55 protein-coding genes (2 of these 55 running past the window's edge) are annotated in these 56,912 nt (G+C 59.8%); 17 read left to right on the plus strand and 38 right to left on the minus strand.

All coding sequences use genetic code 11. From position 1 onward, the window contains the following. Both ada and PY649_RS04815 read right to left on the minus strand, forming a co-directional pair. Positions 1–346 carry the 5' portion of a bifunctional DNA-binding transcriptional regulator/O6-methylguanine-DNA methyltransferase Ada gene (gene ada, locus PY649_RS04810; RefSeq protein WP_285867037.1) on the minus strand. 746 nt of this gene lie to the left of the window's left edge, so the window shows 346 of its 1,092 coding nt (coding positions 1–346); the start codon lies at positions 344–346; its stop codon lies beyond the left edge, outside the window. Between the two features lie 131 nt (positions 347–477). Beyond that, positions 478–927, minus strand: coding sequence for an ester cyclase (locus PY649_RS04815; protein ID WP_285867039.1), 450 nt, complete (start codon positions 925–927; stop codon positions 478–480). Between the two features lie 283 nt (positions 928–1,210). Between PY649_RS04815 and PY649_RS04820 the strand changes: the two genes are divergently transcribed. Next, positions 1,211–1,519, plus strand: coding sequence for a hypothetical protein (locus PY649_RS04820; RefSeq protein WP_285867040.1), 309 nt, complete (start codon positions 1,211–1,213; stop codon positions 1,517–1,519). 60 nt (positions 1,520–1,579) lie between these two features. Here PY649_RS04820 and PY649_RS04825 read toward each other — a convergent pair whose 3' ends face one another. Further along, a complete protein-coding gene (locus tag PY649_RS04825; protein ID WP_285867042.1) occupies positions 1,580–2,557 on the minus strand; it encodes a zinc-binding dehydrogenase in 978 nt (325 codons plus the stop codon). Positions 2,558–2,651: 94 nt separating this feature from the next. Between PY649_RS04825 and PY649_RS04830 the strand changes: the two genes are divergently transcribed. The 9 genes from PY649_RS04830 to PY649_RS04870 all read left to right on the plus strand — a co-directional run bounded on the left by PY649_RS04830 (position 2,652) and on the right by PY649_RS04870 (position 10,068). Further along, positions 2,652–3,551: a LysR family transcriptional regulator gene (locus PY649_RS04830; protein WP_285867043.1), complete on the plus strand. Its 900-nt coding sequence runs from the start codon at positions 2,652–2,654 to the stop codon at positions 3,549–3,551. 182 nt (positions 3,552–3,733) lie between these two features. Beyond that, positions 3,734–4,549, plus strand: a complete 816-nt coding sequence (locus PY649_RS04835) for a DUF2189 domain-containing protein (RefSeq protein ID WP_285867045.1) — start codon at positions 3,734–3,736, stop codon at positions 4,547–4,549. A 102-nt stretch (positions 4,550–4,651) separates the two neighbouring features. Beyond that, positions 4,652–5,044 carry a c-type cytochrome gene (locus tag PY649_RS04840; RefSeq protein ID WP_285867194.1) on the plus strand — a complete coding sequence of 131 codons (393 nt, stop codon included), beginning with the start codon at positions 4,652–4,654 and terminating at the stop codon, positions 5,042–5,044. 209 nt (positions 5,045–5,253) lie between these two features. Further along, the gene (locus PY649_RS04845) at positions 5,254–6,057 is read left to right on the plus strand and encodes a cytochrome c oxidase subunit II (protein ID WP_285867046.1); all 804 of its coding nucleotides are present in this window, start codon (positions 5,254–5,256) and stop codon (positions 6,055–6,057) included. 55 nt (positions 6,058–6,112) lie between these two features. Continuing rightward, a complete protein-coding gene (locus PY649_RS04850; RefSeq protein WP_285867048.1) occupies positions 6,113–7,891 on the plus strand; it encodes a cbb3-type cytochrome c oxidase subunit I in 1,779 nt (592 codons plus the stop codon). Continuing rightward, complete coding sequence (locus tag PY649_RS04855; protein WP_285867050.1) at positions 7,888–8,592, plus strand: cytochrome c oxidase subunit 3; 705 nt, start codon at positions 7,888–7,890, stop codon at positions 8,590–8,592. Before PY649_RS04850 ends, PY649_RS04855 begins: the two co-directional genes overlap by 4 nt. A gap of 12 nt (positions 8,593–8,604) precedes the next feature. After that, positions 8,605–9,327: a heme-copper oxidase subunit III family protein gene (locus PY649_RS04860; protein ID WP_285867051.1), complete on the plus strand. Its 723-nt coding sequence runs from the start codon at positions 8,605–8,607 to the stop codon at positions 9,325–9,327. 10 nt (positions 9,328–9,337) lie between these two features. Continuing rightward, entirely contained in the window at positions 9,338–9,670 is a 333-nt protein-coding gene (locus tag PY649_RS04865; RefSeq protein WP_285867053.1) for a cytochrome C oxidase subunit IV family protein, read from the plus strand. 224 nt (positions 9,671–9,894) lie between these two features. After that, on the plus strand, positions 9,895–10,068 hold the full coding sequence (locus tag PY649_RS04870) for a hypothetical protein (RefSeq protein WP_285867055.1): 174 nt from the start codon (positions 9,895–9,897) through the stop codon (positions 10,066–10,068). Between the two features lie 145 nt (positions 10,069–10,213). Here the strand turns inward: PY649_RS04870 and groL are convergent, their stop codons facing one another. From groL to PY649_RS04910, 8 genes are all read right to left on the minus strand, one after another. After that, positions 10,214–11,731 (minus strand): chaperonin GroEL, encoded by a 1,518-nt coding sequence (groL, locus tag PY649_RS04875; protein WP_285867057.1) that lies wholly within the window; start codon positions 11,729–11,731, stop codon positions 10,214–10,216. A gap of 53 nt (positions 11,732–11,784) precedes the next feature. Beyond that, entirely contained in the window at positions 11,785–12,099 is a 315-nt protein-coding gene (gene groES / locus PY649_RS04880) for a co-chaperone GroES (RefSeq protein WP_285867059.1), read from the minus strand. 240 nt (positions 12,100–12,339) lie between these two features. Further along, on the minus strand, positions 12,340–14,349 hold the full coding sequence (locus PY649_RS04885) for an aldo/keto reductase (protein WP_285867060.1): 2,010 nt from the start codon (positions 14,347–14,349) through the stop codon (positions 12,340–12,342). Positions 14,350–14,412: 63 nt separating this feature from the next. Then, on the minus strand, positions 14,413–16,578 hold the full coding sequence (locus PY649_RS04890; RefSeq protein ID WP_285867061.1) for a beta-galactosidase: 2,166 nt from the start codon (positions 16,576–16,578) through the stop codon (positions 14,413–14,415). Continuing rightward, positions 16,575–17,723 carry an ABC transporter ATP-binding protein gene (locus PY649_RS04895; RefSeq protein ID WP_285867062.1) on the minus strand — a complete coding sequence of 383 codons (1,149 nt, stop codon included), beginning with the start codon at positions 17,721–17,723 and terminating at the stop codon, positions 16,575–16,577. Before PY649_RS04895 ends, PY649_RS04890 begins: the two co-directional genes overlap by 4 nt. Positions 17,724–17,783: 60 nt before the next feature. Continuing rightward, a complete protein-coding gene (locus PY649_RS04900; RefSeq protein WP_285867063.1) occupies positions 17,784–18,635 on the minus strand; it encodes a carbohydrate ABC transporter permease in 852 nt (283 codons plus the stop codon). Continuing rightward, positions 18,635–19,519, minus strand: coding sequence for a carbohydrate ABC transporter permease (locus tag PY649_RS04905; RefSeq protein WP_285867064.1), 885 nt, complete (start codon positions 19,517–19,519; stop codon positions 18,635–18,637). The genes PY649_RS04900 and PY649_RS04905 overlap by 1 nt, the downstream gene beginning before the upstream one ends. Positions 19,520–19,585: 66 nt before the next feature. Continuing rightward, positions 19,586–20,857 (minus strand): ABC transporter substrate-binding protein, encoded by a 1,272-nt coding sequence (locus PY649_RS04910; RefSeq protein ID WP_285867065.1) that lies wholly within the window; start codon positions 20,855–20,857, stop codon positions 19,586–19,588. Positions 20,858–21,135: 278 nt separating this feature from the next. On the opposite strand from PY649_RS04910, the gene PY649_RS04915 reads away from it, so the two are divergent. From PY649_RS04915 to PY649_RS04925, 3 genes are all read left to right on the plus strand, one after another. Continuing rightward, entirely contained in the window at positions 21,136–22,341 is a 1,206-nt protein-coding gene (locus PY649_RS04915) for an ROK family transcriptional regulator (protein WP_285867066.1), read from the plus strand. A gap of 170 nt (positions 22,342–22,511) precedes the next feature. Next, a complete protein-coding gene (locus tag PY649_RS04920; RefSeq protein WP_285867067.1) occupies positions 22,512–23,471 on the plus strand; it encodes an acetylxylan esterase in 960 nt (319 codons plus the stop codon). Then, positions 23,468–24,196: an esterase family protein gene (locus tag PY649_RS04925; protein WP_285867068.1), complete on the plus strand. Its 729-nt coding sequence runs from the start codon at positions 23,468–23,470 to the stop codon at positions 24,194–24,196. Before PY649_RS04920 ends, PY649_RS04925 begins: the two co-directional genes overlap by 4 nt. 130 nt (positions 24,197–24,326) lie before the next feature. Here the strand turns inward: PY649_RS04925 and PY649_RS04930 are convergent, their stop codons facing one another. From PY649_RS04930 to PY649_RS04945, 4 genes are all read right to left on the minus strand, one after another. Continuing rightward, positions 24,327–24,518, minus strand: coding sequence for a hypothetical protein (locus tag PY649_RS04930; RefSeq protein ID WP_285867069.1), 192 nt, complete (start codon positions 24,516–24,518; stop codon positions 24,327–24,329). Between the two features lie 197 nt (positions 24,519–24,715). After that, positions 24,716–24,928 carry a hypothetical protein gene (locus PY649_RS04935; RefSeq protein ID WP_285867070.1) on the minus strand — a complete coding sequence of 71 codons (213 nt, stop codon included), beginning with the start codon at positions 24,926–24,928 and terminating at the stop codon, positions 24,716–24,718. A 49-nt stretch (positions 24,929–24,977) separates the two neighbouring features. Further along, positions 24,978–26,294, minus strand: a complete 1,317-nt coding sequence (locus PY649_RS04940; protein WP_285867195.1) for a DUF763 domain-containing protein — start codon at positions 26,292–26,294, stop codon at positions 24,978–24,980. A 94-nt stretch (positions 26,295–26,388) separates the two neighbouring features. Beyond that, positions 26,389–27,453, minus strand: a complete 1,065-nt coding sequence (locus PY649_RS04945; RefSeq protein WP_285867071.1) for a glycosyltransferase family 2 protein — start codon at positions 27,451–27,453, stop codon at positions 26,389–26,391. Positions 27,454–28,020: 567 nt separating this feature from the next. Here PY649_RS04945 and PY649_RS04950 point away from each other — a divergent pair. Then, the gene (locus tag PY649_RS04950; protein WP_285867072.1) at positions 28,021–30,633 is read left to right on the plus strand and encodes a glycosyltransferase family 39 protein; all 2,613 of its coding nucleotides are present in this window, start codon (positions 28,021–28,023) and stop codon (positions 30,631–30,633) included. A gap of 77 nt (positions 30,634–30,710) precedes the next feature. On the opposite strand, the gene PY649_RS04955 is transcribed toward PY649_RS04950, so the two are convergent. The 11 genes from PY649_RS04955 to PY649_RS05005 all read right to left on the minus strand — a co-directional run bounded on the left by PY649_RS04955 (position 30,711) and on the right by PY649_RS05005 (position 41,822). After that, the gene (locus tag PY649_RS04955) at positions 30,711–31,481 is read right to left on the minus strand and encodes an enoyl-CoA hydratase/isomerase family protein (RefSeq protein ID WP_285867074.1); all 771 of its coding nucleotides are present in this window, start codon (positions 31,479–31,481) and stop codon (positions 30,711–30,713) included. Between the two features lie 8 nt (positions 31,482–31,489). Next, positions 31,490–32,638, minus strand: coding sequence for an extracellular solute-binding protein (locus tag PY649_RS04960; protein ID WP_285867075.1), 1,149 nt, complete (start codon positions 32,636–32,638; stop codon positions 31,490–31,492). A 1-nt stretch (position 32,639) separates the two neighbouring features. Then, entirely contained in the window at positions 32,640–33,833 is a 1,194-nt protein-coding gene (locus PY649_RS04965) for a CaiB/BaiF CoA transferase family protein (protein ID WP_285867076.1), read from the minus strand. A gap of 123 nt (positions 33,834–33,956) precedes the next feature. Next, complete coding sequence (locus PY649_RS04970) at positions 33,957–35,003, minus strand: LacI family DNA-binding transcriptional regulator (protein ID WP_285867077.1); 1,047 nt, start codon at positions 35,001–35,003, stop codon at positions 33,957–33,959. A gap of 181 nt (positions 35,004–35,184) precedes the next feature. Beyond that, positions 35,185–36,171: an aldo/keto reductase gene (locus PY649_RS04975; protein ID WP_285867078.1), complete on the minus strand. Its 987-nt coding sequence runs from the start codon at positions 36,169–36,171 to the stop codon at positions 35,185–35,187. Positions 36,172–36,184: 13 nt separating this feature from the next. Further along, on the minus strand, positions 36,185–36,505 hold the full coding sequence (locus PY649_RS04980; RefSeq protein WP_285867079.1) for an L-rhamnose mutarotase: 321 nt from the start codon (positions 36,503–36,505) through the stop codon (positions 36,185–36,187). Positions 36,506–36,516: 11 nt separating this feature from the next. After that, positions 36,517–37,578, minus strand: a complete 1,062-nt coding sequence (locus PY649_RS04985) for an ABC transporter ATP-binding protein (protein WP_285867080.1) — start codon at positions 37,576–37,578, stop codon at positions 36,517–36,519. Positions 37,579–37,592: 14 nt separating this feature from the next. After that, a complete protein-coding gene (locus PY649_RS04990) occupies positions 37,593–38,426 on the minus strand; it encodes a carbohydrate ABC transporter permease (protein WP_285867081.1) in 834 nt (277 codons plus the stop codon). A 7-nt stretch (positions 38,427–38,433) separates the two neighbouring features. Continuing rightward, positions 38,434–39,300 carry a carbohydrate ABC transporter permease gene (locus PY649_RS04995; RefSeq protein ID WP_285867082.1) on the minus strand — a complete coding sequence of 289 codons (867 nt, stop codon included), beginning with the start codon at positions 39,298–39,300 and terminating at the stop codon, positions 38,434–38,436. A gap of 70 nt (positions 39,301–39,370) precedes the next feature. Beyond that, positions 39,371–40,633, minus strand: coding sequence for an ABC transporter substrate-binding protein (locus PY649_RS05000; protein ID WP_285867083.1), 1,263 nt, complete (start codon positions 40,631–40,633; stop codon positions 39,371–39,373). Positions 40,634–40,679: 46 nt separating this feature from the next. Next, positions 40,680–41,822 carry a mandelate racemase/muconate lactonizing enzyme family protein gene (locus tag PY649_RS05005; protein ID WP_285867084.1) on the minus strand — a complete coding sequence of 381 codons (1,143 nt, stop codon included), beginning with the start codon at positions 41,820–41,822 and terminating at the stop codon, positions 40,680–40,682. 59 nt (positions 41,823–41,881) lie between these two features. On the opposite strand from PY649_RS05005, the gene PY649_RS05010 reads away from it, so the two are divergent. Next, positions 41,882–42,598, plus strand: a complete 717-nt coding sequence (locus PY649_RS05010) for a GntR family transcriptional regulator (protein WP_432761327.1) — start codon at positions 41,882–41,884, stop codon at positions 42,596–42,598. A gap of 24 nt (positions 42,599–42,622) precedes the next feature. Here PY649_RS05010 and PY649_RS05015 read toward each other — a convergent pair whose 3' ends face one another. From PY649_RS05015 to PY649_RS05055, 9 genes are all read right to left on the minus strand, one after another. Beyond that, positions 42,623–43,378, minus strand: a complete 756-nt coding sequence (locus PY649_RS05015) for an SDR family NAD(P)-dependent oxidoreductase (protein WP_285867085.1) — start codon at positions 43,376–43,378, stop codon at positions 42,623–42,625. Positions 43,379–43,391: 13 nt separating this feature from the next. Next, complete coding sequence (locus PY649_RS05020) at positions 43,392–44,573, minus strand: aldose 1-epimerase family protein (protein ID WP_285867086.1); 1,182 nt, start codon at positions 44,571–44,573, stop codon at positions 43,392–43,394. Between the two features lie 64 nt (positions 44,574–44,637). Beyond that, a complete protein-coding gene (locus tag PY649_RS05025; protein ID WP_285867087.1) occupies positions 44,638–45,552 on the minus strand; it encodes a sugar phosphate isomerase/epimerase family protein in 915 nt (304 codons plus the stop codon). A 22-nt stretch (positions 45,553–45,574) separates the two neighbouring features. Continuing rightward, positions 45,575–46,669, minus strand: a complete 1,095-nt coding sequence (locus PY649_RS05030) for a Gfo/Idh/MocA family protein (RefSeq protein ID WP_285867088.1) — start codon at positions 46,667–46,669, stop codon at positions 45,575–45,577. 27 nt (positions 46,670–46,696) lie between these two features. Next, positions 46,697–47,755, minus strand: a complete 1,059-nt coding sequence (locus PY649_RS05035) for an ABC transporter ATP-binding protein (RefSeq protein ID WP_285867089.1) — start codon at positions 47,753–47,755, stop codon at positions 46,697–46,699. A gap of 3 nt (positions 47,756–47,758) precedes the next feature. Next, positions 47,759–48,853 (minus strand): ABC transporter ATP-binding protein, encoded by a 1,095-nt coding sequence (locus PY649_RS05040; protein ID WP_285867090.1) that lies wholly within the window; start codon positions 48,851–48,853, stop codon positions 47,759–47,761. Beyond that, positions 48,850–49,812: a carbohydrate ABC transporter permease gene (locus PY649_RS05045; RefSeq protein ID WP_285867091.1), complete on the minus strand. Its 963-nt coding sequence runs from the start codon at positions 49,810–49,812 to the stop codon at positions 48,850–48,852. Before PY649_RS05045 ends, PY649_RS05040 begins: the two co-directional genes overlap by 4 nt. Continuing rightward, positions 49,809–50,669, minus strand: coding sequence for a carbohydrate ABC transporter permease (locus tag PY649_RS05050; RefSeq protein WP_285867092.1), 861 nt, complete (start codon positions 50,667–50,669; stop codon positions 49,809–49,811). Before PY649_RS05050 ends, PY649_RS05045 begins: the two co-directional genes overlap by 4 nt. A 75-nt stretch (positions 50,670–50,744) precedes the next feature. Then, a complete protein-coding gene (locus PY649_RS05055; RefSeq protein WP_285867093.1) occupies positions 50,745–52,361 on the minus strand; it encodes an extracellular solute-binding protein in 1,617 nt (538 codons plus the stop codon). Between the two features lie 287 nt (positions 52,362–52,648). Between PY649_RS05055 and PY649_RS05060 the strand changes: the two genes are divergently transcribed. Both PY649_RS05060 and PY649_RS05065 read left to right on the plus strand, forming a co-directional pair. Continuing rightward, on the plus strand, positions 52,649–53,668 hold the full coding sequence (locus PY649_RS05060) for a LacI family DNA-binding transcriptional regulator (protein ID WP_285867094.1): 1,020 nt from the start codon (positions 52,649–52,651) through the stop codon (positions 53,666–53,668). A gap of 632 nt (positions 53,669–54,300) precedes the next feature. Then, entirely contained in the window at positions 54,301–54,930 is a 630-nt protein-coding gene (locus tag PY649_RS05065) for a GntR family transcriptional regulator (protein WP_285867095.1), read from the plus strand. 30 nt (positions 54,931–54,960) lie between these two features. On the opposite strand, the gene PY649_RS05070 is transcribed toward PY649_RS05065, so the two are convergent. The 3 genes in view from PY649_RS05070 to PY649_RS05080 are tightly spaced (at most 29 nt apart) and all read right to left on the minus strand, a layout consistent with a single transcriptional unit that may run on beyond the window. Beyond that, positions 54,961–55,776, minus strand: coding sequence for an FAD binding domain-containing protein (locus tag PY649_RS05070; RefSeq protein WP_285867197.1), 816 nt, complete (start codon positions 55,774–55,776; stop codon positions 54,961–54,963). A gap of 29 nt (positions 55,777–55,805) precedes the next feature. Next, positions 55,806–56,297 (minus strand): (2Fe-2S)-binding protein, encoded by a 492-nt coding sequence (locus PY649_RS05075; RefSeq protein WP_285867096.1) that lies wholly within the window; start codon positions 56,295–56,297, stop codon positions 55,806–55,808. Positions 56,298–56,314: 17 nt separating this feature from the next. Further along, positions 56,315–56,912 carry the 3' portion of an SRPBCC family protein gene (locus PY649_RS05080; RefSeq protein WP_285867097.1) on the minus strand. Its footprint extends 53 nt past the window's final position, so 598 of the gene's 651 nt are visible here — the last part of the coding sequence; its start codon lies beyond the right edge, outside the window; its stop codon occupies positions 56,315–56,317.

Below are 56,912 nucleotides of genomic sequence, written 5' to 3' on the forward strand. Positions count from 1 at the left end.
CAAGCTCGTTCAGGGACGGTTCTTCCTCGCTCTCTTCGATCAAGCGGCAAACGCGCGCGATGATCGCGGCGTTCTCGTCGTCAGCGGAAGGACCATCCGGATTACATCGCTTACAGGCGCGAAACCCGGTCGCTTTGGCAGCCTCCAGCGTGTCATGCAGTTGCACGTTCTTGGGGTTTGCGGTTCGCGACGGACATGACGGCCGGCAATAGACGCCAGTCGTTGCCACCGAGTACCAGAGATGGCCATCGGCAGTCCGGTCGCGATCGATGATCCGGGCCCAACGCGGATCATCGCCCACCGTCGTTGGTGTAAAAGCCGTCCGATTTCTGGGCATCACGGTCATGTAGTTCGTCCTGTGCGATCCAGAGTAAGAACGGCATTCTTGGCAGAGGAAGAGCCCTGCAGCCACCCGATTCCTGCGTGACCGGAGATCACATGAGGGTCGCCGCCCGAGTGATGGGCGGCGACCTTCCATCAGGCGGCCTTGATGAGGCCGAGCTGCGTGAGCGCCGTCACGCCGTCGTCGAGACCGATTTCCTCGGCGATCTTGCCATTCTCGATACGCAGGACCGTGGTGCCGGTGAAGCGCATCCTGCGCCCGGTCGCGGCCGGCAGCGAGCCGACCAGAAAGTCGGCAAACGCCGGCCCCATATGCGTGCCACCACCTTCCCACTGGCCGACGACATAATCGCCTTCGGCAATGAGGTCGGCAGTGCCCCAAAAATTGAGGTCCGGGAATGCCGTGCGGAAGCCGGTGATGAAGGCCTTGATGTCGTCATGGCCGCGACGCGGCTCATGCAGCGAGTACTTCAGCAACATATTCGGCGCGGCTATGTCGTCGACGACCGACAAGTTGCAGCTCTCGCCCCAGAATTCGGTGAACCAGCGCGCGACGACAGCCTTGTTGTCTTCTTCCTTACTCATGTGGATTTCCTTCTTGATGTATCCAGCAGGGATCATCGATCTCGGTCGATGACCTGAACAAAGGAATAGGCCGATCCGGCAGGGTCAAAACTCCGGTTCTTGCTCCGCAATCGAATCCGTCGCGTTACCAAACCACCGGAACGCGATCACCGCGGTCAGGAATTTCGCCTTCCATGGTGACAGATGCGGCAGAAAAGGAGATGGTTTGGTTTGAAAGCAAGGAACGGGGTGCCGGTCGATCGGATCGGTGGGAAAGTTCGCCTGTCACATTGGGAGAACACAGATGAAAGCTCAAATCACCGTGCTTGCCGCGCTCGCGGTCTTCGCAACCTCTCCGGCATCCGCAATTGAGCGGCTGCAAACCGCCTCGAGGTCGTGCGCCGATATCCAATCCTTCGTTCGGGCGAACCGCGCGGTTATCCTGCAATATCCGTCAGCCCGGGGTTCCGCTCCTCTGCTCTATGAGCGCGCCGTCGCCGACTCCAATGTTTGCCTGGGCAATGGCTTCCCTGAACAGAGCTATGTGCCCTCGAGGGACAAACGCAATTGCCCCATCTGGGTCTGCCGCTCCACCACCGATCTGCGCCCGTGATCCAGCCAGTCGTGGATTGGAAGAAAGGATTGCTGCGCCGAAGTGCGACGGGTTAGACAATCAGACAACGACGACAAGCTTTCCCATCGCACCGTCACTCTCCATGAGACGATGCGCTTCGCGAATGTCATGAAAGCCAAAAGTCCGAGCCGGCTTTGCGTTGTAGATGCCGGCCTCCACCCGTTCGACGATGGCTTGCAAGGGAACATCATCAAGTTCGAAGCCTGGCGTGCCGAACATGAAGCTGGCAAAGAAACTGAGCTGAACGCCGCTCGGCATATGCGACAGCGGGTCGAACACAGCGATGCCGCTGCCGCCGCCAAGAAAGCCTGCCATACAGAGATGACCGCCTCGTCGCGCCATCTTCAGCGAATCCAGCAGGGTTGACGTACCGACGATATCGAGAACAGCGTCGAGGCCTGAAGAATAACGCCCGCGTATGGTCTCGCTGAGCGACGGCTCGTCCAAGACGGCTTCGTGTGCGCCAAGATCGCGAAGACGCGAAAGTCGTTCCGGCCGACGCGTCGTTGCAATAACGATCGCGCCCGCGGCGACGGCAATGTTGATCGCGGCCTGGCCGAGTGCAGAGGTTGCACCTCTGATCAGAAGTGTTTGTCCCTCGGCGATCCCGAGATTGCGATGCAGGCATGTCCATGCTGTCGCATAGGATTCGGGAATAGCGGCGAGGTCTGCCCACGACAGTCTCGAACTGATAGGCACGACATTTGCCATGGGAACGCGTGTCTGCTCGGCATAGCTGCCATTGATGCTGCGTCCCATACCGCCCATTAGTGCAGTAACTTTGGTCCCGATTTCATATCGACCGCTCGGATCGTTCAGGATCTCTCCAACGCATTCGATGCCAGTGATTTTTGCGACCTCACCCCACCTGCCGCTACGCATATAGGTTTCGGCCCGATTGAGACCAAATGCACGCACGGCGATGACGATGGTTCCCTCCGCTGGCTCCGGATCCGGTTGATGGACGATATCGAGGACATCCGGGCCCCCATAGCCCTTGAATCTAATGGTTTTCATGGCTTTCTCCTTGGTTTGGACAAAGCCTTTCTACCGCGGAGTTTCGTAGATATATTGTTCAAAATTCGAGTGATCCCATTAGAGAAAATCTACAATGAATGGCATTACGCTGCAGCAGTTGAAGTGTTTCGATGCGGTTGCGACAGAGGGCAGTTTTCAGGCAGCCGCCGATCGGCTGCTGCGCACCCATCCAACCGTGGTCGCCGCCGTCAGAAATCTGGAGGTGCAACTCGGCTTTCCGCTTCTCGACCGCAGCGGCTATCGTGTCGTCCTGACTGAAAGAGGTCGTGCTTTTCACGCCAGGGCGCAAAATCTATTGCGGCAGGCCGATGGACTCGGCACTTTCGGAAAGCAGCTTGCGATGGGTGAGGAAACGGCACTACGGGTGGTTATCGGCGATCTCTGCCCACTTGAGCCGACGCTGCAATGCCTACGAAATTTTTCTACAGACAATCCCGCCACCCGTCTCGATCTCTATTTCGAAGCGATCTCAGGACCTTGGGAACGGCTCGCGGACGACGAGGCCGATTTGATCTTTCATCACATAGACAAGAGCGACCCCCTGTTCGACTACATCGACCTCTCCTCCGTCGACCTTGTTCCCGTTATCGCAGCGGTAGTATTCCCGGCGCTTTTGCCCGAACAGATCACGCCGACTCATCTTCAGGATCTCGTGCAATGCATCATCCGCGATACGGCCCGCCATTCGCCGCCCAAAGACTATTACGTCCTTAGGGGTGCAAGATATCTGACCGTGAGCGATCAGCTCATGAAGAAACAGGTGATCCTGAATGCGATGGGCTGGGGACACATGCCGCGTTTCCTGGTCGAGGAGGAAATACGCCAAGGTCTCCTCATCGACTTTACCAACGTTGACTTCAAGGGTGGCCGCGTCGATCTGGTGGCCGCGCGACGGAGGGACAGGCCACATGGGCCGGCCGCTGATCGGCTATGGCGCTACATAGCCGCACACATCGGTCGTTGGACGCCGTAACGGCGTCCCGGATCATGAGCGTCCCAGTGCAAAAATGACGAACACCTAATTTAAGGAACAGGCGACAAAGGCCATAAGATTTGATAGATCTAATGACCACCGGTTGCGGCTTGACGTGTCGGTAAAAAATTGCCGGACGCCTTTACCCACCAGCCGGACCAAGGTGGAGGAGGAGAGTTGCTATGGCGGCATTCCATGTCATGGCCGGTGCGAGCCGCGAGTTTGCGCGTCCGGAAGTCCGCAAGATAGGCGTCGCAGATCTTGTCGATGCGCTGAAGTTGGGACTGGAAGACTTCAGAGAGAAACCATCCCATTACGCTTTTCTCTGTCTTATGTATCCGATAGCCGGCGTCTTTCTGGTCGTCTGGAGTTCCGGCGCCGATCTGCTGCCGCTGCTTTATCCCCTGATGTCAGGCTTTGCGCTGATTGGTCCGATCGCAGCCATCGGCCTCTACGAGATCAGTCGGCGCCGCGAGCAGGGGCTTGACAGCTCCTGGCATCACGCCTTGGACGTTCGTCACTCGCCGGCGCTGCCGTCGATCGTTGCGGTCGGTCTCATGCTGTTGGTGCTTTTTGTCGCCTGGCTGATCGTAGCGCAGCGCATCTACACGGTGACCTTCGACGGGGCCGGCCTGACCTCGATCTCCGCCTTCCTGTCAGACGTGCTGACGACGCCGCGCGGCCTCTCCCTTATGCTTTGGGGGAACCTGGCCGGTTTCGTTTTCGCGGTCATTGTATTGGCGACGACGGTGGTGACGTTTCCGCTGCTTCTAGACCGGGATATCGGCGCCGTCGCGGCCGTGGACACAAGCATACGCGCCACGCTCACCAATCCAGGGCCGATTGCCCTTTGGGGATTGATCGTCGCGGCGCTGCTCGTCGTCGGCACGATCCCGATCTTTGCCGGCCTTGCGGTCGTCATGCCTATCCTCGGGCATTCGACCTGGCACCTATATCGAAAATTGATTGCTCCCGCCTACCCGAACCGCACGCCTTGAATTCGTAAAGGAAATTTCCCCCGGATCATCCTCCGAGCCGTTGCGACCTGCCAGATGACGGTCGTGTTGGTTAGGATAGCGATGAAGAGAATGAGGATTGTCATGTCGTACCGTTTTCTTCCGATCTGCCTGATTTTTGCCATTGCTTCCCCGCTTGACGCGCTCGCGCAGCAGCCAGGCGACGCCACCGCAGGGGCCACCGTTTTTAAGAAATGCGCTATCTGCCATATTGCCGAAACGGACCAAAACAAGGTCGGTCCCTCGCTGAATGGTCTGTTCGGCAGGACGGCGGGGACGCACCCGAATTTCGCCTATTCGCCGGCGATGCAGCAGGCAGGCAAGGGTGGCCTCGTATGGGACGAGGCGACGCTTCGCGACTATTTGCACGACCCTAAGGCGAAGGTGAAAGGCACGAAAATGACCTTCGTCGGCCTGAAGGACGACACCGAGATTACCAATTTGATCGCCTATCTGAAGCAATACTCCAAACAATGAAATGCCTGATGTAAGCGAGCTGTTTCCCGCGTCGCCGGTCGGATCGGCGGGGTTCGGCTCAGCGATCAGACGCCGCCGATCCGTTCCCGTGGCGTCAATATGGTCCGCTGCGATTGCTGCAATTGCCCGTCCGATTTGTTCATGAGATAATACTAAAACGTTTCGCGATGGGATTGTGGAAATGTTCGCGGCTGGGTCGGGGAGGAGAGATGGCTGTCGTACTGATTCTCGTTCTGCTGGTGGTGGGATCGATCGCGTTCCATCTGCTTAGCCCATGGTGGTGGACGCCGATCGCATCGAACTGGAGCTACATCGACAACACGATTGTCATCACGTTCTGGATCACCGGCATTGTTTTCACGGCGGTCGTGTTGTTCATAGCCTATTGCGTCCTCCGCTTCAGACACCGCGCGGGAAACCAGGCGGCATACCAGCCCGAAAACAAGCGGCTGGAATGGTGGCTCGCCGGCGGAACGGCAATTGGCGTGGCGGCAATGCTCGCACCGGGCCTGTTCGTCTGGAAACAGTTCGTCACCGTCCCTGCCGATGCCAGCGAGGTCGAAGTCGTCAGCCAGCAATGGCAATGGAGTTTCCGGTTGCCGGGAGCCGACGGAAAGCTCGGCCGGGCGGACACGCGCGATGTTACCCCGGACAACCCGCTCGGCTTGAACAAGAATGATCCCGCCGGAATGGACGACGTCATCGTCGAAGGCGGTGAACTGCATATACCCGTCGGCAAGCCGGTGAAGGTGCTCCTGCGCTCGATCGACGTCGTTCACGATTTCTACGTACCGGAATTCCGGGCCAAGATGGACATGATCCCCGGCACGGTCACCTATTATTGGTTCACGCCGACGCGAACGGGAACCTTCGAGGTTCTCTGCGCGGAGTTGTGCGGCGTTGGTCATCCGCAGATGCGCGGCACGGTCGTCGTCGATAACGACACCGACTATCAAGCCTGGCTGCAGCAACAGCCGACTTTCGCGAAATCGACGGCGTCGGCGCAAAAATAAGCGCCATGCGCATCTGAGGAGGAAGGCCGGTCGGAAGGAACAAGGAGGATGGAATATGGTCGACATCGGATCCGGCGCTGAGCAGGTCATCAGGCCCGCTGAAGTCGAGGATGTGGAGCTTTATCACCCGAAAAGCTGGTGGACGAAATATGTTTTCAGTCAGGACGCCAAGATCATCGCTATCCAGTATTCGCTGACCGCGATCTCGATCGGCATGGTGGCGCTGGTGCTGTCCTGGATGATGCGCCTGCAGCTCGGGTTTCCGGGTTACTTCTCCTTTATCGATGCGGAGCACTATTATCAGTTCATCACCATGCACGGCATGATCATGGTGATCTATCTGCTGACGGCGCTGTTCCTCGGCGGCTTCGGCAACTATTTGATCCCCTTGATGCTCGGCGCCCGCGACATGGTGTTCCCCTACGCGAACATGTTGAGCTACTGGCTCTATCTGCTCGCGGTCATCGTGTTGGTCGTCGGTTTCTTCGCGCCCGGCGGGCCAACCGGTGCCGGCTGGACGCTGTATCCGCCACAGGCGCTTCTATCGGGAACGCCCGGAGGGCGTGACTGGGGCATCATCCTGATGCTGTCATCGTTGATCCTGTTCATCATCGGCTTCACGATGGGCGGGCTGAACTATGTCGTCACCGTGCTGCAGGGACGCACCCGCGGCATGACCCTGATGCGAATGCCCCTGACGGTATGGGGTATATTCACCGCAACCGTCATGGCGCTGCTTGCCTTCCCGGCCCTCTTCGTTGCCGCCGTCATGATGCTGTTCGACCGGCTGCTCGGGACGAGCTTCTTCATGCCCGCCATCGTCGAGATGGGCCAGCAGTTGCAGCAAGGCGGCGGCAGCCCCATCCTGTTCCAGCACCTGTTCTGGTTCTTCGGACATCCGGAGGTCTATATCGTTGCCCTTCCCGCCTTCGGCATCGTCTCGGATCTGATCAGCACCCATGCGCGCAAGAACATCTTCGGCTACAGGATGATGGTCTGGGCAATCCTCATCATCGCAGCGCTGAGCTTCGTCGTGTGGGCGCATCACATGTATGTCAGCGGCATGAATCCGAACTTCGGGTTCTTTTTCGCGACCACAACATTGATCATCGCCATCCCGACGGCCATCAAGGTCTACAACTGGGTGCTGACGCTCTGGCGTGGCGATATCCATCTGACATTGCCGATGCTGTTTGCCCTGGCATTCATCGTCACATTCATCAATGGCGGACTGACCGGCCTCTTTCTCGGCAATGTCGTCGTCGACGTGCCGCTGTCCGACACCATGTTCGTCGTTGCCCATTTCCATATGGTGATGGGGGTCGCGCCGATTCTGGTGATCTTCGGCGCAATCCACCATTGGTATCCGAAAGTCACGGGGCGCATGCTGAACGTCACGATGGGCCAGATCCACTTCTGGATCACCTTTCTCGGCGCCTACGCGATCTTCTTCCCGATGCACTACCTCGGCCTGATGGGCGTGCCGCGCCGCTATTACGAGCTTGGCGAAACGGCTTTCATTCCGCCGTCGGCGCATACGCTGAACATGTTCATCACCGTGGCCGCGCTGGTGGTGGGAGCTGCTCAGCTTCTGTTCCTGTTCAATCTGGCCTGGAGCCTTCGCTGGGGCAGACAGGCAGGCGGCAATCCATGGCGGGCGACGACTTTGGAATGGCAGACACCGCAAACGCCACCAGTTCACGGCAATTGGGGCAAGGAGCTTCCGATCGTCTACCGCTGGCCGTATGACTACAGTGTTCCCGGAGCAAATCAGGACTTCCTGCCGCAGAACCAGCCGGCTTCGGCCGGATTGTCCGCAGGGGCATCGTCATGAGCGCTATTCTCATCTTCCTGGCGGGGATCGCCGGCATCATCATCTGGTGGATGGCAGGGCAGCGACTGACCTCGAAGCCTTGGCTGGAAGCAGGCGTAGCGGGCGATGCACCGGAGATGCGGGGGTCACCGGCGACAGCGGCGAAAGTCGGTCTCGGCATCTTTCTCGCCATCGTCGGCTCCCTGTTCACGCTCCTCATCAGCGCCTATCTTAGCCGCCTCAGCGGCTCCGACTGGTGGAGTATTCCGATCCCACGACTGCTTTGGGTGAACACCGCCGCGCTTGCCGCCAGCAGCGTCACGCTGCAATGGGCGAAGATGGAAGCTCGCCGTGAGCGCAGCGAGATGCTGAACACGGCTCTCGCAGCAGCGTTCCTATTGGCTGTTCTCTTCCTCGCTGGACAGGTTCTGGCGTGGCGGCAATTGGTTACCGCAGGCTATGTGCTTGCCGACAATCCATCGAACAGCTTCTTCTATATGATCACCGGACTGCATGGCCTGCACATTCTGGGCGGGCTCTTTGTACTCGGACGGACGACAATCCGCGCCCGGACCAGCCACGCCGCGGCGAAAGTCAGCCTGAGCGTGGATCTCTGCGCCATTTATTGGCATTTCATGCTCGTTGTCTGGCTGATCCTTTTTGCGCTCTTCGCGGGCTGGGCAAATAGTTTTGTCGATCTCTGCCGTCAATTGGTCACTTGAGGAGCTTCGATGATGACCGAATCCATAGAAAGACCGGCAAACGATCCACTTCTGCGGCCCGCGGGACTGCGCGGCGTCGCGGCTGACCTGTCGTCGGACCAGCGGGCGTTCAAGAACGTCTCCTGGGGCAAGGCGATGATGTGGATCTTCCTCCTGAGCGACACCTTCATCTTTGGCTGTTTTCTGCTGGCCTACATGACGGCGCGGATGTCGACCACCGTCCCCTGGCCCAATCCCAGCGAGGTTTTCGCCCTGACGATAGGAGGCACGGAAATCCCGCTGATCCTGATCGCCATCATGACGTTCGTCCTTATCAGCAGCAGCGGCACCATGGCGATGGCCGTCAACTTTGGATACCGCCGCGATCGCCGCAAAACCGCTGCGCTCATGTGGGCGACGGCGGCTCTCGGCGCGACATTCGTCGGAATGCAGGCATTCGAATGGACCAAGCTGATCAGGGAGGGAGTCCGCCCCTGGGAAAACCCATGGGGAGCGGCGCAGTTCGGTTCATCCTTCTTCATGATCACCGGCTTTCACGGTACCCACGTCTCGATCGGGGTACTTTTCCTTCTGATCATCGCACGCAAGGTGTGGCGGGGAGACTTCGACCAGGAAAGGCGAGGGTTCTTCACCAGCCGCAAAGGTAATTACGAGATCGTCGAGATCATGGGACTATACTGGCACTTCGTCGATCTGGTCTGGGTATTCATCTTTGCATTCTTCTATCTGTGGTGAGGATGGCATCATGGCGCAGGTACAGGCACATTCCGGACAGCAGCATCCGATAAAACTTTACATGGTGGTCTGGGGGCTGCTTTTCGTCCTCAGCACCTTTTCCTATCTCGTCGACTATCTCGGCATACACGGCTATCTCAGATGGTTTCTGATCCTGCTGTTCATGATCCTGAAGGCCGGGCTGATTGTCGCCGTTTTCATGCACATGGCCTGGGAACGGCTGGCGTTGATTTATGCCATCCTGGTTCCGCCAGTTCTGGTGCTTGTCTTCGTCGCTCTGATGGTGTCGGAATCGAACTACACGGCGCTGACCCGGCTGACCTTTTTCGGCGCCGGCCCGTAAAGGGATGAGGTCGCCGTAGTGCCGAAATTGAAGTCGGCGGAGGGGACGGCCTGGCTGGTTCCCGCCCTTCCTCGTACCCGCTTTTTCGACCGTGTGCCAACATCGGCAGACCTTTGAGGCGCCGGGCTTACCTCATCGTGAAGATTTCAATCTCGAAAATCTGCGGAACCCATCCTGTCCGTGCCAGTTGTTCAAGTGTACGACTTGAACAATGGAGACAAGAAATGAGCAAAAGCGACGTTCAAAAACTCCAGAGGCGAGCCGAACGGCAGGTTAAAAATACCAGCGCTGGCGGCCATCTTGGCGGAACCTATTTTGGTCAGCAGCCTGACGGCAAAACCATGTCGTCATCCACCAACGACAGCGCCAAAGCGCGGAAGAACAATGGAAACAACTGATTTCATTGTCATTCCGGTCGCTGCATCAAACAACCTCGAGCCGCTGAGATCATAGACTTTCCGGACGGCGCGATGGTTATGCGACCGTCTCGTCTGTCCTCGCGGGCAATGGCCCGCCCAATCGGACGAGCCATCAGGAGCAGCTTTAGAAGTCCATGCCGGCGCCGGGAGGCAAGGCCGGACCAGCCTCCTTCTTCGGCTTCTCGGCAATCATCGCTTCCGTCGTCACCAGAAGCCCGGCGATGGAGGCGGCATCCTGTAGCGCTGTGCGCACGACCTTGGCGGGGTCGATGACACCCATGGCGTAGAGATCGCCATATTCGCTGGTCTGGGCGTTCCAGCCGAACGAGAAATCGGCCTTTTCGCGCAGTTTGCCGACGACCACCGAGCCTTCGGCGCCCGAATTCTCGGCAATCTGACGAACGGGCGCTTCGATGGCACGACGGACAATGTCGACGCCGACGCGCTGGTCCTCATTTTCGGTCTTGAGCCCTTCGAGCGATTTGACCGCCCGAAGGAGCGCCACGCCGCCACCCGGCAAGATGCCTTCTTCGACCGCGGCACGGGTTGCATGCAACGCATCGTCGACACGATCCTTCTTTTCCTTGACTTCGACTTCGGTCGAGCCGCCGACGCGGATGACGGCAACGCCACCGGCGAGCTTGGCAAGACGTTCCTGCAGCTTTTCGCGGTCGTAGTCGGAAGAGGTTTCTTCGATCTGAGCCTTGATCTGAGCGACGCGGCCTTCGATGTCGTTCTTCGACCCCGCACCATCGATAATGGTGGTGGTTTCCTTCTCGATCATGATCTTCTTGGAACGGCCGAGCATGTTGAGCGTGACGTTTTCCAGTTTGATACCGAGGTCCTCGGAGATGACAGTGCCGCCCGTCAGGATGGCGATGTCTTCCAGCATGGCCTTGCGGCGGTCGCCGAAGCCCGGAGCCTTGACGGCAGCAATCTTCAGACCACCGCGCAGCTTGTTGACGACAAGCGTTGCGAGAGCTTCGCCTTCAACGTCTTCAGCGATGATGAGGAGCGGTTTGCTCGACTGCACGACGGCTTCGAGAACCGGCAGCATGGCCTGCAGGTTTGAGAGCTTCTTCTCGTGGACCAGGATATAAGGCTCTTCCAGCTCCGCCCGCATCTTGTCCGGGTTGGTCACGAAATAGGGGCTGAGGTAGCCACGGTCGAACTGCATGCCTTCGACGACTTCGAGTTCGGTTTCGGCGGTCTTGGCTTCTTCAACCGTGATGACGCCTTCGTTGGTCTTCAATTCCTTGACAACCGCTTCGACGGCAAGGTCGATGCCGCGCTTCAGGTCCATCGGGTTCATGCCGGATGCGACGGCCTTCGCGCCTTCGCGAACGATGGCCTGGGCGAGAACGGTTGCAGTCGTGGTGCCGTCGCCGGCGATATCGCTAGTCCTGGAGGCGACTTCGCGCAACATCTGGGCGCCCATGTTTTCGAACTTGTCCTCAAGTTCGATCTCCTTGGCGACGGTGACGCCGTCCTTGGTGATGCGTGGAGCACCGTAGGACTTGTCGATCACAACGTTGCGGCCCTTGGGACCCAAGGTCACCTTGACCGCATTCGCGAGAATATCCACCCCCTGAATCATGCGATCGCGGGCATCGGTATGGAATTTGACTTCTTTGGCAGCCATTTTTCACTCCTCCATAGGCAGTAAAGTCTGACTTAAAATTGAAAAAAGGCCGCTCAAGCGGCCCTCTTGTCTGCGGCCTGGGTCTCGATGATGCCCAGAACGTCGCTTTCGTTCATGATCAGCAAATCTTCACCACTGATCTTGATCTCCGTGCCGGACCATTTATCGAACAGGATGCGATTGCCGGTCTTCACATCAAGCGGCTCGATCTGGCCGGCCTCGTTGCGTGCTCCAGAGCCGACGGCGACGACCTCACCTTCCTGCGGTTTTTCCTTGGCGGTGTCCGGAATAATAATGCCGCCCTTGGTTTTTTCCTCAGACTCGACGCGACGGACGAGAATGCGATCATGAAGCGGTCGGAACGTCATATTCTCCTCCTGGCAGGCGATGATGATCAATGCTCCCGTGCCCGGACCGGACGATCAGTCCGGGGGTGCCGAGGCTCTCCAGCGTTCACTAGAATTGATCTGGTTTAGCGCATTTTCAAGAGAGAAAGAGCGAAAATATTGGCACTCTGCGCCGCCGACTGCTAACGCAATTGAAAGGACCGCAAATTCGGTCCAATCGCTCGATCTTTCGCAGATGTTTCAGCCGGCAAACGGGCTGTTCTAACCATTTTCCAACCAGCGCACCTCCTCGTGAGAAAGCTGAATGTCAAAGGCGCCGAGGCTGTGATTGAGCTCGGCCAGCGAACGGGGACCGATCAGCGGAATGACCGGCCAGGGTTGCTGCAGCACATAGGCCAGCGCGACCTGGATCGGATCCTTTCCAAGCCGTTTTCCCAATTCTTCAGCACGATCTCTGCGCGCAAAATTCGTCTCCGAATACCATGCACGGGCCAGTTCCGGATCGCTGAACCTGCCGCGGCCGGCGCGGTCGGTAAAGAAGCCGCGCGCCTGGCTCGACCATGCGAAATTGGTGACTTTTCGGTCCGCGAGCCACGATTTCCATTCGGCGTCTGATGAAGCGATACAGCCGGCCCAAACGGGTTGAACCATGTCGGCGAGCGAGAAATTGTTCGAAAGCACGCTTGGCTTCGTTTTGCCGGTGCGTTCGGCATAGGCAATCGCTTCATCCATGCGCTCGCGCGTCCAGTTGGAACCGCCAACCGGGCCGCGAATGCGTCCTGCCCTGACTTCGGCATCCATGGCGTCGACGAATTCGCCTACCGGAATATCCGGGTTGTCGCGATGCATGAAATAGATGTCGACATAGTCGCTCTTCAACCGGTCCAGACTGACGGTTAGCTGCTTGCCGATGACATCGGGATAACAAAGCGGGCTATGCGCCCCTTTCTCTATGATCATCACCTGCTCACGGACGCCACGGCTTTGCATCCATTCGCCGATCAGCCGGTCCTGCGTCCCGCCGCCATATTGAAAGGCGGAATCGATCAGATTTCCGCCGGCCTCGAAGAAGGCGTCGAGAACGATCGCCGCACCGGGAAAAGTGGAAAACTCCATCATGCCGAGCGCCGCCTTCGACATCTCTTTCGGCAAACCAGCGATCCTGCCGCGCGCCACATGGTCTTGCCGGCGTGCAAGTACATCGCCGCGCAGCGTCCGGGTGCGGACAGAAGGCGTCTCCAGAGCGTATTCGAGGCCGATGGCAGCGCGCCATTTGTCCATCACCCGCAGATTGCCGAGCGTGTCCGCCCGCGTCATGCCGGGATAGGCGAATTCCTTGCGGCCCGCGCGGATCGCTGCTCCCGCGGCATCAACCTCGAAACTGTAGATGTGACGCGGTTCGTCAACGAGAATATCCTGCCCCGCGCCATCGGCCGCAAAGAGCCGGATCGTCGCCGTGCCGCCCTGCTTGCCGGCGGCAAACCAGAATTGATCAACCTCGATCCGTCCCTCCGTACCGAAAATGCGAAGGACATTGTCCTGTGCCAGCGACACCGAGCAGGAAAGCTCGGCGATGATGCCGTTCGGGAAATACAGCACCGCCGCGCTCCATTCGTCGACCCCGGTCTTACCGAGATGGCCGACGGCAAAGACTTTATCGGGCTCGATCACACCCGTTTCGCTGCCGATCCCGGCAATCAAACGCGCCATCGACACGGGATAGCCGCCGACATCGAGAATGCCGCCGCCGGCAAGATCGTTCGAAAACAAGCGGTGCCTGGGATCATACGGCAGCTTTGCGAAGCCGAAGCTGGATTTGATCAGGCGCACGTCACCGATTGCCCTCGCCTCGAGCTGCTCGATCAGCTTCGACGTCAATGGATGCAGGCGGTACATATAGGCTTCGCCGAGAAATGTGCCGGCCTGACGCGCGGCCTCCTGCATCGCCTCGGCTTCCGCAGCCGAAAGGCCCATCGGTTTTTCACAGAGCACGTGCTTGCCGTGCTCTGCCGCTTTGATCGCCCATTCGGCATGGCTCAGATGCGGTGTGGCGATATAGACGGCATCGATCGCCGGATCCGCCAACAGGGCATTATAGCCGTGGACGATACGCGCCCCCGGGAAAGTCTCGACAAGACCCGGCCTATCAGGATTGCGCGTGCCGATTGCCTCGACGCGACCAGTCTCGGACTGTGCGACGCCTGCAAAGAAGTCAGCGGCGATCCGGCCGGGGCCAAGAATACCCCAGCGTATTTTATCCCTATTCGTCATGATGAAATGTCCTTTTGATTTGATTGGCGCTCCTCACAATGGAGGGACGCCGCAAAGCTGGTGTCAGTTCAACTCCACGATCGCGCAGCCATAAGCTTCGAGGGACAGAGCGCCTGACACCGGCTTGCCGCCGTCAAGAAGATTGATCCCGGCCGGCACGCCGGTCAGTTCGGCGCGCTGATCGACGTAGTTTTGGATGAACAGGAGACGCCGTTCGCCATTCTGGCGCATCGTCACTTCGACACCACCAGGCAGATCGGCGATCAACGGCTCGACCCCTGCCTCCGCAAAGGTTCGGTCGGCGACGGCGGCCGTCAGCTCCGGCGTCAGATAGGTGCCGAGATAGAGAACCCTGCCGCCGCCGAGCTTGCGCGAAGTCGCCATCGGCACCCCTTCGGCGTAACGGTTCGACCAAGTCGCCACCACCTCGACATCATCAGCAACCGCCAGGTTCTCATAGAAATGGGCCGCCTCGAGCTCGCGATTGCCGATCGTGAAACGGCGGACGCGGCGATGGGATTCAGCGGGGCGGTTGGGAGGTACGACCAATCCACCGGAGCGTCCCATGACATCGAAAAGGCCATTGGCGCCCGGTGCCGCAAGCCGGCCAAAATCCTCGACCTTCACGCCGGTCATCCGCGAGAGCGATGAACCAGGCGCCGTCTCGCGGATGACGTGGTTGTTTTCATCACGAGTGCCGGTGCGAGCGCCGATGATCACGGTGCCGCCGGCGCGGGCAAAGGCCTCGAGCCGTTCGGTCCAGCCATCCCTCCACATCACCCAGTGCGGAACGTACAGGAGCTTCAATCGCGAAAGATCGTCTTCCGGATGAATGAAGCCGCAAGCGATGCCGCGGTCGTAGCAATATTGATGCAGCAAGACCGCGTCGTCCTGTGGGCTCGGCAGGCCGATCGAATAGGTCTTGTGCGCCTCCTGATTATCGAAATCGGAGCCTGCGATGCCGATATCCATACGGACATGGGTGCCGAGGATCTTGTCCTTGAGCATCGTCATCTCGGTAGCGAAGCGTTTCGCCTCATCGTAACGATGGCGCGGCACGTCGTCGTGATCGATGACGCCCATCCAGTAGATTTCCGCGCCGAAATGCGCCGGCCGCCAACGGAAGAACATCAGACCATCGGCACCGCGCGCGACGGAGGACATCGCCATGCGCCGCATTTCGCCGGGCTCCGGCGTCAGCGTGCAGAAGCCCGGCTGGCTGCCGAAGCTGGATTGCTGCTCCGGAACGATATAGTTGCCTGAAAAACCGCGGCAGATATCGAGATGCAGCGCCTGCACCTTGGCGTGATTGCCGATGCGCTGGAACTCGTCATAGAGCATCGGGTAGATATCGTAGCCGACAAAATCGAGATCGGTGGAGAACTGACCGCGGAAGTCGATATCGCGCAACCCGCCGAGATTGTGGAAGATGAACCAATCGGCCTTGGTCGCGCGCAGGATTTCCACCTGATCGTGCTGGAAACGCGCCGTCGCAAAGGCCAGGAAGCGGTGGTAATCCTGCAAATGCCCCGGACTTGGGAAGGTCGGCGCGAAATCCAGGGGAAGGACCACCTGACCGAAATCGTCATAGGCCGTTGCCCAGAAATCGCCGCCCCAGGCGAAGTTAAGCTTTTCGATCGTGCTGTATTTATCCGCTAGATACGCCTGGAATTCCTTCAGCGTCACGGGCGAGAAGGATTCCGGCATGCTCGTATTGAGCTCATTGTCCGTCTGCCAGCCGATGATATGGGGGTTGTCCCGATAATGCTCGGCCATCGCCCTGGTAATGCGCTTGCTGTGCTCGCGGAAAACAGGGCTCGCGGTATCGGCGTGCTGGCGCGAACCGTGGCTCATCTTCCGGCCGTTGCCGTCGACGCGAAGGATTTCCGGGTGAGCCTCCGTCAGCCAGCGCGGCGGCGTTGCCGTCGGCGTGCACATGATGGTGCTGAGACCATGACGGCCAAGGACCGCGATGGCGCGATCGAAGAGATCGAAATCGAAAGTACCCAGCTTCGGCTCGAACAGATGCCAGGCGAACTCGCCGAGACGGACGACATTGAAGCTAGCTTCGGCCATACGCTTGGCGTCGCGTTCCCAATAGCTTTCATCGACATGTTCCGGATAGTGTGGCGCGCCGACCAGAAACCTGTCGGTCTTGATCGGACGCCATACGGAAAGGTCCTTGGTACTGCTGCTGACTGACACGGTATCGGGCTCCTGAAGGATCATTTGTCGAGGATCGGCTTGCGGACCGTGATGGTCCGCTCGTCCTTGGCGGAAAACAGGTAGACTTCGCGCGGATCGATCCGAAGGCTGATCGGCGCATCGGCATCGATGCCGGCAACATGGCCGACCTGCACGGTGATGTTGCCGGTGCCGCTTTCGGAGCTGACGCATTGCAACTCTCCGGCGTCGACATAAAGGATAGTTTCTCGCCCTAGATGCTCGACGAGCCGGACGCGGCCGGAGATCGTGACGTCAGGAGATGCGGCGTCTTCCTGAACGGCGATGTTTTCCGGACGGATACCGAGGGTCAACGTCGTTCCCCTCTGCGCCGAAGCACCAGTTGCCAGCTCCACGGCGATCGGCGCCAGGCCTGGCGCGGAGACAGTCACCCTGCCTCCCGACACGTCGTCGACCGTTACAGGGAAGAAATTCATCCGCGGTGCGCCGAGAAAGCCGGCAACGAAAAGATTGTCGGGGTTGCGATAAAGTTCTAGCGGCGAGCCGACCTGTTCGATGACGCCGCGATTGAGAACCACGATCCGGCTCGCCATCGTCATTGCTTCGATCTGGTCGTGGGTCACGTAAACCATCGTCGCGCCGAGTTCGGCATGCAGGCCGCTCAACTCGACGCGCATCTGCGTGCGAAGAGCGGCATCGAGGTTCGACAGCGGTTCGTCGAACAGAAAGACATCGGGCGAACGAGTAATCGCCCGACCGATCGCGACGCGTTGGCGCTGACCGCCAGAAAGCTGCTTCGGCCGCTTTTCGAGCTGATCGGTGATCCTGAGGATCTTAGCGGCGCGCATCACCGCCGCGTCGATCTCCGCCTTCGGGTGCTTGGCCATGCGCAGCCCGAAGCCCATGTTTTCGGCGACCGTCATATGCGGATAGAGTGCATAGGACTGGAACACCATGGCAATGCCGCGATCCCCGGGTTCCGCCTTGCTGACATCGCGGCCATTGATGAGAATCTGGCCTGAGGAGATCGATTCCAGACCGGCGATCGATTTCAGAAGAGTGGACTTGCCGCAACCGGAAGGGCCGACCATGACGATGAACTCGCCCTGCTCGACGGAGAGATCGATGCCACGCAGGGCATGATAGGCGCCATAGTTCTTATTGACATGTCGAAGTTCGAGACTGGTCATGCTTCTAGGCTCGCAGTGAAAGGATTGGCACAAGGGCGGGAACGGCGTCGGACAAGATCATCATCCCTTCACCGCCCCCATGGTGAGCCCGGCGATGAAGTGTCGCTGCATCAGAAAGAACATGACGACCGGCGGCACCGCGACGACGATCGTGCCGGCGGAAATCAGATTCCAGGCGGAGACCCATTCGCCGCGCAAATTGGCAAGACCGGCGGTCACCGGCTTGACCGTGTCGCTTACCGTCAGCACCACAGCCCAGAAATAATCGTTCCAGACGAAGGTGAAGATGAGGATGGCGAGTGCGGCAAGCGCCGGGCGAACCAGCGGGATCACCACATGAACGAGCGTCTGGAAGGGCGAGGCGCCCTCCGCCCTCGCCGCCTGAAACAATTCATCCGGCAGCGCGGCGATGAAGTTGCGCATGAACAGCGTCGCAAAACCCGTCTGAAAGGCGATGTGGAAGATGATCAGCGCGCCCGTCGTGTCATAGAGGCCGATGCGCACCATCAGGTCGCGCACCGGTATCATCATGATCTGATAGGGCAGGAAATTGCCGCCGACGAAGAGCGCGAAAACCAGCATGTTGCCGCGAAACCGGTAGCGCGCCAACACAAAGCCGGCGAGCGTGCTCAAGGTCAACACGCCGATCACGGCTGGTATGGTGATCGTCAGGCTGTTCAGGAAATAACGCGCCATCGGCGTCTGGTTGAAGACAGAGGTATAATTCTCGACCAGGCCGAACTGCGTCGGCCATCCCCAGAGATTGCCGCCCATCACATCCTGCGTCGAACGGAACGAGGTGAGGACGACGGCAAAGAGCGGGCACAGCCAGAGGATCAGGATGGCAAGAACGGCGATGAAATAAAAACGACGCTGCCAGATGGCATCTTCGGGGATAGGGCGCGGATACATCAGGCCCCTCTTTCTTCGATGCGGATGATGCGCGTGAGGTACCAGACGATGAAGACCGCCATGATCACGAACAGAACCGAGGCGATCGCCGCGCCATAGCCGAAGCGGTAGGAGAAGATCGACTGTTCGAACATCTGGTAGGCGAGCACTTCGGAAGAGCCGAACGGCCCGCCCTGGGTCATGACCGACACCATGTCGAAGGATCGAAGCGCCCCGACGACGGTTACGGCAATGGCGATAAAGGTGACCTGTGTCAGTTGCGGCAGGACGATATGGCGCAGCATGTTCCAGCCTCTGGCCCCGTCCACCCGGCCGGCGCCGATCAATTCCTCGCTGAGATTGTTGAGGCCGGCAAGGTAAAGCACCATGCAGAAGGCGATCTGCGGCCAAAGTGCTGCGATGACGATTGCAAACGTCACGAAGCGCTCGTCCGACAGCACGGCCGGCGCTGTTGCACCGAAGAAACCGAAGATCAGGGCGAGCAATCCCAGTTGCGGCGTGTAGACCCAGGTGAAGACGACGCCGACGGCGACCGAGGCCAACACCAACGGGATGAAGAACAACGACTTCATCAGCCGCATGCCGCGGATCTTCTGGTTGACCAGCAGGGCGATCGCCAGTCCCAGGGGCGGCGCAGCCATGAACATGATCAGCCAGATGACATTGTTCCTCAGCGAGACATAGAACTGCGGATCGTTGAAAAGCTCGACATAATTTCCGAAGCCGATCCAGGTCATCGGGCTGAAGCCATCCCAATCATGCAGGCTGATCCAGAGGCTCTCGACTGCCGACCAGAGGATCACGACGGAAAAGAGAATGGCAGCCGGCAATATCAGCAAAGTCGGGGTGAGCCACCAGCGATGGCGGCGCCAGGGTGTCATCATTTTATATCCTCTTTCGGTTTGGAGAGGCGAAGCGGCTGCTCCGCCTCTCGGTCGCTGGGAGGAGACTTAGATTTTGTAGATGCGCTTGCGCGTGCCCTCGAGCCGCTTCAGGATCACGTCGCGCCGTTCGGGCTTCGCCATGAATTCCTGGAAGCCGACGAGGCCGGCCTGCGCCATGTCGGGATCGCTGTCGCGGTCGTAATATTGCGACGTGCCCTTGACCGTCTTCAGCGCCTCGACGGCGGCATTAACGAGAGGGTCCTTGCTCGGCGGCAGATCGTTGCGCGGCGGAACGTTGCCGCCGGGCTCCAGATAGGGGCCGAGATTTTCCTGACGGTAGAAATAGGCCAGGAACTCGCGGGCGCCCTGCTTGTTCTTCGCGCTTGTCGGAATATGAACCGAATTCAGCGAGAACTCCTCGAAACGGCCAACCTTCGGGTCTATCGTCGGGAATGGCGCGAAAGCCAGCTGGCCGAGCTCTTCTTTCGGGAAGACGTAGCGGACGAACGCGCCGAGATTCATCATGCCCGCTTTCTTCTGCGCCAGAAGCGCACCCGCTTCCTGCCAGCCGAAGGACGTGTTGTTCGGCGTGAAAAAGTCCTGCTTGAGCAAGGTTTCCCATTGGTCGAAGACCGGTTTGAGCGCCGGATCGAGGTAGCTCATCTCGCCGTTCATCAGCGCCATATGCTTGTCGAGGCCGTTGATGCGCAGATTCATCTGGTCGAACCAGCCGGCGGCAGGCCACAATTCCTTGGTGCCCATGGCAATCGGCGTCAGGTTGGCGCTCTTGCATTTCGCCCCGAACGCCAGGAAATCATCCCAGCTTGTCGGCACCGATGTGCCGAGCTGGTTGAACACATCCTTGCGATAGAACATGCCCCACAGCGTTCCGCCCGTCGGCAGGCCGTATTGCTTGCCATCGACGGTGACTGCGCCTGTCGCGGCACCCAGCACATCCTTGTATTTCTCTTTTTCGAAAAGGTCGGAAATATCGTCGAAAAGGCCGCGCTTGACGAAGGCGCGCATGCGGTTCCCGGAAAACCAGAAGCAGACGTCCGGGGCGCCCGCGACGAGATAATTGCGGATCGCGGTCTTGTGCGCCTCGTGGTCCATATTATTGACCACAACCTTGACGCCGGCCTGCTTGCCGAAGTCATCGGCAATCTTGCGCAGGACTGCGAGCGCATCGGCATTGCTCTCGTCGGAAATGATGTTGATGTCCTGGGCCTGCGCAATGGCCGGCATGGGCAAACCCGCCAGGGCGGTGGCGGAAACCACCCCTGCGCCCTTTAGAAAACTACGCCGGCTTGATGGCCGTCCAAGCAATTCGAAAGTCATGCAAACTCCTCCCTTTGTGACGCTGACTGCCATTCTCCGTCAGGGGCCGAACGGAACGCCCTCCTAGCGTTTCCGTTCGGCGCCGGGTACATGGGCGCAGCAAACCTGCCGCGGCAGCGCATGCGCGCTGCCCGGATATCAAAGCTCGAGAAACCAATGTGCCTGTTGACTGACTTCTTCGCGCTTCCGCACGAGCCGGATGTTGATCGGCAGGGGAAGTTATGCATATGTCTGATGCGGACGCAATAATTAATTTACAAAATTAAGAAAGAGAATCCGTGAAACTGAAGGGTGACCAAAGCACATCGCGCGCCTTGAACCGGCGGCTTATCCTCAACCTGCTCAGGCGTGAGGGACCGAAAAGCCGTGCGGAAATCGCGACGGTTACCGGCCTCAGCCCCGCGGCGGTCACCTTCGTCATTGCTGACCTGATCGAGGAGGGCCATGTTACGGAAGGCAAGGCCGTCGCCGGGCTTTCCGGCCGCCGGCCAATCCCGGTCGAGATCAACTATGCCAACGGATTGGCGATTGGTTTCAAGCTGATGGTTGGCTCGGCGGAGTGCGTCGTCACTGACCTTGCCACCAGCCCTCTCGCATCTCTGCGGCTAACCCTCGCCGATCACGATCCGGAAAACGTCGCCAAGACGCTCGCAGCGGCAGTTCCTTCGCTTCTCAAATCGGCCGGCCGGCCGAATGCGCGGCTTGCCGGCATAGGCATTTCAATGCCCGGCGTTATCGATAACGACCAAGCCACCTGCGTGCGCAGCCACCGCTATGACTGGAACAATGTTCCCCTCGCCTCCATGCTGGCACAGAAGGTCAAGGTGCCCGTCTGGCTTGAAGACGACACGAACGCCTATGCGATTGCCCAGCAGCTTTTCGGATTGGGACGGCAGCATCGCAACATGGCGGTGCTTGCCATCGGCGTCGGCATCAGTTGCGCCCAGATCATCGAAGGCAAGCTTTATCGCGGCGCCAACGGTGCTGCCGGCAAATTCGGCCATGTCGTTCATGAGGAAAACGGCCGTGTTTGCGAATGCGGCAAGCGTGGCTGCCTCATGGCCTATTATTCTCAACCCTCGATGTTGCGCACCTGGCGCGAAAGAACCAACCGCGATAGCAGCCATGGCCTGCCAGAGATGCTCGATGCCATGCACAAGAACGAACCGGTGATCGCCAGCATCGTTCAGGAGGCAGGCATCGGCATCGGAAAGGCTCTGGCAAATCTCGTCAATGTCACCGATCCCGAGGTGATTGTCGTTGGCGGTGAAGCCGTGTCGTTCGGGGATGCTCTTTTCGGACCACTGAAATCGACCATGGCCATTCACACCTTTCGCCCCGCTCCTCCATTGCTTCCGGATTGGGAGGACAATTCCTGGGCTCGGGGAGCGGCGGCACTCGTCACGCAGAAATTCTTCGACTTCGAGACATCAGGCGGCACGACCGGGGGCACCGAGGCGATGGGCAAAACTTCCATCGCTTAGAAAACAGCTTTCTACCCTGAAAGACGCGAGACGCTGCGGCGCAACGTCCTCTTCAAGCCGACCGCCGGTGTCGTTCGACCTTCGGCCAGCCCAGACGGATGACGTGGTTTTGTCCGCGTTGCGGACGCTGAAGTCTTGCGTCGCCAATCCTTTCACGAGACAAGCGTCCTATGAGCGTTCCAACGACACACCCCTTCGCCTTCGATCCAACCTATGGCATGAAGCTCGAGCAGCTCCTGGCCATCAAACCGCCCGAGGCCGCTCCGGGCTTCGACGATTTTTGGACCGAGCGGTATCGGCGCGCGATTGCCGTCGACCCCCAGCCGAAACTCCGGCGCAGCAAAATCGAGCATCCCGACTGGCATGTTCTCGACGTGACCTATATGTCGACCGGCGCGTTTCAGATCGGCGGCTGGCTGCTTCTTCCCCGCGATCAGGAGGTGCGACGCGGCCTCGTCGTCGGGCATGGCTATGGCGGGCGGGATTTGCCCGACTTCGATCTGCCGGTGGAAAAGACGGCGATACTATTTCCCTGCTCCCGCGGGCTTTCCCTCAGCGCTCGTCCGCCGATACCGGCCGATGCTTCAGGGCATGTCCTCTACGGTATCGAAAAGCCCGATTCCTATATCATCGGCGGCTGCGTCGACGATCTCTGGATCGCTGTCTCGGCGCTTATCGCCCTTTATCCCTGGCTTACGGGGCATATCGGCTACAGCGGGATCAGCTTCGGCGGCGGTATCGGAGCGCTGGCGATCCCGTTCGATAGTCGGATCGATCGCGGCCATCTCGTCGTACCGACCTTCGGGCACCGGCCGCTATGGCTGACATTGCCAACCGTCGGCAGCGCCGATTCCGTCCAGGCCTATCAGAAAAAGCACGGAAGCGTGCTGGAGACCTTGCGCCTGTTCGATGCGGCCAACGCGGCTGCCCGCATCAAGGTGCCGATGCTGGTCGCTGCAGCCCTGTTCGATCCGGCGGTAGCGCCGCCCTGCCAATTCGCTGTCGCGAATTCGTTGGCAAAATTTAACGAAATCTTCATCCTCGACGCCGGCCATTTCGACTACGTTGGCAGCGGCGAGCAAAATGCGCTCCTTCAAGAAAAAGTCCGACGATTTTTCAAGGTGCCATGAACCGAGAATACCTGCGCTGGTATAGCCAGCGCCTGCATCGAGAGATGGAGTTATTGGTGTTCGGCCATGCCGGCGCCAAGGTATTGATGTTTCCGACACGGGACGGGCGGTTCTGGGAATATGAGCAGCTCGGCATCGTCGCCAGTCTTGGCGACAAATTGCGGGCCGGCCATCTTCAGCTCTACTGTATCGAGGGTCTGGCCGCAGAGACCTTTTACGGATCCCATCACCATCCGGCCGACCGTATTCGCCGGCACGCCGCCTTCGAAGAATATATTCTGAACGAAGTTCTGCCGCTGATGTCGCAGAAAAATCCTCATGACTGCACCATCGTGCATGGCTGCAGCCTTGGCGCTTTCCAGGCCGCCAGCCTCGTCTTTCGCCACCCTCACCTCTTTCGCAAGCTCGTCGCTTTTTCCGGCCGCTACGATCTGACGATGAAGGTCGAATCCTTTGGCGATCTGTTCGAGGGCTACTACGACGACAATGTCTATTTCCACACGCCGACGCATTTCCTTCCAGGGCTTGCCTGCGAATGGCGGCTTGAAAGCCTGCGCCAGGTCGACATTGTCCTCACCATCGGGGATGCCGATCCTTTCCTCGACAACAATCGTCACCTGAGCCAGCTTCTCGTCGATAAGCAGATCGGTCACCAATTGCATGTCTGGGGCGGGCGCGCGCACCGGGCAGGTGCCTGGCGCAAGATGGCGCCGCTCTATATTTGACGGCCGGCCATAGCAATCTCAACGAAGCCACGACAATGGCTGGAGGGTAGAGCCGTCAAAGCTTTTATCACGACAAATCGCTGTCCGCCGGACCTTTCCTGGCGGATCAAGATATCAGCGAATATCTGGCTTACACCAGGCCAACCGGAATGGGCGCAAGCTCTTTGGCGGCACCATAGTCGCGCTCGTGCGATCTGCGATGACGTTTTTCGCGACTTGAGGAAAAGTCGATACGATTATGCTCCACCATACCGTCCGGATAGGTTCCGGTGTCTTCGGTTTCCACTTCGGATTGAGCGGTGACGATTTTGAAATTCATCATGTTTCCTCCGGTGCGGCGCAGAAACGGTTAGCCTCGCGCTTGGTTCCATGAGTAAACACAAAATTATTAAAGAATTAACTACGTTCGTTAATTATTTTGGGCGACGCTAACGATTTCGGCCTCTGAAGCAACGAGTTCAATCACGCCCAGCGCCATGGCGAGGGCGTTGACATAGGTTTCGCCACCACCAGCCCGGGTCAGAGGGCGTTGATTGACGGCAGGAAGGACATCACTTCGTTGCGGCGTCTGAAGCTCAGCGTCTCAATGCGCTCGTTCCAAAAGCTCTCCGCCTCCGGCGAGTCCGGTTCCCAGCAATTCGTCGACAAGAGGTTGTCGTCCATCACCAGCAAACGATGGCCGCCCAACCGCAAATATTCTGTCGCCAGCTCTTTTGCAGCATTCGTTATCATCGTCCTGCTCCTTGCATCGATTATCTGGATGTCAACAATCGAGCAGGGATTATGTTCCCTTTGGCACGGAAGCCCCTTGCCAGCCTTTTGACAGCTGCCGGCGTCTTTCCGCATCGTCTTCTTCCGAAGACGTGGGAAGCTCCCAGCCGAATACGCTGCGTCCACCGTAGAAAGAGGACTTGTCGAATTCGCCGGCAACAATCTCCTTGAGATCGGGACCAGTCACGTATCGCTCGAGTAGGCGGGATTGATCATCCAGGCGCTTCAGCGCCTGCAGCTCTTCGTCGCGACCCAGCCGGCCCTTTCGCACCGCCGATTTCATCACGCTGATGGTCTCGTCATAGACCTTCAACGCGACCGGGAAAGGGTGGCGATCCTTGCCGCCATGGGCCAGCGAAAACCGGGCGGGATCGGAGAAGCGGTAAGGGGCGCCATGCACCACTTCCGCAACCATTGCCAGCGCCTTGACCGTTCTTGCACCAACGCCGGGCGTCAGCAGCAGATCCGTGAAATCCGCGGGCCCGCGATCGGCGGCGGCCGCCAGATTTCCATGCAGGCGCCGCATATTCACATCGGTTTCGCGAACATCGTGATGCGCCGGCATGATGAGATGCGGCAGCAAGGGTTGGGCTTGGTTTTTACCAACTGCCATTGGCCTGGCTTCCAGCGCGGCCAGCTCGCGCACGATCCTGTCTGGCCCTAAGGAGGCCAACAGATCGAGTTGACCTGTGCGTGACTGGTCAGCGCGCCGATCGGCGAGATTGACGATCTTGCCCTGGTCCCTTCCCTCGATGGCCGCATGCGGGGAGTCGAGGAAGCTCGTCAGTCCTTCGGACAACCAATGATACCGCCGTGCCTGCCGTCGATCGCCGTTCATCCCCTGCTGGACGACGACCCATTTGCCGTCATCCGTCACGATGAAGCCATGCAGATAGAGGTCGAATCCGTCCTGAAGCGCGGCGCTGTCGACCTTGGCGACCAGCCGGCTTGTCGTCGCTAGCGCCGCTCCATCGATGCCGACACGATTGCCGATAGCCGCCAACTCATCCGGCGTCCTGCGCGACTGAGCACCGCGACCGCCGCAGACATGGATTCCGAGCTCGCCGGAAAGCGGCGTCAGACCTCGTTTCAGCGCCCCGAGGACGCTGGTGGTAATGCCCGAGGAATGCCAGTCCATGCCCATGACGGCGCCAAAAGACTGGAACCAGAACGGGCTTGCCAACCGACGCAATAGTTCGTCGCGCCCGTAGTGCTGAACCACCGCCTCCGTGATGACGGCGCCCAAACGTGTCATCCGGTCGCCGAGCCATTTCGGCACCCGCCCTCCATGCAGGGGAAGATCCGCCTTACCCGCTCTTTGCGCCAAGTTCATCGCTCTCCGTCTCAGATGGAAAGCAATGTAGTCCCGGCATCCCGATTACGCCATGCATGGTATCGATCCGCAGCAGCGATCTCCCAGCCTATCCGGCCGCATGGCGAATGGTCTTCGAAAGTCGCAAGAGGAAGGCGGGCCTCGACGCGGCAACAAGCTTCCATGACAGGACCGCTTTCGCCATGCGGCCCGGAAGAACGCCGACGGAAAAAAACCATGCTGCCTGCATCGCACGCCGCCTGAAAGATGCATTCATTTTCGCGCTGGCGACGGCACCGGCAGCGCCGAGTGCGAATCTGGAATCGCTGACCATGGGATGCCGGGATTTGTCCATGCAGAGCGATGCTAAACGCTCTTCCAAATGAACCGGATCGTGGAGATTGACATCCTCCGGCACCGTCAGGCCGATCTCGGCTGCCTGATCCAACAAGGCGTCGATACGATGGAAATCATGTTCCATTCGCCAACGCGCACGCTGGCCAAGTTTCTCCGCAAAGACGGAATGATTGGCGCCATGGATGCGGTAGGCGCCAAGGCAGGATTCGATCGACGTCACCTTTCCATGAAGAGGCGTTACCGTGACCAGATAGCCGTCGGCGCCTTGGCGGAAATCCGTCTCCGGAACCGGCATGACCACATCGAGAGCCGAACGCTTGAAAGCCAGGCCGCTGGTAACAGTGGTCTGATAGCGCCCACTCTGCAGCAGTTTCGGGGTGACATCGCCAGAGTCGAACGGCAGTTCCTGAGGTGGGAAGACATCTCTCACCTGCATGTCCTCATCGACGAGGTGCAATCTGAACTGCGTCTGGACAGTATCCTCCTCCCAGGCATCGACGATTTCGGACACCGCATTCGGGTAGAGATAATCGTCGGCATCGAGAAACAGGACGATCTCACCCCGACTCGACGCAAAACCGGTATTGAACGCCGCAGCGTGCCCGCCGTTGGTTTCTCTCAGGCACGTCTTAATTCGAGATCCATAGGAAGCGACGACATCGGCCGTGTTATCGGTCGACGCATCGTCGACGACGATGACCTCCGTATCGTCGTGGTTTTGCCCCAAGGCGCTGTCGATGGAGCGCCTCAGAAATCGTGCGTAATTGTAATTCGAGATGATGATGGAAACTGGAACACGGTCTGTGATGGGGTGCATCGCATTGAACCTCGCAAATCTGCTTTGGTCGCGGCGAACCTACTCATTCAGGTCCTGTGGATTAAAACCCGTCCCGCCGAGCGCAACTTTCCAAAGCTGAAAGCTGTTGTCGCAGACGTGCTGGCCGATGGGTGGCGAAGGTACGCTTGGTACGTCTGTACCGCCACGACCCTCCCCACCCTTTATGGCTTTTGAATGACGTAACGTCAGGTCACACCCCATTGAACGCCGGCCGGCTGCTGGTGGACGCGGTCTGAGGGGCGCCGATTCAGCAAAGACTAAAAAACGACTTAAAAATAGTGTTCAGGTGGCTGTCAGCGTCATTGCCGATAGTCGCGCCCGCCGGGAAAGAAAGCGATTCCTCATGAAGCAAGTGCAAACCCAAAATTATTATTCGGTCGCTCGGATCCCACTGTATTGGTCTAGGGCTGTTCTGGCGTCCCCGCGCTCCGGCGCTTTGTTATCGTCTGTAAGCCTGTGAACCATTCCCGCAATATTTCAGATCGGTCGCTGAAGCCGGCCGGCAAAGGTCTTGCATCCGAGCCAGACGCTTCCCCTGGCAATGCCATGAAACATCAACAATTGATTTCAGTTGTCGTTCCGACCCTCAACGAGACCGACAATGTCGATATTCTCCTGTCCGCCCTGTTTTCGCAGTCCGGTGACGACATCGCGCTGGAGGTCCTGATCGCAGACGGCGGATCGACCGACGGCACGATCGAGCGCGTCCGGGCGTGGGAGAGCAAGGCGCCTGTCAGGCTGGTTTTCGCAGGCGGCAAAGGAGGACTGGCCGGAGATGTGCTCTGGGCAGCGAAATATGCCAGCAGCGACATTGTCGTAGTCATGGATGCCGATTTAAGCCATCCGCCGGAGGATATCCGCAATCTCGTTCGACCCATAATCGATGGGACGAGCGACATGGTGGTCGGCAGCCGCTATGTGCCGGGTGGCGCCACTCCGGATTGGCCACGGTCGCGCCGGCTGCTCTCGCGTCTCGGCGGCGCCTTGGCCTGGCCCTTGACCGATATGCGGGATCCGATGTCCGGCTTCTTCGCCGTGCGCAAGGAGCGGCTTCTGGCGATCGATCCAACGGCGATCGGTTTCAAGATCGGTCTAGAGATCATCGCGGAAGGCGGCGACGCGCTTCGGCTAACCGAGGTCCCGATCATTTTTCGCGATCGAGTGCACGGGCAAACGAAGATCGGATGGGGGCACATGATCGATTATGCCCGTCGTCTGCTCGTCCTTGCCGGAGGCGCGGTTTCTTTTGGAAATGCGACTCGCTTTGCCGGGGTCGGCCTCATTGGCCTGGCTCTCGACCTGCTGATCTTCCAGATCCTGTTCGGGATGGGGTTTGGGCTGGTAGCAGCGCATGTCACCAGCTTCGCGGTCGCCACGATTTCCAACTATATTTTGAATTCCAGATGGGCATTTGCCGGCGACGGGCCGCGCCTCCGTGAGCGGGATTGGAGACGTTACATCCGCTTCATGACCATCTGCCTGCTTGCTTTCGCCTTGCGGGGCGGCGTGCTTGCGGGCGCCGTCGAGCTGCTCGGATGGCCCCCTCAAGCTGCCATCATTCTCGGCGTCGGGGCCGCCGCCATCGTCAACTATCTCGGCAACGCCTTCTTCGTGTTCCCGTCTGAGAACCCGCGCATGCCATCCGACGTTCGATGGCGCGTGGCGGCAATCGGCGTGCTGGGATACATCCTCGCTTTGCGATTTGTTTTCCTCGGGCTTGTCGACCTCGTGCCGGAGGAAACCTATTACTGGAATTACGCCCAGCATCTCGACATCGGATATCTCGACCATCCGCCAATGGTCGCCTGGCTGATATGGCTCGGAACAAGCCTGTTTGGCAATACGGGGTTCGGTGTCCGAATCGGCGCTTATCTCGCCTGGATCGTGACATGCTTTTTCGCTTTCCGGTTATCACGCAATCTGTCCGGCAAATCGGCTGCGTTCGTCAGCGTTCTGCTCGTCGCCATCTTGCCGTTTTTCTTTTCCACCGGCTTCATGATGATGCCGGACGTACCTCTGACGGCTGCGTGGGCCGGAACACTTTATTTTCTCGAGCGGGCGCTGATAGGAGGTAGACGTCGGGCCTGGTGGGGTGTCGGCCTGTGCATGGGCCTCGGGATGCTTTCCAAATATACGATCGCGCTCCTCGGTCCCGCCACGCTGATCTTCCTGCTTCTCGACGCCAGGGCGCGGCGTTGGCTGCTTAGGCCAGAACCTTATCTTGCCGCCGCGGTCGCTGCCGTACTCTTCTCACCGGTGATCTACTGGAATGCGACACATGCTTGGGCATCTTTCGCATTCCAAAGTTCAGGGCGCCTGCAAAGCGCAACGACCTTCTCGCTTCCCGACCTGATCAGCAGCGCAGCCATCCTGCTGACACCACTGGGATTGGTGGCCGCGATAGCGGCGCTGGTGACCAAAAACCGCGTAACGCTCGCAACGAACGCAGACGCGGAGGCCCGACGCCGCTCTCTCTTCATCAAGATCTATACGATCGTTCCCCTGTCGGTCTTTATCGCGTTCAGCCTCTTTCATGAGGTCAAGCTGAACTGGACGGGGCCGCTCTGGCTCGCACTTTTGCCGGCGATTTCGGCAACCATCGTCGCAGTCGGCGGCAGCCTGTCGAGATTTGACGGCCTACTGCGTCGGCTTTGGATTCCGACTGTCATGACCATGCTGGTGATCTACGGGCTTGGTCTGCATTATCTCGTCCTCGGGTTCCCATTGGTCGGTCACTTCGGCAACATCCGGACGCTCCCTGTCGCATGGGAGGAGTTCGGCCACGAAGCGGGCCTGATCGAACGCAACGTCGAACAGGAAACGGGCAAGCAGGTCCTGCTGGCGGGAATGGACAGGTATTTCGTCGCAAGCGAAATCGCCTTCTATGATCGCGTTGACGACGACGCCGTTCGGACCTCCGTGGGTCGTGGCGCGCTCGGCCTGGACAGTCTCATGTATGGATACTGGTTCAAACCTGCCGACATGCAGGGGCGCAATGTCATTCTTTTCGGGCTGAAAAGGGGCGACCTTGAGCAGGCATCCTTTAACGGACTCTTTTCCCGGTTGAGCGAGATCAAAGAGCAAAAGGTTACAAAACAAGGCGCACCGGTCGGCAGCTTCTTCTACAGAATCGGATATGATCTACGCGGCCGCATATAGCGAGGCGGGATCGGCGATTACCTGCCGCCCCGCTGCTCCCGCGACATGCCTCCATGTGATGGCCGCGATCCGAAAACTTACCTTCGGGTAAAGATCGGCTGCCGCTTCTCCTTGAAAGCGGCTCGCCCTTCTGCGGCGTCCGCCGTTGCGAAGCAGATCGTCTGCAGGTCGCGTTCGTATTCGATCGCCTTTTCAAGCGGCATCGAGACGGCCGCCTTAAGATCGAGCTTGGCGGTTTCCGCCGCGATCGGCGCGCGAGAGGCGATGATCTCGGCAACGGCGCGGGCTCGCGGAAGAAGTTGTTCCGACGGCAGAACTTCGCTGACAAGTCCCCATTGCAATGCCTTGTCGGCCGGAATGGGATCGCCGGTCATCAGCATCAGCGCAGCATTGGATGCGCCGATGGAATGGAGAAGATGCGCCGCCATCCCGCCGCCGCCGATCCAGCCGAGCTTGATCTCAGGAGCTGCAAATTGCGCATTGTCCGAGGCGATGCGGATATCGCAGGACATTGCCGTTTCAAGACCTCCGCCAAAGGCATAGCCGTTGACGGCGCAGATCGTCGGCTTCAGCAAAGCGCGAAAGGCGTCGCAATAGTCCGGCCGGTTGCGGAACTGCCAGGGCGTCTCATAGGTATCGAGCTCGCGAATGTCCGACCCGGCACAGAAGGCGCGTTCCCCTGCACCGGTCAGGATGACACAGCGGATCGTATCGCTGTCGTTACAGGTTTTGACCGCTTCGACGATGGCATCCGCCATCTCGGGTGTGACCGCATTCAGTTTCTGCGGGCGATTGAGGGTGATGGTGGCAATGGCGCCATCGATAGAAAATTTTATGTCTTCGGTCATGGCGGTTCCTATCTTTCGCCACCGGCGACGCGGTGTTCGCAGTAGATGGTTTGCAACTGGTCGATGACGCCCTGCGCCGGCGCGCGCGTATCGAAGGCCCGCCTCAGCAAAGCGGAGGCGCGGGTCTGGAAAGCGATGTAGCCATTGTGCCGCGGGCGGACATAGGCCACCTCCAGCGTCTCGGCGGTATTTTCGTAAAACCGGCCCCAGCGTGCATTGACGCCGGCATCGTGCCAGGCTGCCCGGAGCGAAGGCTGTCCCTCATGGCCCGGAATAAAGCCGATCTGGGCCTCGGGGCTCATCAGCCAGAGGAGATGGGTTTTCAGCTCCGGCGTTATCGGGCATCGGCGAGAGATGCCGATACCGGTGCCGCCAAGCGTCGAACCCGGCCGGCCGCCAACGGATTGACGTGGAGCATTGTGAAACGCGATGGGGCGGCCGTGACCGGGGGCGGCATAGTTCACATATCCATAAACGAGCGGGCAAAGAATGACGTCGTCATGCGAGGACATGTGCTGAAGGATGCCGATCGGGTTCTTCTCGCGCGCCGACAATGGGCTGCGGTGCGCAAGATCGAACATCAGGTCATAGACTGCCTTCCCCGTCGCCGGCGATACCAGGATATCCAGATCGGCTTCGGCCGGCGGTTCGCCATAGGCGGTGGCGATCGACAAGAAGGAGAGAATGGCGTGCGGGCCGGCAAGCGATAGCGCCACCTTACCGGTCAAAGCGGAAAGCGCCGCTACCTCGTCCCAGGTGACCGGCGCGAGACCATCCGTCAGATCCGCCCGGCAGGCCATCACCTGTGTGGCAGCATCAAGGGGCAGCGCCCAATGCGATCCGGCAAAACGATAGCTTGCCAGCGACGGTCCGATGCAGTCCGCCTCGATCCGTGCGATCACTTCGATTCCGAAGACCTCTTCGAGCGGCCGCAGACATTCGCCGGCAACCGCTTCGCCGACATGCGGATGATCGAGGACAACGAGATCGTAGCGCGCGCAGAGATCGGCGATCGGATGGGATTCGAAGCCCTCCAAGGGTTGTTTATCCCAGGCGATCGACAGGCCGCTCTCCGTAAGCGCCGGCAAACGCGCGGCGGCGGCAAGAGCATTGTAGCCGCGCGGATGATCCCAGGTCAGAGCCTCCAGGCGCTGCATGTCACAGCTCTCCCGAGGCGATCGCTCCGGCTCGCTCCAACGCCGCAATCTCGGCTGCGTCGTATCCGGCCTCACTCAGGATTTCGCGCGTATGCTGACCGGTCAGCGGCGCACCACGCGCGACGGTGGAGGGCGTCTTGGAGAAGCGGATCGGAAAGCCCGGCGTCTTCACCAGCCCCTCGGTCGGATGTTCATATTCCACGAAGGTGCCGTTGTGCTTGATCTGCTCATCCTCGACCAGATCGGCATAGCCATAAACCGGACCGCACCAGATATCGGCTGCCCGCATCAATTCCAGCCATTCGGCCGTCGTCTTTGCCTTCAATTTCTCACGCGTCTTGGCGAAAATTTCGTCGCGACGGGACCAGGTGTCGGTCTCGTCAACCATCGTCAGGAAGCTCTCTTCACCGATCACCTCGCCAAACGTCTTGAGCTTGGGGAAGGCGACGATGATGAAGCCATCGCTGGTGGCAAATGCTCCATAGGGGGCGCGGATATAGACATGCGCATGCGGTTCGGCGGACCGCTTTTGCGGTTTGTGGCCGACGGTAAAGACGGAAAGCTCCTGCATCTGGATCGTCGTGATCGAGTCCAGCATATTGACCTGCACGAGCTGCCCTTCCCCGGTGCGTTCACGATGGAACAGCGCCGCAAGCGCGCCCTCGAAGGCGGTGTAGGCCGTGATCGCGTCCACAAGATACTGGCCGGCGGCTGTGGGCGCCTCGCCCTCACGTCCGGCCGAAAGCATGGCGCCTGACATGCCCTGCAAAACAAGATCCTGGCCCGGGCGGTTCATATAAGGGCCGTCTTCGCCATAGCCCGAGATGGAGACATAGACGAGCCGCGGATTGATCGCCGAAAGCGACTCGTAATCCACGCCAAGACGTTTGGCCACGCCCGGCCGGTAGTTCTGGAGAAAGACGTCGGCGGTCTTCACCAGTTCCAGCAGCACCTGCTTGCCATCAGGTGACTTCAGGTCGATCGCCAGCGAACGCTTGTTGCGGTTGAGCGACAGGAAGGAGACGTTGACCTTGTTGCCGCCGGCACCGCCGGCGGAGACATGCCGCTGCCATTCGCCGGTGACCGGCTCCACTTTCACCACATCAGCGCCCAGATCGCCCAATCTCTGCGCAGCGAAGGGACCCGCCATCGCGATCGAGCAATCAAGCACGCGTATGCCTGACAGAACTCCCATAAGTGCACTCCTCCCTGGGCATGTTTTCCGTTGCCCGCAAACTACGCCTTCTTTTTAAATTGTCCAGAGTGAGCGCTAACATTTTTGACGGCCATTCTTCGGCCGAAGAAGACGTGTCGTGTATCAACCGCTGCCGCGGATCTTCAGGGTAAAGCCGACGTCGATGCGTTTGGCGGAGGAAGGCAGGCCGCGCATGCCTTCGAGCAAGAGGCGGCCGGCCTGCCGGCCAATTTCGTCGGAAGGAACGGAAACCGTCGTCAGAGACGGATTTAGATGGCGGGACAGTTCGAAATCGCCGAAACCGGTAATGGCAAGGCTACCCGGAACCGCGATGCCGAGCCGGACGCTTTCGAGCAACGCGCCGGACGCCAATACGTCGCTCGAAAACATCACCGCGTCAGCGTCCGGAAATGTCTCGCGCGATCGTCTGAGCAACTCCGCCCCAGAGGCCATTTCGAGAGGCAGGTCGCTTACGATGCAAAGTCTCGGCTCTTCATTCGGGAAGATCGCCTTCATCGCCGCGACAAAGCCGTCACGCCGTTCGGCGGCGCGACTGTCGCCCCTTCGCAAGACGCCGGCAAAGACGATGCGTCTGCGGCCGCTTTTGGCCAGATGACCGGCCATTTCGGTGATCGCGGCGACATTGGAAAAGCCGACGAGCCGGTCGATCGGACGGGACGTCATGTCCCAGCCTTCGACGACCGGGATACCGGCGCGTTTGAGAAGCGCGATGCTGTTGCGGGTATGATGCGTGCCGATGACGAACAACCCGTCGGGCCGGCGGCCGAGCAGGCTGCGGATCACCTCCTCTTCGCGATCGGACCGATAATCCGTGTTGCCAAGAAAGATCTGATAGCCTTCGCGGTGCAGCACCTCGGAAAAATGCTGGATCGTTTCGGCGAAAACCGATGCGGAAAGCGTCGGTATGATGGCCGCGACCGTATTGCTGCGCATGGACGCCAGATGGCTGGCGGCAAGGTTCTGCACATAATGCGTCTTTTCGATCGCGTCCTGAATCTGTCTGCTGGTCTCGGCGCTCACCGTATCGGGAAAGCGCAGATAACGAGAGACGGTCTGCATGGAGACGCCGGCGGCCGCAGCCACCTCGGCCATGGTGACGCCGCTTCCCTTTCGACGCGCCTTACGTCCGGACGGCAAAGCCTCGGTCATGGCGTCATCTCTGCATTGCCGGGCAACGCGGGCCATCTCTTCGCAACGCCATCCCCGGTTATTCGCACGACAAACCTAGTCGCTGCCATGCGACTCCCCTCTCAACGCCCGATCCTGCTACTTAGTCGCTATCCCCGATTTTCGTCAAAGCAAAATATGCCGCTGCTGGGGTGCGGCCGCCTCATCGCACAGTGAATGCCCTTGACGCTTCGTAGAGCGAAGGCTCGACGGAACGGGAGAGTGCGGTGAGATTGCGTCTCAGCGTTGAAGTATCGGCCGAACCGATCAGTACGGAGGCCACAGCCGGATTCTGCAGCGGGAACTGCAAGGCGGCAGTGGCGATATCGGTTCCGGCCTCCGCCGCCAGCGCCTCGATCCTGCCAACACGGTCGAAAATATCGGCATCGGCCTCCACATAATCGAAACGCGCACCGGGAACCGCTCCGGTTGCCAAGATGCCGGAATTGAAGACGCCGCCCACCACAAGCGAGGTGCCGCGTTCGGCGCAGAGCGGAATGAGCCTTTCCTCCGCCCGCCTGTCGAGCAGGGTGTAGCGCCCGGCGATCAGAATGCAGTCCATGTGCGTTCGCTCCAGCACATCGAGGCAGATGGCGACTTCGTTGACCCCAAGCCCCCATCCCTTGATCACGCCGCTTGCCTTCAGCTCATCGAGAGCCGCGATGCCGGAGCGGGTGAACGCCTGCATGTGGCGGGCATTATCGTCCTCGCTGTGGGCATAGGTGCCGATATCGTGCACATAGAGGATATCGAAGCGATCGAGCCCGGTGCGCTTGATGCTGGCCTCGATGCTGCGCAGGATGCCGTCACCGGAATAGTCGAATTCGATCGCACATGAATGGGCGCCGACGAAACCGTGGGAGGGAGCCGCAGAGACCGGCGCCAGCTGCAACAGGCGCCCGACCTTGGTGGATATAACAAAGTCGTCGCGCGGCTTGCCGGCCAGAAAGCGGCCCACACGCTCTTCCGACAGGCCAGCGCCATAGAAGGGTGCTGTATCGAAATAACGAATGCCCGATTGCCAGGCGAGTTCGAGCGTCGCCTGCGCCGTCTCTTCGCTGCACTCCACATAGAGGCCGGCGATCCCTGCGGCACCGAAGCCGATTTCCGTCAGATCCAATCCCGCCGACGTAATCCTTCGCTTACGCATGATATCGACCCTCTCAATCCAGATGGAACACGCTCTGCAGGAAGCTCCACCACTCACCTTGTCCGGCGGTCGCCATCGGCTGCTGACACGGATCAGTCAAGGAAAGCCAGCGTTTCGTCACATCCTTTGCGCCGAGCGCGTCCATATCAACCTCGAAGTCTTCGCCCAGATATTCCCAATAGCCGAAAAGCAGGTTCTCCGGCTCCTTGAGGAAGATGCTGTAATTGTGGATGTTGGCCGCCGTCAGCGCTGCATTCATCTCCGGCCAGGGAACTGCATGCAAAGCCTTGTATTCAGCGATTTTTTCCGGCTGGAGGCCGATCACCATCCCCATGCGTTGGACCATTAGCGAATTCTCGCGCCGTCCATGGTGAACAGCCGCGCTTTCTCCATGTCGAAACGCAGCGCCAAGACGTCGCCCATGCGGGCCGCAACGTCGCGTTTCTCGGCGACGATCGTCTCGCCGGTGGCAAGCTTGCCGTGCACGAAGGCAGTGCCACCCAGCTTCTCGACCACTTCGACTATCGCCGGCAGCCCGATGCCATCAACCTCATCCAGATGTTCGGGGCGAATGCCGAGCTGCAGAACATCGCCCGGTTTCAATGCCGAAGTCAGGCGCGGGGCCGGAGCCTCGATATCGCCAAAGTGCAGCGCGCGGCCATCGGCACCGACCCTTGCCATCAGGAAATTCATCCGGGGCGAGCCGATGAAGCCGGCAACGAAGGCATTGTCCGGGTTTTCGTAAAGCTCCATGGGCGGGCCGACCTGCTCGACACGCCCTGCCCGCAACACCACGATCTTCTGCGCCAGGGTCATCGCTTCCGTCTGGTCATGGGTGACATAGATGATGGTGTTGCCGAGCGACTGGTGCAGCTTGGCGATCTCGACGCGTGTCTGAACCCGTAGCTCCGCATCCAGATTGGAAAGCGGCTCATCGAACAGAAAGACGTCCGGATTGCGCACAATGGCGCGGCCGATGGCGACGCGTTGGCGCTGGCCGCCGGAGAGTGCTGCCGGCTTGCGGTCAAGCAGCGCTTCGAGCTTCAGGATCGCGGCAGCGCGCTGGACCTTCTCGTCGATTTCCGCCTTCGGACGATGGGCCATGCGCAAGCCGAAGCTCATGTTTTCGGCGACGGTCATGTGCGGGTAAAGCGCGTAGGACTGGAAAACCATGGCGACGCCTCGCTCTGAAGGCTCGGTATCGTTCATGCGTTTCCCGCCAATGAAGAGATCGCCGGACGAAATCTCCTCCAATCCGGCAATGCTTCGCAGCAACGTTGATTTTCCGCAGCCGGATGGACCGACGAAGACGGTGAACTCGCCGCGTTCGATGGTCAGCGATACGTCATGAAGAACATCGATGGCGCCGAACTTCTTGCGGACATGGTCCAATACGATTTGCGACATTCAAAATATCCGTTTCAGCCTTTGACGGCGCCGACGGCGATGCCGTTGACGATCTGCCTCTGGAAAACCAAGTAGATGATGACGATGGGGGCGGCAGCGAGCACGATGCCGGCGGTCAGCAGCGGAACATTGGTGGTGTATTCGCCGCGCAGCGCCGCAATGCCGACCATGACCGTGCGCTCCTTTTGCAGGACCAGCAGCGAGATCAGCACATCGTTCCAGCAATAAAGCGTGTTCAAGATGCCAAGCGTAATCAGCGCCGGCTTGCCCATCGGCAGCATGACATTCCACCAGATCTGCAAAATGCTCGCCCCGTCCATTCGGGCGGCCTCCACCAGCTCCCGCGGCAGGCGCGAATAGAACGCAGTCATCATGTAGACGCTGAAGGGCAGGAAGAACGCGGTATAAGAGATGATCAGCCCGATGCGGGTATTGACCAGATCGAGCGCGATGATCGTTCGATAGAACGGCACCAGCACCACCTGTACCGGGATCATCAGCGAGGCGAGGATCACCATGAACAGGAATCGTCGGAAGGGAAAACGCAGCATAGCAAGCGCAAAGCCGGCGAGCGACGAGACCACCAGCAGAAGCAGGACCGCACCGCCGGTGGCGATGACCGAGTTGACGAAATAATCGCTCAGATGCGCCCGCTGCCAGGCGGTCACGAAATTATCGAAGGTCGGATCGGTCACAAGGCCGAAACGGTCGAGGATGTAGCCCTTGTTGGTCTTCAGCGCGTTGTTGATGGAAAAGAACACCGGATAGATGCAGGAGAGCGCCAGCAGCGTCATCGGCATGCAGGCAATCCAGAGCAGCCTCTTCTCTCGTTTCGCCAAGATCGACATGTGCCCCTCACAAATTCGCGTTGCGGGACATGATGCGGATCTGCAGGTAGGCGAGACCCGCCATCACCACGAACAGCACCATGGAAATCGCCGCCGCATAGCCCGGCTGGTTCATCTTGCCCTGCTCCAGCCAGATCAGGAATTCCGGCAGCGTCGTCGCCGTGCCTGGCCCGCCGGCAGTCAGCACATAAATCAGTCCGAACATCGAAGTTAGAACGCCGATCGTCGTTACCACGGCGACGAATTCGATGATCGGACGCAGTGCCGGGATGATGACATGAACCCAGATCTGCACCGGTTTGGCGCCATCCAGTCTCGCGGCCTCGATCAGTTCCTTGGACACGGTGGAAAGGCCGGCCATGAAGATCAGCAGGCTCATGCCGAACGTCGCCCATAGCTGCACGGCGATCAGGCTGCCGAGCGCGGTGGCGCCGTTGCCGAGCCAATCGACGGGGATGAGGCCGAATGCCTTGAGGAAGGCATTGAGGCTGCCGTCGAAGCGCAGCACGACGTTGAAGATCGATCCGATGATCACCGTCGAGAGAACCGCAGGGAAGAAGTAGACGGCGCGGAAAACTTTCCCGCCCGGTACGCCTTGGTGAATGAGGATCGCGAGCAGAAGCGGCAGCATCACCCAGATCGGTAGCGTGGCGATCAGGATCAGCGTGTTTTCAATGCTGTCACGAAAGGCGGGGTCGTTGGCGACAGCGACGTAGTTGTCGATGCCGACGAAGGCGGATTTTCCGAAGCCATCAGAATCGGTGAAGGAAAGGACAAAGCCCCAAGCGAGCGGAAATATGCGGAAGAGGCCGACAAGTACAATCGCTGGCAGCACGAACAACAGTCCGATCCGTCTTTCCGCCTTGCTTCCCACCTGAATGATTCCTTCTCAAGACAGCCGGGCCGAGACGTCAGTCCCGGCCGGCCGGTCATTCCATTCTTTGCTACTTGCGAGCATCCGCCTGCACGGCGTCCATGCGCGCCGCCGCAGCCTCGACGGTTGCGTCGCCGTTCAACAGCAGCTGGCTCTGTCGATGCCATTCCTCCAGCTCCTTGGCGGTGGCGTTAGCATGAGCCGTCGGCACCCCATAGGTCTTCAGCCAGCCGAGAATTGTCTTGGCGGCCGGGCTTTCCACCTTTGTCGTATCGACGCTGGTGTTGGAAGCAATTGCGCCTGTGTCGCTGAAGAAAATCTGCATTGGCGCGGGTGATGCCAATTCCCTGGCGAATTCGATGGCAAGATCGGCGTTGGCCGACGCCTTGTTGACGCCGTAACCGATGCCGCCTGAAACCGGCAACATCGGATCGCCCTCTTTCTTGTCGGCGGCAACCGTCGGCGTCGGCATGCGGAAGACGCCATCATTGTCGGCGCCGAGAAAATCGTCGAACTGCTTCCAATGCGCCACGTCCGAAATCAGGCCTATCGTATTGGCCGCCTCGCCGCGCATGAAACTTTCATATTCGTCCATGAATTTTGTGGTCGAGTTCGGCCCGTCCTGGAACCAGCCGGCCTTGTTGGCCTCGACCCAGCTCGTCAGGATGGCTTTCACCTGCGGGCTCGACCATTTCAGCTTGCCATCGGCGAAATACCGCTGCTCCTGAGCCGTCCATTGGTTGGCGGCCATTTCCGAGAACCAGAATTCGGCGCCGTAGCCTTCCTTGTTGCCCATGGAGAAACACGGAACCGCACCCTTCGCCTTGATCGCGGCGCAGACCTTCGTCAGGTCGGCCCAGGTCTTCGGAGGGTTTTCGGGGTCGAGGCCGGCGTCCTTGTAAAGCTTTTTGTTGTAATAGATGACGAAGCCCTGGATCGACAGCGGAATGGCATAGATGCCGCCGTCGGCGCTGGTGAATTCCGGCCAGCCGACCACCGTCTTCTTCAGATCCGCGACCTTGTCGTTGAGCTTCAACAGCGCCGGAATGCGGGCCTTGGCTTGTGCGCCGCCATTCATCAGAAAAAGATCGGGGCCTGCATTGGAGGACAGCGCCGTGCCGAGCAGCGTGTAATATTGGTCCAGCGGCTGCATCACATATTTGATGGTGACGCCGGCATGAGCCGCTTCGAAATCGGTCTTGGCCTTCTCGTAATAGGCCGCGGCCGCAGGGTCGCCGGACTTCCAATCCCAAACCGTGATTTCCTGAGCCTTTGCGGGTGCAGCGGCCAGAATGGTCCCTGCCAGAAGCACAGCGGAAAATGCGTTAAACATCTCAGTTCCTCCCAGAGACCGATGGCGAGCCTTGCGGCCCGGAAATTTATTTCGTCAGGCTAAGACGCGGGTTGGCGGGTGCTTCACCCAGTTGGTCGCGCGGCAAAAGCCGTGGCCGCGCCCAATCGCGCCGTGCGGCTTCACTCAAAACAAGGCCGTGCCCCGGCCGGTCAGGCGCATAGGCGTAGCCATCGCGAATCTCGATAGGTTCATCGACCAGATGATCGAAATTCTGGAAGGAGTATTCCAGCCATTCGACCTCCGGCAGCGCCACGGCCATGTGCACGCCGATCTCCAGGAAGGTGTTGCCGAGGCTGACCGGAATGCCCATGTCCGCCGCCAGCCAGCCGATGCGCATCACATCGGACACCTGGCCATGGACGTTGAGAATATCCGTGCCGTGCGCTTCGAGCAGCAAGCGCTTGCCCTGCAAGTCGAGATATTCGCCGGAGTTGATCTGCGTCCAGGGCGCCGCCTGCCGCAGCGTGCGCAGACCATCATAGTCGTGGCGCAGGATCGGGTCTTCCACCCAGAGGAGATCATGGCCGGCACTGCGGATCGCCTCCAGCTTCATCAGCGCTTCCTTGGACGACCACCCCTCGTTGGCGTCGATCATCACCTCGGAGCCGGCAGGCACTACCTGCTTCAGCAGAGCCAGACGATGCAGGTCACGCTCGAAATCGATATGGCCGACCTTGATCTTGAAGGCGCGATAGCCGATCGCGGCAGCATGGGCGAAGAGCGCCTGATAGTCGTCATCGGACAAATGAAAATCGAGGCCGCTGGCATAGGCCTTGACGCGGTTGCGGCGGCTTCCGAGCAGGGTGTGCAGCGGAAGTCCAACCTCCTTCGCCGCCAGATCCCAGAGCGCTACCTGCAACGCCTCGTGGAAGGGTAGCGACGTCGCCCGCTGATTGCCGCCACGCGGGCGATTGACCCGGTGTACCAGCGCGATCGCCCTCTGTCCTTCGAGACCCGGCCAAACCTCCGTCGCGAATACGCGCTCGATCTCTGCCTGGTCCGGCAATGGCGAAAAAAGCGTCTGGATAAAGCCGAGCCCGACCTCGCCGCTATCGGAGACCAGTTCCAGCGCTGCTACATTCGCGTCGTCGGCGCGCACCTGGCTATCGCCGATGACGCGATCGCGGGCGAACTGGAAACGGGTGATACGAAAAGCTGCAATGCTCATGAGGATTGGACTTTGATCGATTAAAATGTTTATCTGATCTATCAGATGTGCAATGTAATATGGCAAGCGCGAGAACAGTGCAAGTGGCGAAGAGAACAAAAAACAGCAATCGATCCGAAGATGTGGCACCGGCGCGGCGCCTGAGCGACGAGGCCTACGACCGGATATTGGAGGCGCTTTTCGAGCGCCGGGTGCAGGCTGGCGCCTTCGTGTCGCAAAGCGAACTCTCTGAAATCGTTGATGTTCCTGTAGCGCCCCTGCGCGACGCGCTGCGCATGCTGGAAGCCGAAGGCATCCTGAAAATCCATCCGCGTTCGGGTATCCAGTTCGTGCGGCCCGGCCTGGAACTGACACGCTCAACATATCAGTTCCGCTCCATCCTCGAGCGTGCGGCCATCGAGATTTTTGCCGAGCAGGGCGACGAGGCAGAAATCGGCGCGATTCATGATCGCCACACCGCCTTGATCGCCACAATCGAAAAAGACGGGCTGGGGCCTGACCAGATCAAGGACGTGGAAGCGTTGGAGCGGATGCTGCACAATGCTGTCATCGCCAGCCTGCGCAATCCGCTGATCGAGACGAGCTATCGGCGCATGCACAACTACCTCCGCCTGCTGCGGCTCGACCGCAAGCTCACGGCGCCGGTGGTTCTGCGCACGCTCCGCGAACACCTCGATATCCTCCTTGCCTGCAAGGCGCGAGACGCCAAGGCCGCCAAGGCGGCGCTTGACGCCCATTTTCAGGCCGCCATGCAACGCAACCTCGGCTTCATCTAATTGATTGGGTAGGATGGGCGCCCATCAATGCATCACCCACCCTCCGTCGACGTTCAGCGTCTGGCCGGTCACGAAAGAGGCTGCGTCCGAGGCGAAAAACATCAACACATTGGCGATGTCTTCGGGGCTGCCACGCCGCTTGAGTGCCTGATGATCCAATACAAAGCGCGTATAGCCTTCGGGGTCCGGATGGATTTTCTCGGCATCAGTCGGGAAAGCGCCGGGTGAAACCGCGTTGACGGTAATTCCGTAGGCACCGAATTCCCGCGCCCAGGCGCGCGTCAGCCCGATCAGCGCGCCCTTCGATTGCACATAAGGCGACAGGTTGGCCCAGCCGCCATAGGCGGTGACGCTCGCGATATTGATGATGCGGCCCCAGGCCTTGGCGCGCATATGCGGCAGGGCGACCTGCACGCAGACGATGCCGGCATCAACATTGACGCGCTGCACCGCCTGATGCTCCTCGAGCGTATAGTCCTCGAAGGGCTTGGAAGGGTAGATCGCCGCATTGTTGATGACGACATCGAAGCCGCCAATCTCTGCCGAGATCGTGTCCAACTGCTGACGCAGATGCACAAGATCGGAAAGGTCGAGCGCCTTGACGACCAGCCCCTTCAGTCCTTCCTGCTCGGCGAGAGCCATCAGATTGGCGATCTTTTCGGGATTGTTGTCGATCGCCACCACGCTGGCACCCGCACGCAGGAAACTTAGCGTCGTTTCCGTGCCAAGCCCGCCGGCGGCTCCGGTATAGAGAATGGTCTTGTTCGCGACGGTGGTCATTGCCGCGTCTCCTTCACGAACGCCCGCCGATCGGCAGGTGGTTGCCGGACGGTTCTGGAAACTCCTCGACTGGCTGTTTTGCGAGGTCCACAATCCGCTTTTCGCTCGCCGCAATCGCAGCCGCGTCGGGCAGGATACGGAAGATGCTGTCGTAGCGGCGCTCCTCGCCATGCTCCAGCCACATCAACTCGCCGCGTTCGCGCGCGGCGCGATGGCCGAGCACATGGTTTGTCGAGGGCTCGATGCCGACGGCATATTGCCCGGCCTGCAAGTTCTGCCACTCATACATGCAGGGAAACTGATCCTTGCGCGTCACCACTTCGAAGCCGATGCCCAGCCGGTCGTTGACCAGCGCCACGGGCACCTCGCCATTTTGATCGGCCGCCATTTCATGTTGCCAGACCTGCTCGTGGAAATTCATCTGCGGCGCGGGCATGGTGCGGTAACCGACACCCTGCTTGCGATAGTTTTCACCGGCGTGCGCCGCCCAGACGACGTCCCTAATCGGTGCGAGATAGCGCGAGCCCTCGGCCAGCACAGGATGGCCGGCGTTGATATGATAACAATACATATGCGGCGTCCGGTAGAAGCCGCGATTGACCACCCTGTCGGTAAGCTTGATATCGTTGCTGCCGACTTTGATCTCGATGCGGCGCATCAGTTCCAGGTGTTCGCCGAAGACGGTGCCCTGCGACACCGTTCCCTCGCACCACAGAAAACAGTCATCGCCCTCCCAGCGCTCGCCGTAGCCGGAAAGCTTGCCTGGGATCGAGCCGATGCGGCCGTGGATCGAATGGCTGACGGTCTTCCGTGGACCATAGACGTAGTGATCGGCGGGCTCGTCATACATGAAGAGGATATGGTCGAGACCGCAGGTTACCATCAGGCCGGAGAAGGAGCGCAGCCAGGCCAAGCCGCCCTCGCCTTCGTATTCGGCAAGGCCCGGATGCTTGAAGCCGGCTGGAGAATGCCAGCCAATCGCCATGCCGCGATAGTCGCAATCGGCGATATCGAAGGCCCGGTCGATCAGCACTGTGAAGCGCAGGCCGGTTCCGCTGCGAAACTCCAGCATACGAATACCGCGCTCGACGCCGTCACCGAGCGTCATCAAGCGCACCCCAGCAAATTGCGACAAGGCCCCTGCGCTGGCCGCTATGTCGCGGCGCGATTTCGTCTCTCCGTATAAGTCGACCATCATGTCATCCCGTCTGTCGGTATTGTCAGAGACGGCCGGGCCATCAAACCCGGCCGCGATGTTATCAGAGACCTAGCGCGCGCAGTTTGCCGTCAAGGAACCTCTTGGCGCGCGGCACATCCGATTCATCGAGATGCTCTATGATCATCGGGATGTTGGGGTGCTTCTGTGCCAGGCGCTTCAGGTAGAGATCGTAGTTCAACGCGCCGAGGCCAGGCGCCGGCAGTTCGATTTCGCCGACGCCGCGGAAAGTGTGGCTTTCCAGCGCGTCGTCGTCGCCGATATCGGCGTGCTTCTCGCTCTTGTCGGCGCCGGAACGCTTGACGTCCTTCGCGTGGCCGATCTTGATCCTGTCCGACAGCGTATCGAAGACCTGATTGAGGATTGCATCCATGCGGTCGATATTGTGGGTCTCGAAATAGTTGGTCGGGTCCATGAGCAGGCCGAGGCCGGGATGATCGACCTGGGCGAACATCCGGACGGTTTCCTCGACCGAACCGACGACATTGTTGACATAGGTTTCGAGCAGAAAGATTGCACCGTGGTCATAGGCATGCTGCGCGAGGTCGGCGATGACCTTGCGGCATTCCTCAAAGCCTTCCTCGGTCTTGTTCTTCGGATGATGCACCCAGTCGGATTCGGTATTGTAGGTGCCGGTCTCCGAGATCACATAGGGAGTGCCGAGATATTGGGCGTGACGGATGATCTCCTTGAGATAGCCGACGCGGCGCTCGCGCTCGGCCTTATCCGGGTGAATGATATTGGTGTAGCCGGAAATGCAGGAGATCGGCAGATTGTGGTCGCGAAAGGTCTCGCGGATGCGAACGCATTTGTCCTTGGTGACCTGGCCGGCCGAGACGTCGACATCCTTGAAGTGCATGTCGAGCTGCACGGTATTGAAATCGAGTGCCCGGATTTTCCGGGCGGTCTCTTCCAAACCATACGGAAAATAGCCGGTGAAAATACCTGTCTGCATCATGGTGTGGTTCCTCCCTTGGAATTCATGAATTGATTGAGATTTCGCTGAGTTTGACCGCCCGGCCGCTGTCCATCGAGCGATAGCCGGCTTCCACCAGCGCCATGGTCTTGACGTTATCGGCGACGGAAAGCGCCGGCACCTCGCCGGTCTTGACGGCATATTGCAGTTGCTCCATCACACCGATGAAGGCATGCGGAAACCACATGGTCTCCCATGTCGGCGTGACCCATTTGCCGCCCGTCGTTTTCTTCGAGGCATAGGTCAGGGTCGAGGGCGAACCGTCCGGCCAGCCGATCGTGCCTTGCGCCACGCCCGCCGTGCCCTCGACACGCCATTTGATATAGATGTCGCTGTCGAAGCCCTCTTCGCGCGGACCGGACCAGACGTCCTCCATCGACACCGCCAGCACATTGCCGGGAAACTTCAGCGTCGAAACGGTGATGCCGTCCTTATGCTCGAACGCCGTGCGCGGGTCGGTGCGGCTGACGGTGAAGATTTCCTCGGGGTCTCCGAACAGGAAACGCAGCACGTCAAGGTGATGCACGCTCATATTGGCGAGCGTCAGCCGATCATAATTCTCGAGGAAGCTCTGCCAGTGCGGAATGGCCCGCATCTCGATCGTGGCGATCACCACATCGCCAAGCTCACCCTTGTCGAGGATCTGCTTCAGCACGCGCATCGACTGGTCGTAACGCATGTTCTGATTGACGGAGAGGATCTTTCCCGCCTGGGCGGCTTCATCGCGCAGCTTTCTCGCCTCGTCCAAAGACAGCGCCAGCGGCTTCTGCGCCAGGATCGCCTTGATATGCGGTGCCGCCAGCGCCTTGCGGATCAGGTCCGGCTGCTGGTCCGGCGGGAAGGCGATATCGATGATCTCGACCTGTTTGTCGGCGATCAGCTCTTCCGCGGTCGCATGCGTCGTCGGAATGTTCCAGCGCTCGGCAACCGCCTTGGCCTTGGATTGCGTCAGCGACGCAATTGCAACGACGGGAAAACCGGCTTGCTTATAGGCAGCCAGATGGCATTCCGCCATGATCATACCCGCGCCTATGCAGCCGATCTTGTAGTCCCGAACCCGCACCGGCGGGTCGGGGATGAACCCTTTGCTGTCAGTCATCTGTTCCTCCCAATGCTCGATCTTCCTTCATCGCCCAAGCGCTCCGCCCGCCTGGTCGAAAAAATGTATCTTTGCCGGATTGCAACTCAGCGCGACGGCACTGTCCAATTGGACCTGCGGCTGGCCGCGCATCAGCGCGCGCAGCTTTTCGCTGCCTGTATCCAGCGTGACTACGGTATAGCCGCCAAGCGGCTCGACCTCGAAAACCGTGGCCGACTTGCCTTCATGTCCCACCTGCCAGGGCTCGACCTTCAGGTCTTCGGGCCGGATGCCGATGCGTGCTGTGCCGGCGGGCGTCCCGTCGCGCGGCAACAAGATGGTGCCCTCCGCAGCTTCCACCCGCTCGCCGGTCGTCGTCGCCAGGATGTTGATCATCGGCGCGCCGAGAAGCTGCGCCACATAGCGGCTGATTGGTGCATCATATATCTCGGCCGGCGTTCCGATCTGGCGGATTTCGCCATGCTCCAGGATCGCCATGCGGTCGGCGACCGACATCGCCTCCTCTTGATCATGGGTAACATAGATCAGCGTCTGTCCAAGATCGCGCTGGATGCGTTTCAATTCGACGCGTGTCTCCTCGCGCAACCGCGCATCGAGCGCAGAAATCGGGTCGTCCATCAGATAGGCGACGGGATCACGAACCAGCGCGCGGGCAATGGCAACGCGCTGGCGCTCGCCCCCGGAAAGCTGCGACGGTGGCTTATGCAGGAGGTGGCCGATATGCAGCTTGGCGGCAACGGCATCGACACGCTCCCAGATTTTGGGTTCCGGCACCTTTCGCTCCATCAGCGGAAAGCGGACGTTGTCGCCCGCGGTCATATGAGGGAACAGCGCCAAGTTCTGGAACACCATGGCGACATTGCGCGCCGCCGGCGACACATGGTTGACGGGCTGGCCTTCAATCAGCACCTCGCCCTCGTCGGGCGTCTCCAGCCCAAGGATCAGCTTCAGGATCGTCGACTTGCCGGAGAGCGGCGGCCCGAAGAAGCAGAAGAATTCGCCCGCCTGGATATCGAAGGATGCATTGGCGACGGCGACGGTCTTGCCGTAGCGCTTGGTAACATTGCGGAAGGAAATGCCGGACATCGTTCAAACCTCTCGGATCGCCATGCCGCTTGCGGCATCGAAAAGACGCACCGATCCCGGGTCGACCGCGGTGTTGGCCGTTCCGCCCGCCAGCAGACCGACATCATTGTCGAAGACGGTCTTCACCCGCTGTTCACCGTCTCCAAGGTGGACGACCGTGCGGGCGCCGATACGCTCGACAAACGTGACCTTCAGCGCCAGCCCCTCGCTCGGACCGACAACCGAGACTCGCTCCGGCCGGAAGCCATAAACGACCGCCTGCGCACCATTCTCTCGCGCTGCGGCGGCCAGAGCCGGCGATAGCGGCGCGCTGTGCCCAAGGGGACCGAGATCGACGACCAGGCCGCAGTCGCACTCCGCCAGAGTGCCCTTCAGCCGGTTCATTCCCGGCGAACCGATGAAACCGGCGACGAAAAGATTGACCGGATTGTTGTAAACCTCGAGCGGTGTGCCGACCTGCTGCAGCACGCCGTGATCCATGACGGCAATACGATCCGCCATGGTCATGGCCTCGAGCTGATCATGGGTGACATAGACCATGGTCTGCTTGAACTGCCGCTGCAGATGTTTGAGCTCGGTACGCATGACGGCGCGGAAAGCGGCATCGACATTGGACAACGGCTCGTCCAGCAGGAAGATCGCGGGTTCCATGATCGCCGAGCGTCCGATTGCCAGCCGCTGCAGGATATTCACCGACAATTTGGCGGAGGGTTGCTTGAGAAGCGGCGTCAGCTGCAGGAAATCGGCGATCGCCTTCACCCGCCGGTCGATTTCCGCATGCGCCAAACGCCGCATCCTCAGCCCGTAGGCGAGATTGTCGTAGACATTCATATGCGTGAAGATCGCATAGTTTTGAAAGACGAAGCCGACCCCGCGCTTGCCCATGGCAATGCCGTTCATGTCCTTGCCGTCGAAGAGGATGCGTCCTTCCGAGGGACTTTCCATGCCGGCAATCATGTTCATGGTCGTCGACTTGCCACAGCCGGACGGTCCGAGCAGCGCCATGAATTCGCCGTCGCGAATGTCGAGGTCCATGGTTTTCAGGGCGGTGAAGCTTCCGAAACGCTTGACCAGATTGTGCAGATGAATCGCGGTCATGCCGCCATCTCCTTTTTGGCGGCGTTCATCCGGCTGATCGCCAGCGACACGAGAATGGAGAGCACGATCAGGATGACGAGCGCGATGGCCGCGACATAGCCCCAAATCAGATCCTGCTGGGTGACCTTGTAGATATAGACCGAGATCGTTTCGGTCGCGACGCCGGGGCCGCCCCCAGTCATGATGTAGAGCGTGTCGAATATCTTGAAATTCTCGATGACGCGGATAGCCAGCGCGATGATGATGATCGTCTTCATCTTTGGCAGGACGATGGTGCGAAAACGCTGCCACCAGGAAGCCCCGAGCAAGGTTGCCGCGCGCATCTGGTCCTCCGGCACGCCGACGAGACCGGCGAGCAGGATCAGGAACATCAGTGGCGTCCACTGCCAGATATCGGCAATCATCACCGCGATCAGCGCCGTACCGGGGCTGGAAAGCCAGGCAAGCGTGATCTGTGTTCCGGTCAGCGCCGACAGGATGTTGTTCACCGGACCGCCCGACTGGAACAGCATGAAGAACATATATCCGGCGACGGCAGGGACCACCATCATCGGGATCAACATGACGGAATAGAAGAACCGTTTGCCGACAAAATCATCCATGAACAGGATGGCAAGGCCGAGGCCGAGCAGGAACTCGGCCGGCACGCAGACGATCATGATCAGCGCGGTGCGTCCAAGCGCACTCCAGAAGCGGCTGTCGACGGCAAGATCGGTGTAGTTGGCGAAGCCGTTCCACAGCTCATAGGCGCGCCACCAGCCGGTACCTTCGAGCGGCGACCAGTCAGTCATGCTGATATAAAGCTGCATCAACAGCGGAAACAGCGCAATGAATAGCACCAGAAGCTGCGCCGGCAGCGTCAGCATGAAGCCGAGCCGGCGTCCATCTTCCGCTTGCACTGCCGATTTCAAGCGTCTGCCTGCCACGGGCACTTTCTTCTCGGTTGCGAGCGCGCTCATTGTTTCAGCGCCCCAAAGGTCAGGCCGCGCACCAGATGGCGCTGAATGGCGATGCCCATGATGACGGGCGGAACGGCGGCGATGAGGCCAAGTGCGGCCTTGGCGCCGTAAAGCTGGCCCGTCATCGACGAGGAGAGCGAGGCCATGTAGACCGGAATGGTCACCCATTCCTTGGTCGTCAGAAGCAGCGCGATCAGATAGTCCGACCAGTTCAGGATGAAGACGAAGAGGGCCGAGCTTGCCAGCGCCGGCCGCATCATCGGCAGGGTAATTTTCATGAAGACGCGGAAACGCGAGCAGCCCTCGACCAGTGCCGCATCCTCGATTTCGCGCGGCATGTCGTCGAAGAAAGTCTTCATCAGCCAGAAGGCAAAGGGCAAGGTGACGATGCCATAGATCAGCGCCAGCCCCCACCAGCTATCCATGATGCCGAGAAAGGCCCACATGATCATGACGGGGATCATCACCGCCATCGGCGGAAAAAGTCTGAGCTGGATCAGCGCCAGCGGCAGGTTCTGTCCGGAGCCGAAGCGCGACAGGCCATAAGCGGCCGAGGTGCCGCAGACCATGGCGATCAGCGTGCCGAACACGGCCGACAGCAGCGACGACAGGATCGGCTTTCCGGCGGTGCGGTCGAGCGCCACGATCAGGTCGCTGGTCGACGTACCGAAAATGAAGCGGAAATTGTCAAGCGTCGGATGCTTCGGCCACCAGGTGAGATCGCCGCCGCTGGCCGACCATTCGGCGATCGGCTTGAACGCCATCGACGCCATCCACAAGGTCGGCACGAGGGTGACCGCGAGCGCCGCCAGGATGGCGCAATAGCGAAAGATTTCGAAGGGTAACGAGCGGTTCATGGTAATGTCTGCAAAGAGTGATCCGAAATATCCGGGCGGCCCGAAGCCACCCGGATATCGAAGCGGTTTGTCGGCCTAGCCCTGCAGCGGGTCGACGACTGTCGGCCACGCCTGCTTGTTGGTCTTGATCGCCTCGATCAGCTTGTCTTCACCGATGCGGCGGGCGATCCGCGTCCATTGCTTTTCGGTATCGGCCATCGCCTGTTCCGCGGTCTTCGTCTTCGTCAGTGCAGCAACCAGATTTTCATCGAGCGCATTGTGGAAGGCGGTGGCGCCGGGATAGTTGATCGACGGCACCGTGCGGCTGACCGTCTCGCGCACCACGTCCATGTGGTAGGCGTGATAGGTCTCGCGCACCAGCGGGTCGGCGAAGTTGGCGAGCTGGAACGGATCGAAATAGCCGCTCGGATTTGCCGTCATCCACGAATAGATGCGGCTGGAGCCGAGCCATTGCAGCAGCAGATAGCAGGCTTCCGGGTTTTTGCTTTGCGACGATATCGATGCGGAAAGATTGAGCCAGAGCACCGAACGGCGCACCAGCGCACCGTCGATCTCGCGGCCGGGCGGCAACATCGAGCCGACCTTGCCGGTGATCTTCGATCCCTCGTTCGATTTGTTGTCGAGAAATTTCGGCAGGTTGGAAAAGGCGCAGGTCATGGCCGCGCCGCCGCCTGCGAAATTGCCATATTGTTCCGGCCAGCCCCAGGAGATCGCATCCGGGGAATGGTAGGACAGCGCGTCGATATATTCCTGTGTCGCCTTATGCCCGGCTTCCGAATTGATCAGCGCCTTGCCGTCATCGCCGAAGAGATATTGATTGGGCGAGGCCATCGAGGTGAAGCGCTGATACCAATTGGTATAGCCCCAGCCCTGATTGCGCAGGTCGGTGCAGCCGAACAGCCCCTTGTCCGGGCGATGGAAGAAGGCGGCGATTTCGTCGAGCTGCTTGAAAGTTGTCGGCGGGGCCAGCGGGTAACCGTGCTTGTCGGCAAAGGCCTTCTTCTCGGTCTCGTCATTGAACAGATCGGCGCGGTAGTTCCAAACCTGGAAGTCGCCATCGAGCGATACGCCATAGGTCGATCCGCGATATTGATTGAGCAGCGACACGCCTTTCTTGCCGTTGACGTAGCCCCGCTGCGGATCGTCCCATTCCGGTTTGTGGGCGGCGACATAGTCGTCCATCTTGATGATGCCGCCGGTTTCCGCCAGATCGCCGAGCCGGTTCCACTCGACGGCGTAGATGTCGAAGGACCCGCCCTTGGTGGAGATGTCCTGCATCGTCTTGGTGAATTCCTGGCCGTTGGGCACGCCGACGATCTCAAGCGTGATGCCGGTTTCCTTCTCCCACAGCTCCTTGATGGACGGCGCGCCTGCCGGGAACGGCTTGGTGAGCTGGCCGATCGAGCCGTCGGAAAGGCCGAGGACGATCTTGGTCGGCGCCTTGCCGGCACCCTTCATCGCCTTGATGGCCTCGATCGCGCGGCCTTCCGGCGTATCCGGCCCGTACTGATAGCGCTCGGCGCCATCAAAGCCGGTCGGGCCGCCAATCATGCCGGGTGCCAGAGCATCGGCAGCATAGGCGCGGCCGGGGCGGATGAATTGCGGGGCGATGCCCGCGGCGGCAGTCAGGGCAAGCGCCCTGCCGCCAGTCGCCAACAAGTCGCGACGCGACATGCGAAACAGATTTGACATTGTGGTGATCCCTCCCGTCGGCAGCTTCCTCCCCTGCCGATCCGTGAGGATTATTGACGCCACAAATGATCGATGTCAACATCATAACAAATCATTTTACATCAGTACGCATCGAAATAAACGCAAATATCATCATTGCTCAGGCAGCAACAGAACCAACGCTCTGAAAAACGCGCGCAGAACAAGGGGATAGTTTGCAAAATTCGAGACCTGCAGCCGTCCGCCTCTTGCATCTCCTGCAATTAGAAATACATCATTTCCCATCATTGCCGTAGAAGGGAATCGATTTGCGATCGACATTGACAGACATTGCTCGTGAGGCTGGCGTCTCCAGCGCCACGGTGGACCGAGTGCTGAATAATCGTCACGGCGTCAAGGAGCGAACCCGTGAGGTGGTGATCGAGACAGCGAAGCGGCTCGGCTATCTCGCAGGCTCCGACCTGACCCCGACGTCGCCGCAAAACCGCATCCGCCTGGATTTCGTCCTTCCGGCCGGGACCAATACGTTCATCGCCAATCTCCTGGCACAGATCGAGCGGCAAGCGGCGCGCCAGCATGATCTCGATGTCCATATTCATTCGATCGAGGGCTTCAATCCCGACACCTTGGCCCGAACCCTTCACGATTTGCAGGGAAAGACGCTAGGGGTCGGCGTCATCGCGCTCGATCACCCGACGGTGCGCGAGGCCATGCGCAGCCTTGCTGCTTCCGGCGTTTCGATCGTGACGCTTGCCTCCGATATCCTGCATGTGCCCCGTATTGGGTATATCGGCATCGACAACCGCGCTGCCGGACGACTTGCCGGCTATCTCCTCGGCCGTTTCCTTGGCGGCGGCGTCAGACATAAGGTCGCCCTCTTTGCCGGATCGCTGTCTTACCGTGGTCACGAGGAGCGCGAGATGGGCTTTCGCCATATCCTGGGCGAGGATTTTCCAAATCTGGAAATCGTCGAGCTGCGGGAAATTCGCGACGACCGCGAAAGGGCCTATGAGGAAGCCGTTTCGCTGCTGAAGCGCCATCCGGATCTTTCCGGCATCTACAATATCGGCGCCGGCAATCAGGGCATCGGCCAAGCCCTGATCGAATCCAATCGCGCGGGCCAGATCATTTTCATCGGCCACGAACTGACGGACCACAACAAGGCGTTTTTGCTGGACGGTACGCTGGACGCCGTCATCGACCAGAATCCGCGCGTCGAAGCCCGCGAAGCTCTTGCCATGCTGAGCCGTGCGATCCGTTGCCTGCCGACGGATTATCATCCACCACGGCTGCAGGTCATTTTTCGGGAAAACATCCCCGAGAGCTGAGAGCACGCGGACACCGCTGGGGAATATGCAAAATGCTTGCGCACGCGCTGCAGCTGGTCGCTCGCTCGGTTGATGGAGACGCTAATCCAGATCTAAGCTGCGGAGACAGGCCCTCATAAGATGACACTTTTACCGAGGTGGATCGCGTCATGACCGATGCAGGCGATGGAAAACGGGCAGACTCGTCTTCGAGGGTGATCAGGGCATCGCCGGCAACGATTTATGAAGCCTTCCTGGACCCGGCGGCGCTTGCCATCTGGCTTCCGCCGGCGGGCATGACGGCCAGTATCGATCGAAGACCATGACATCGGCCTGAAATCGTCGCTCGACAATCTTGCGGCGTTCACGGAGAGCCGGCCTACGACCACCCATTGACGCTAGGTTCATGTTACCGCCGGCCGAAGCTCCGCCTCATCATCAAGACGGATGGCAACAGAGCCGAGATTATCCCACGCCAGCAACAATCGCCACCCATGCTGATTGACAGTCATGCGGCGCTCCCGGCGCTGGACTTGACGTTATATATGAACGAATATAACGAGAGTTTGGGTTCAGCAGGAAGCAACCCCTCTTTTGGAGTGTGCCGACATGGTCGGCGGTTGCCTTGCGGAATATTCGAAAGGAATAGGTCGATGGCCAATCTCGGATTGAACGTACCCCGCGCCGTCTCGCTGCGTCAGCAAGTGACAGACGGCCTCCGAGGATCCATCCTCTCCGGCAAGCTGCGCCCAGGCCAGAAACTGATCGAGCGCGAAATCTGCGAGGAAATGCGGATCAGCCGCACGGTTCTGCGAGAAGCTTTGCAGCATCTTGAAGCCGAGGGCATGATCGTCAATGCCCCGCCCAGAGGCCGTGTCGTGGTGAATATCAGCGCTGAAGAAGCGCAGGAAATCTATGCGGTACGCCAGGCAATCGAATGGTTGGTCGTCGACGGTTTCAGCCGCAACGCGACGGAGCTGCAGGTCAGACAGCTGCGGGAAAAACTCGACGAGCTTGGCTCGCTGACCGATCCCGAAGAGATCCTGGCGGGCGAGGACGAATTCACCGCCAGCCTGCTTGAAGGCAGCGGCAACAGGGTTGCCGCCGATATTCTCCTTCAGTTGAACAACCGTATCACCGTCCTGCGCCGTCTGTCGCTCGTCGACGGACTGACCGTCGATAAGCGGCGCAGCGAGCTGCGCGCACTCATGTCGGCCATCGAAGCCCGCGGCGCAAATGGCAACCGCCCCGTGCGACACGCAGCGCCCGCCGCGGCCGAATGACGGAGAAATCCGCCGCGAAACCTCTATTCGTCAGTTGATCTCGACGCCGCCGAGGCTGGCGACGGCCCGCCGTGTCATGACAGCGACGAGATGGGCGCGATATTCGGCCGAGGCATGCATATCGCCCATCATATCGGCGGTATTCGGCAAGAGCCCCTGCAGCGCTTCCGGAGCAAGGTGAGCCGTCAGCGCTTCCTCCGCAGCCATCCAGCGGAATACGCCGGAATTGCCGGCACCGGTGATGGCAACCCGGACTTGGCCGTCGCGATGCTTCGCGACGAAAGCTGCGGCCAGGGCATAACGCGAAGCAGGATTGCGGAACTTGGCGTAGCCGGCAATTTCCGGAATCTTGAATTCCAGCCGGGTGAGTATCTCGCCCTCTTCCAGAGCCGTCGTATAGAGCCCTGCAAAATAGTCGTCGGACGCAATAGTACGCCGGTCGGTGTGGGCGGTCGCATTAAGACCGAGCACGGCCGAGGGATAGTCGGCGGCGGGGTCGTTATTGGCGACCGAGCCGCCGATTGTGCCGACATGACGGACCTGGACGTCGGCGATCGAGCCCGCAAGACCGGTTAGCGCCGGAATGACCGCGGCGATCTCTTTCGAGGCCGCAACGGCCGCATGCGTGGTCGCGGAACCGACAATGACGCGGTCGGCTTCGACCCGGATGCCGGAAAGCTCCGGTATCCGCCGCACGTCGATCAGGTTGGCGGGAGCCGCAAGCCGGCCCTTCATGGCCGGGATCAGGGTGTGGCCGCCGGACAGATAGGCCGGTTCGTCAACGCCGGAAAAGATTTCGGCCGCCTCTGCAAGCGTCTTCGGCCGATGGTATTTGGTCTCGTACATGTACATGGCGTTGCCTTGGCTCCCCTGACTTACTCGGCGGCGACGTGATGCTCGCCGCGGTATTTTTCCGCCGCCATCAGGACTGCCTCGACGATGTTGTGATAGCCCGTGCAGCGGCAAAGATTGCCTTCGAGCTCGTGACGGATCGTCTGCTCGTCAAGCACTCCGTCATGGCGGCGGATCATGTCGACCGATGCCATGATCATGCCCGGCGTGCAGAAACCGCACTGCAAGCCGTGGCATTCATGGAAAGCCGTCTGTACATCGTGCAGCCGGTCACCGGTCGCAAGCCCCTCGATGGTCGTCACCGAGCTGCCATCGGCGGCCACCGCCAAGATGGTGCAGGATTTGACGGCGCGGCCGTCGACTATGACAGTGCAGGCACCGCATTGCGTCGTGTCACAGCCGACATGAGTGCCGGTCAGTCCCAGATGATCGCGCAGGAAGTGGACCAGCAGCGTGCGATCCTCGACCTCCCTGGTCTGCGGCGTGTTGTTGACGGTAAGTGTGACGGTGGACATAGGTAACCTCGATGAATTCAGTGGACAGCCACGGCAACAACGACGGCGGCGATCACGACGACGGCAAGCCCGATGAGCAAGAGCGTGGACTTGTTGGATGACGCGCTCGGCGGTGCAGAGGAGGGTGGCGCGGCGGCGGCCGGCGCGGAAACCGATGCCGCGGGCTCCGGATTGCCACCGACGATGACGGCTTCATATGCCGCCGACCCCTGTTCCACGGCAGCGGCGGGCGCCGAAGCACGGGCGGCGAGGCTCGCGAAGAATTCGTCGGCCAGCTTCTTTGCGGTCGAGTCGATCAGGCGGGCGCCAAGCTGCGCCAGCTTGCCGCCGACCTGCGCCTTGGCCGTATAGGAGAGGATCGTTTCACCCTCGCGCTCGGCAAGATGCACATCCGCGCCGCCCTTGGCGAAACCCGCCACACCACCCTTACCCTCGCCCGAAATCGTGTAGCTCTCGGGTGCCTGGATATTGCTGAGCTTCACCGAGCCGTCGAAGGTTGCCTTGATCGGTCCGATTTTTGTGGTGACGCGCGCGGTAAAGCCATCTTCGAGGCTGCCGTCGAGGCTTTCGCAACCGGGAATGCAGTCCTTCAACACCTGCGGGTCGTTGATCATC

The sequence above is a fragment of the Rhizobium mayense genome (assembly GCF_030272705.1).
GTDB lineage: Bacteria > Pseudomonadota > Alphaproteobacteria > Rhizobiales > Rhizobiaceae > Rhizobium > Rhizobium mayense.

What these genes read in the sequence shown, in the direction of transcription:
- PY649_RS04865 (WP_285867053.1), top strand. Translation starts at nt 9,338, where the DNA reads ATGGCGCAGGTACAGGCACATTCCGGACAGCAGCATCCGATAAAACTT.
- PY649_RS04910 (WP_285867065.1), bottom strand. Translation starts at nt 20,857, where the DNA reads ATGACTTTCGAATTGCTTGGACGGCCATCAAGCCGGCGTAGTTTTCTA.
- PY649_RS05075 (WP_285867096.1), bottom strand. Translation starts at nt 56,297, where the DNA reads ATGTCCACCGTCACACTTACCGTCAACAACACGCCGCAGACCAGGGAG.
- PY649_RS04895 (WP_285867062.1), bottom strand. Translation starts at nt 17,723, where the DNA reads ATGACCAGTCTCGAACTTCGACATGTCAATAAGAACTATGGCGCCTAT.
- groES (WP_285867059.1), bottom strand. Translation starts at nt 12,099, where the DNA reads ATGACGTTCCGACCGCTTCATGATCGCATTCTCGTCCGTCGCGTCGAG.
- PY649_RS05025 (WP_285867087.1), bottom strand. Translation starts at nt 45,552, where the DNA reads ATGATGCAGACAGGTATTTTCACCGGCTATTTTCCGTATGGTTTGGAA.
- PY649_RS04950 (WP_285867072.1), top strand. Translation starts at nt 28,021, where the DNA reads ATGAAACATCAACAATTGATTTCAGTTGTCGTTCCGACCCTCAACGAG.
- PY649_RS04885 (WP_285867060.1), bottom strand. Translation starts at nt 14,349, where the DNA reads ATGACGAATAGGGATAAAATACGCTGGGGTATTCTTGGCCCCGGCCGG.
- PY649_RS04835 (WP_285867045.1), top strand. Translation starts at nt 3,734, where the DNA reads ATGGCGGCATTCCATGTCATGGCCGGTGCGAGCCGCGAGTTTGCGCGT.
- PY649_RS04850 (WP_285867048.1), top strand. Translation starts at nt 6,113, where the DNA reads ATGGTCGACATCGGATCCGGCGCTGAGCAGGTCATCAGGCCCGCTGAA.
- PY649_RS05030 (WP_285867088.1), bottom strand. Translation starts at nt 46,669, where the DNA reads ATGACTGACAGCAAAGGGTTCATCCCCGACCCGCCGGTGCGGGTTCGG.
- PY649_RS04920 (WP_285867067.1), top strand. Translation starts at nt 22,512, where the DNA reads ATGAGCGTTCCAACGACACACCCCTTCGCCTTCGATCCAACCTATGGC.
- PY649_RS05045 (WP_285867091.1), bottom strand. Translation starts at nt 49,812, where the DNA reads ATGAGCGCGCTCGCAACCGAGAAGAAAGTGCCCGTGGCAGGCAGACGC.
- PY649_RS04970 (WP_285867077.1), bottom strand. Translation starts at nt 35,003, where the DNA reads ATGACCGAGGCTTTGCCGTCCGGACGTAAGGCGCGTCGAAAGGGAAGC.
- PY649_RS04860 (WP_285867051.1), top strand. Translation starts at nt 8,605, where the DNA reads ATGACCGAATCCATAGAAAGACCGGCAAACGATCCACTTCTGCGGCCC.
- PY649_RS04815 (WP_285867039.1), bottom strand. Translation starts at nt 927, where the DNA reads ATGAGTAAGGAAGAAGACAACAAGGCTGTCGTCGCGCGCTGGTTCACC.
- PY649_RS05015 (WP_285867085.1), bottom strand. Translation starts at nt 43,378, where the DNA reads ATGACCACCGTCGCGAACAAGACCATTCTCTATACCGGAGCCGCCGGC.
- PY649_RS04930 (WP_285867069.1), bottom strand. Translation starts at nt 24,518, where the DNA reads ATGATGAATTTCAAAATCGTCACCGCTCAATCCGAAGTGGAAACCGAA.
- PY649_RS04925 (WP_285867068.1), top strand. Translation starts at nt 23,468, where the DNA reads ATGAACCGAGAATACCTGCGCTGGTATAGCCAGCGCCTGCATCGAGAG.
- PY649_RS04980 (WP_285867079.1), bottom strand. Translation starts at nt 36,505, where the DNA reads ATGGGGATGGTGATCGGCCTCCAGCCGGAAAAAATCGCTGAATACAAG.
- PY649_RS04955 (WP_285867074.1), bottom strand. Translation starts at nt 31,481, where the DNA reads ATGACCGAAGACATAAAATTTTCTATCGATGGCGCCATTGCCACCATC.
- PY649_RS04830 (WP_285867043.1), top strand. Translation starts at nt 2,652, where the DNA reads ATGAATGGCATTACGCTGCAGCAGTTGAAGTGTTTCGATGCGGTTGCG.
- PY649_RS04855 (WP_285867050.1), top strand. Translation starts at nt 7,888, where the DNA reads ATGAGCGCTATTCTCATCTTCCTGGCGGGGATCGCCGGCATCATCATC.
- groL (WP_285867057.1), bottom strand. Translation starts at nt 11,731, where the DNA reads ATGGCTGCCAAAGAAGTCAAATTCCATACCGATGCCCGCGATCGCATG.
- PY649_RS04845 (WP_285867046.1), top strand. Translation starts at nt 5,254, where the DNA reads ATGGCTGTCGTACTGATTCTCGTTCTGCTGGTGGTGGGATCGATCGCG.
- PY649_RS04840 (WP_285867194.1), top strand. Translation starts at nt 4,652, where the DNA reads ATGTCGTACCGTTTTCTTCCGATCTGCCTGATTTTTGCCATTGCTTCC.
- PY649_RS04820 (WP_285867040.1), top strand. Translation starts at nt 1,211, where the DNA reads ATGAAAGCTCAAATCACCGTGCTTGCCGCGCTCGCGGTCTTCGCAACC.
- PY649_RS04985 (WP_285867080.1), bottom strand. Translation starts at nt 37,578, where the DNA reads ATGTCGCAAATCGTATTGGACCATGTCCGCAAGAAGTTCGGCGCCATC.
- PY649_RS04960 (WP_285867075.1), bottom strand. Translation starts at nt 32,638, where the DNA reads ATGCAGCGCCTGGAGGCTCTGACCTGGGATCATCCGCGCGGCTACAAT.
- PY649_RS04890 (WP_285867061.1), bottom strand. Translation starts at nt 16,578, where the DNA reads ATGATCCTTCAGGAGCCCGATACCGTGTCAGTCAGCAGCAGTACCAAG.
- PY649_RS05070 (WP_285867197.1), bottom strand. Translation starts at nt 55,776, where the DNA reads ATGTACGAGACCAAATACCATCGGCCGAAGACGCTTGCAGAGGCGGCC.
- PY649_RS04935 (WP_285867070.1), bottom strand. Translation starts at nt 24,928, where the DNA reads ATGATAACGAATGCTGCAAAAGAGCTGGCGACAGAATATTTGCGGTTG.
- PY649_RS05000 (WP_285867083.1), bottom strand. Translation starts at nt 40,633, where the DNA reads ATGTTTAACGCATTTTCCGCTGTGCTTCTGGCAGGGACCATTCTGGCC.
- PY649_RS05055 (WP_285867093.1), bottom strand. Translation starts at nt 52,361, where the DNA reads ATGTCAAATCTGTTTCGCATGTCGCGTCGCGACTTGTTGGCGACTGGC.
- PY649_RS05020 (WP_285867086.1), bottom strand. Translation starts at nt 44,573, where the DNA reads ATGGTCGACTTATACGGAGAGACGAAATCGCGCCGCGACATAGCGGCC.
- PY649_RS04975 (WP_285867078.1), bottom strand. Translation starts at nt 36,171, where the DNA reads ATGCGTAAGCGAAGGATTACGTCGGCGGGATTGGATCTGACGGAAATC.
- PY649_RS05040 (WP_285867090.1), bottom strand. Translation starts at nt 48,853, where the DNA reads ATGACCGCGATTCATCTGCACAATCTGGTCAAGCGTTTCGGAAGCTTC.
- PY649_RS04905 (WP_285867064.1), bottom strand. Translation starts at nt 19,519, where the DNA reads ATGATGACACCCTGGCGCCGCCATCGCTGGTGGCTCACCCCGACTTTG.
- PY649_RS04825 (WP_285867042.1), bottom strand. Translation starts at nt 2,557, where the DNA reads ATGAAAACCATTAGATTCAAGGGCTATGGGGGCCCGGATGTCCTCGAT.
- PY649_RS04945 (WP_285867071.1), bottom strand. Translation starts at nt 27,453, where the DNA reads ATGCACCCCATCACAGACCGTGTTCCAGTTTCCATCATCATCTCGAAT.
- PY649_RS05005 (WP_285867084.1), bottom strand. Translation starts at nt 41,822, where the DNA reads ATGAGCATTGCAGCTTTTCGTATCACCCGTTTCCAGTTCGCCCGCGAT.
- PY649_RS05065 (WP_285867095.1), top strand. Translation starts at nt 54,301, where the DNA reads ATGGCCAATCTCGGATTGAACGTACCCCGCGCCGTCTCGCTGCGTCAG.
- PY649_RS05010 (WP_432761327.1), top strand. Translation starts at nt 41,882, where the DNA reads ATGGCAAGCGCGAGAACAGTGCAAGTGGCGAAGAGAACAAAAAACAGC.
- PY649_RS04900 (WP_285867063.1), bottom strand. Translation starts at nt 18,635, where the DNA reads ATGTATCCGCGCCCTATCCCCGAAGATGCCATCTGGCAGCGTCGTTTT.
- PY649_RS04870 (WP_285867055.1), top strand. Translation starts at nt 9,895, where the DNA reads ATGAGCAAAAGCGACGTTCAAAAACTCCAGAGGCGAGCCGAACGGCAG.
- PY649_RS05050 (WP_285867092.1), bottom strand. Translation starts at nt 50,669, where the DNA reads ATGAACCGCTCGTTACCCTTCGAAATCTTTCGCTATTGCGCCATCCTG.
- PY649_RS04990 (WP_285867081.1), bottom strand. Translation starts at nt 38,426, where the DNA reads ATGTCGATCTTGGCGAAACGAGAGAAGAGGCTGCTCTGGATTGCCTGC.
- PY649_RS05035 (WP_285867089.1), bottom strand. Translation starts at nt 47,755, where the DNA reads ATGTCCGGCATTTCCTTCCGCAATGTTACCAAGCGCTACGGCAAGACC.
- PY649_RS04965 (WP_285867076.1), bottom strand. Translation starts at nt 33,833, where the DNA reads ATGGGAGTTCTGTCAGGCATACGCGTGCTTGATTGCTCGATCGCGATG.